This window comes from Neochlamydia sp. AcF65, assembly GCF_018342435.1.
In the GTDB taxonomy this organism is placed as follows: domain Bacteria; phylum Chlamydiota; class Chlamydiia; order Chlamydiales; family Parachlamydiaceae; genus Neochlamydia.
In genome coordinates, this window is record NZ_JAEMUE010000050.1 from 1 (window position 1) to 47,694 (window position 47,694).

At 38.4% G+C, this 47,694-nt stretch carries 34 protein-coding genes and 1 pseudogene; 30 read left to right on the forward strand and 5 right to left on the reverse strand.

Going from position 1 to position 47,694, the window contains the following annotated elements:
* Together NEOC65_RS06350 and NEOC65_RS06355 are read left to right on the forward strand one after the other, a co-directional pair.
* On the forward strand, positions 1 to 313 hold a 313-nt coding region (locus tag NEOC65_RS06350; RefSeq protein WP_213156076.1), incomplete at its 5' end, for a transposase family protein.
* 216 nt (positions 314 to 529) lie between these two features.
* Positions 530 to 2,650: an LOG family protein gene (locus NEOC65_RS06355; protein WP_213152467.1), complete on the forward strand. Its 2,121-nt coding sequence runs from the start codon at positions 530 to 532 to the stop codon at positions 2,648 to 2,650.
* Positions 2,651 to 2,874: 224 nt separating this feature from the next.
* On the opposite strand, the gene NEOC65_RS06360 is transcribed toward NEOC65_RS06355, so the two are convergent.
* Positions 2,875 to 4,113, reverse strand: a complete 1,239-nt coding sequence (locus tag NEOC65_RS06360) for a 2-oxoglutarate and iron-dependent oxygenase domain-containing protein (protein ID WP_213156077.1) — start codon at positions 4,111 to 4,113, stop codon at positions 2,875 to 2,877.
* Between the two features lie 665 nt (positions 4,114 to 4,778).
* On the opposite strand from NEOC65_RS06360, the gene asd reads away from it, so the two are divergent.
* From asd to NEOC65_RS06400, 8 genes and pseudogenes are all read left to right on the forward strand, one after another.
* Positions 4,779 to 5,855, forward strand: a complete 1,077-nt coding sequence (gene asd / locus NEOC65_RS06365; protein ID WP_213156078.1) for an aspartate-semialdehyde dehydrogenase — start codon at positions 4,779 to 4,781, stop codon at positions 5,853 to 5,855.
* A 4-nt stretch (positions 5,856 to 5,859) separates the two neighbouring features.
* The gene (locus tag NEOC65_RS06370; RefSeq protein ID WP_213156079.1) at positions 5,860 to 7,044 is read left to right on the forward strand and encodes an LL-diaminopimelate aminotransferase; all 1,185 of its coding nucleotides are present in this window, start codon (positions 5,860 to 5,862) and stop codon (positions 7,042 to 7,044) included.
* Positions 7,045 to 7,691: 647 nt separating this feature from the next.
* Complete coding sequence (locus tag NEOC65_RS06375) at positions 7,692 to 8,819, forward strand: branched-chain amino acid transport system II carrier protein (protein WP_213156080.1); 1,128 nt, start codon at positions 7,692 to 7,694, stop codon at positions 8,817 to 8,819.
* A gap of 770 nt (positions 8,820 to 9,589) precedes the next feature.
* Positions 9,590 to 10,117 (forward strand): hypothetical protein, encoded by a 528-nt coding sequence (locus NEOC65_RS06380; RefSeq protein ID WP_213156081.1) that lies wholly within the window; start codon positions 9,590 to 9,592, stop codon positions 10,115 to 10,117.
* Positions 10,118 to 10,561: 444 nt separating this feature from the next.
* Positions 10,562 to 11,017, forward strand: coding sequence for a transposase (locus tag NEOC65_RS06385; protein WP_213155854.1), 456 nt, complete (start codon positions 10,562 to 10,564; stop codon positions 11,015 to 11,017).
* Positions 11,017 to 11,850: an IS5 family transposase gene (locus tag NEOC65_RS06390; RefSeq protein ID WP_249299098.1), complete on the forward strand. Its 834-nt coding sequence runs from the start codon at positions 11,017 to 11,019 to the stop codon at positions 11,848 to 11,850. The genes NEOC65_RS06385 and NEOC65_RS06390 overlap by 1 nt, the downstream gene beginning before the upstream one ends.
* A 457-nt stretch (positions 11,851 to 12,307) precedes the next feature.
* Positions 12,308 to 12,361, forward strand: a pseudogene (locus NEOC65_RS09805) (hypothetical protein); the annotation flags it as partial.
* On the forward strand, positions 12,351 to 12,605 hold the full coding sequence (locus NEOC65_RS06400; RefSeq protein ID WP_213151854.1) for a DUF1670 domain-containing protein: 255 nt from the start codon (positions 12,351 to 12,353) through the stop codon (positions 12,603 to 12,605). The pseudogene NEOC65_RS09805 and the gene NEOC65_RS06400, both read left to right, overlap by 11 nt.
* A gap of 589 nt (positions 12,606 to 13,194) precedes the next feature.
* On the opposite strand, the gene NEOC65_RS06405 is transcribed toward NEOC65_RS06400, so the two are convergent.
* Both NEOC65_RS06405 and NEOC65_RS06410 read right to left on the reverse strand, forming a co-directional pair.
* Complete coding sequence (locus NEOC65_RS06405) at positions 13,195 to 16,392, reverse strand: ankyrin repeat domain-containing protein (RefSeq protein WP_213156083.1); 3,198 nt, start codon at positions 16,390 to 16,392, stop codon at positions 13,195 to 13,197.
* 130 nt (positions 16,393 to 16,522) lie between these two features.
* Positions 16,523 to 17,932, reverse strand: a complete 1,410-nt coding sequence (locus NEOC65_RS06410; RefSeq protein ID WP_213151852.1) for an RtcB family protein — start codon at positions 17,930 to 17,932, stop codon at positions 16,523 to 16,525.
* Positions 17,933 to 18,731: 799 nt separating this feature from the next.
* Here NEOC65_RS06410 and NEOC65_RS06415 point away from each other — a divergent pair.
* The 19 genes from NEOC65_RS06415 to NEOC65_RS06505 all read left to right on the forward strand — a co-directional run bounded on the left by NEOC65_RS06415 (position 18,732) and on the right by NEOC65_RS06505 (position 45,696).
* Entirely contained in the window at positions 18,732 to 19,130 is a 399-nt protein-coding gene (locus tag NEOC65_RS06415) for a type III secretion system chaperone (RefSeq protein WP_166156763.1), read from the forward strand.
* 38 nt (positions 19,131 to 19,168) lie between these two features.
* Complete coding sequence (gene sctD, locus NEOC65_RS06420; RefSeq protein ID WP_213151851.1) at positions 19,169 to 21,583, forward strand: type III secretion system inner membrane ring subunit SctD; 2,415 nt, start codon at positions 19,169 to 19,171, stop codon at positions 21,581 to 21,583.
* A 120-nt stretch (positions 21,584 to 21,703) separates the two neighbouring features.
* Positions 21,704 to 21,943 carry a DUF5398 family protein gene (locus NEOC65_RS06425; protein ID WP_213151850.1) on the forward strand — a complete coding sequence of 80 codons (240 nt, stop codon included), beginning with the start codon at positions 21,704 to 21,706 and terminating at the stop codon, positions 21,941 to 21,943.
* A gap of 210 nt (positions 21,944 to 22,153) precedes the next feature.
* The gene (locus NEOC65_RS06430; RefSeq protein ID WP_039386809.1) at positions 22,154 to 22,447 is read left to right on the forward strand and encodes a DUF5407 family protein; all 294 of its coding nucleotides are present in this window, start codon (positions 22,154 to 22,156) and stop codon (positions 22,445 to 22,447) included.
* A gap of 146 nt (positions 22,448 to 22,593) precedes the next feature.
* Positions 22,594 to 23,043, forward strand: coding sequence for a CdsG family type III secretion system protein (locus NEOC65_RS06435; protein ID WP_166156774.1), 450 nt, complete (start codon positions 22,594 to 22,596; stop codon positions 23,041 to 23,043).
* A gap of 68 nt (positions 23,044 to 23,111) precedes the next feature.
* Positions 23,112 to 23,792, forward strand: a complete 681-nt coding sequence (locus NEOC65_RS06440; RefSeq protein WP_166156777.1) for a hypothetical protein — start codon at positions 23,112 to 23,114, stop codon at positions 23,790 to 23,792.
* Between the two features lie 96 nt (positions 23,793 to 23,888).
* On the forward strand, positions 23,889 to 25,208 hold the full coding sequence (gene fliI, locus NEOC65_RS06445; protein WP_502710273.1) for a flagellar protein export ATPase FliI: 1,320 nt from the start codon (positions 23,889 to 23,891) through the stop codon (positions 25,206 to 25,208).
* 18 nt (positions 25,209 to 25,226) lie between these two features.
* Positions 25,227 to 25,733 carry a type III secretion T3S chaperone gene (locus NEOC65_RS06450; protein ID WP_166156783.1) on the forward strand — a complete coding sequence of 169 codons (507 nt, stop codon included), beginning with the start codon at positions 25,227 to 25,229 and terminating at the stop codon, positions 25,731 to 25,733.
* Between the two features lie 57 nt (positions 25,734 to 25,790).
* The gene (locus NEOC65_RS06455) at positions 25,791 to 26,765 is read left to right on the forward strand and encodes a hypothetical protein (protein WP_213151849.1); all 975 of its coding nucleotides are present in this window, start codon (positions 25,791 to 25,793) and stop codon (positions 26,763 to 26,765) included.
* Between the two features lie 359 nt (positions 26,766 to 27,124).
* Positions 27,125 to 28,453: a type III secretion system cytoplasmic ring protein SctQ gene (gene sctQ, locus NEOC65_RS09615; RefSeq protein ID WP_166156789.1), complete on the forward strand. Its 1,329-nt coding sequence runs from the start codon at positions 27,125 to 27,127 to the stop codon at positions 28,451 to 28,453.
* Between the two features lie 91 nt (positions 28,454 to 28,544).
* Entirely contained in the window at positions 28,545 to 30,110 is a 1,566-nt protein-coding gene (locus NEOC65_RS06465; protein WP_213156084.1) for a protein kinase domain-containing protein, read from the forward strand.
* A gap of 1,563 nt (positions 30,111 to 31,673) precedes the next feature.
* Positions 31,674 to 32,852: an SH3 domain-containing protein gene (locus NEOC65_RS06470; RefSeq protein ID WP_166156795.1), complete on the forward strand. Its 1,179-nt coding sequence runs from the start codon at positions 31,674 to 31,676 to the stop codon at positions 32,850 to 32,852.
* Between the two features lie 151 nt (positions 32,853 to 33,003).
* Positions 33,004 to 34,047 (forward strand): coiled-coil domain-containing protein, encoded by a 1,044-nt coding sequence (locus NEOC65_RS06475; RefSeq protein WP_166156798.1) that lies wholly within the window; start codon positions 33,004 to 33,006, stop codon positions 34,045 to 34,047.
* 772 nt (positions 34,048 to 34,819) lie between these two features.
* A complete protein-coding gene (locus NEOC65_RS09810; RefSeq protein WP_213156085.1) occupies positions 34,820 to 37,762 on the forward strand; it encodes a secretin GspD/PilQ domain-containing protein in 2,943 nt (980 codons plus the stop codon).
* A complete protein-coding gene (locus NEOC65_RS06485; RefSeq protein ID WP_166156804.1) occupies positions 37,740 to 38,696 on the forward strand; it encodes a tetratricopeptide repeat protein in 957 nt (318 codons plus the stop codon). Before NEOC65_RS09810 ends, NEOC65_RS06485 begins: the two co-directional genes overlap by 23 nt.
* A 96-nt stretch (positions 38,697 to 38,792) precedes the next feature.
* On the forward strand, positions 38,793 to 39,098 hold the full coding sequence (yidD, locus tag NEOC65_RS06490) for a membrane protein insertion efficiency factor YidD (protein ID WP_242678217.1): 306 nt from the start codon (positions 38,793 to 38,795) through the stop codon (positions 39,096 to 39,098).
* A gap of 304 nt (positions 39,099 to 39,402) precedes the next feature.
* Entirely contained in the window at positions 39,403 to 43,152 is a 3,750-nt protein-coding gene (locus tag NEOC65_RS06495) for a DEAD/DEAH box helicase (protein WP_213151842.1), read from the forward strand.
* Between the two features lie 131 nt (positions 43,153 to 43,283).
* Positions 43,284 to 43,484: a hypothetical protein gene (locus tag NEOC65_RS06500; RefSeq protein WP_213151840.1), complete on the forward strand. Its 201-nt coding sequence runs from the start codon at positions 43,284 to 43,286 to the stop codon at positions 43,482 to 43,484.
* Positions 43,485 to 43,734: 250 nt separating this feature from the next.
* Entirely contained in the window at positions 43,735 to 45,696 is a 1,962-nt protein-coding gene (locus NEOC65_RS06505; RefSeq protein ID WP_213151838.1) for a leucine-rich repeat domain-containing protein, read from the forward strand.
* Between the two features lie 411 nt (positions 45,697 to 46,107).
* On the opposite strand, the gene NEOC65_RS06510 is transcribed toward NEOC65_RS06505, so the two are convergent.
* Complete coding sequence (locus NEOC65_RS06510) at positions 46,108 to 46,626, reverse strand: hypothetical protein (protein WP_349305250.1); 519 nt, start codon at positions 46,624 to 46,626, stop codon at positions 46,108 to 46,110.
* A gap of 105 nt (positions 46,627 to 46,731) precedes the next feature.
* Positions 46,732 to 46,911: a hypothetical protein gene (locus tag NEOC65_RS06515; protein WP_213151836.1), complete on the reverse strand. Its 180-nt coding sequence runs from the start codon at positions 46,909 to 46,911 to the stop codon at positions 46,732 to 46,734.
* A 2-nt stretch (positions 46,912 to 46,913) separates the two neighbouring features.
* Between NEOC65_RS06515 and NEOC65_RS06520 the strand changes: the two genes are divergently transcribed.
* Positions 46,914 to 47,303 carry a Fic family protein gene (locus tag NEOC65_RS06520; RefSeq protein WP_213156086.1) on the forward strand — a complete coding sequence of 130 codons (390 nt, stop codon included), beginning with the start codon at positions 46,914 to 46,916 and terminating at the stop codon, positions 47,301 to 47,303.
* The last annotated feature ends 391 nt before the right edge of the window (positions 47,304 to 47,694 follow it).

Here is a 47,694-nt window from a genome sequence, read left to right on the forward strand (position 1 = left end):
TAGGCTATTCAAAGAATCCCAAGTTAAAATCCATCCACAAATAAGAGTGTTAACCGATTCAGGATATCAAGGATTAAAAAAGCTGCATGCCCAAACCCAAATGCCCAAGAAAAAAAGTAAGAAGAAGCCTTTAACTCAAGAGGATAAAAGAACAAATCAAAGTTTATCCAGAGAAAGAGTTGCCAATGAAAACGTCATTGGCCTCCTTAAGCGATTTAAAATTATAGCAGATCGCTACAGAAATAGACGTAAAAGATTTGCACTTCGCTTCAACTTGATTGCAGCAATCTATAACTGGGAATTAAATACGTGAGTTTCGAAAGAGGTCTATTCACAAAAAATGGTGCTAAAAGTAAAGCATTTATGTAAATTGGCGTACAAAGAACGTACTTAAAAATTTTAGCCTCCTTTCTGCTCTATCTTTCGCGCTCTAAAATTTTTTTAGCATTTGCTCGCAATTTTTTATAGAAGCTGTGAGATTGACTAATTTTAGACAGGTTCATATGATCAGCCTTCTGCTAGGAGATGTATGAATAGCCAATTATTTCTCGAAACAAAATATTTAGATTTAGTCACTCCGGATGGCATAATTACACATTTAGGGCCTATCCATGAAAACACTAGAATAGCAACAGTTTTTATTAGTCAAATACCTTCACTCTTTGTTGGATTTGAGATAGATTTAAATCATCTTTTCTTTAATATCAAAAGCACGCTGGCACAATTAGGAGTGAATGGCATAGGCATTGAATATCAATTAGATAAGCAAAATAGCTGTGCTGAAGTTAAAGTTCATCTTTCCGCCCTAGGAAGGGTAGGTGCGGAAATGCTTAAACACATTGAAGTGGGAGCAGCAATTGGTCGCCTTTTTGCTGCGGATGAGCGCCGTCGCGTGCGTGATCCTGATTATCTCTTTCGCATGTTTGGGCGCTCTGATCGATGGGGAAGGCCTCTACTTTCGCTAGGAGGATTACATGGAAGTGATAATTTAATCCTCGATAAAGTAGATGGGCGGACGGTAGCCTACCTATCCTTACTAAAAGGGCGAGGTGGATATGCCTCGACCATTCATGGTTTCCTTCCTACCGTCGCAAAAGCATTAACATCCTCGCTTAGTATGCGGGAAATCTTAAAACTTCACCAAGAATGGGAGCTAGATCAGCCCCGAGAGGTAAACAAAAATGAGCTTTTACTTGTTCGTACTTTACCCTTACATATTAGAACAGTTTTCGGCCATGTAGCCCAAGAACTTCTTTCTACGGAAGTCCAGCACACGACAGCTTCGGTTCTCCAACCTGATACCTATGCTTCAGGTGACATCTATGAGCTGTATGGCAGTAGCCAAAGAGAGATTACCGATATTCCTCTAGAATTTTATACTTTAGAACCTTATCGTGAGCATGTATATTTTTCTGATCGCGATCAATTACAGGCTTGTCTAGAAGATACTAGCGTGCTTTTTGAAGCTTTTAAAACAGCACCTGAGCCTATAGAAAATCGTGCGGCAGTGTTTGTGGTAAAAGGAGAGCAATTTCTCAATCTAAAACCGGAAGCCTGGATTACGCGCACGTCACGTTTTCAAGAATTTCCCAAATGGGGCCATGGAACTAGGAAAGCACTCATGGTCGAACGTTTCATTGAGCAGCAGCCCTCTTATCCCTTTTTAAAAGCTATCGATGATTCTAGTATTACGAGCCAAGGTATCCTCCTTACCCGTTATTTTCCCTCTCCTTTCATGAAGCGTATGCTATTAAGCGATCAAGTGCAAAGATGCCTTAAAGGGATATATTTTCAATATGCCTCCCAATCACATCTAGGCTTTTTCTCTGCAGAAGATCGTGCTCTTTTACATGACCTGGACAAGTTTGCCATCCCTGTGTTTTGGGTAGATGAAACTAGCCATAAGGTTCTACAATTCGTGCAAAAGCCTGGCTATGACTCGGGACTCTTCGTTCCTCTGGGAAAAATCGAAGCTTTTCTAAATTCTACAGTATTCGGCATTTATGGCTCTAACCTACTCGAAGGAAATTTTGAAACTGAGCTAAGAAAACTTCTAAAAGGCGTCATAGAGATGCGCCAAGAAATGAATCATCCTTTGCTAAAAAAAGATACACCTCTTGCTTTAATTACGGGCGGCGGGCCTGGGGCTATGGAGGTAGGAAATCGTGTCGCACAAGAATACCAGATGCTTTCTTGTGCTAATATAGTAGATTTTAGAGCAGGCCCTCAGACAGTGGTCAATGAACAGCGGCAAAATCCTTATATAGACGCTAAAATGACTTATCGCTTAGATAAACTTGTGGAGCGCCAAGCAGAATTTAATCTCGATTTTCCTATCTTTTTAGAAGGTGGAATTGGCACAGATTTTGAATATTCCTTAGAGGAAGTGCGCCGAAAAGTCGGTTCAGTTCCTTCAAATCCTGTGTTGTTATTTGGAGAACCCGCTTATTGGAAGCAAAAAATCACCAGCCGCTTTCAATTAAATTACAACACCGGCACGATCAAGGGCTCTGAGTGGATTACTAATTGCTTTTACTGCATCCAAAATGCCCAACAAGGATTGAAAGTTTATCGCGAATTTTTTCAGAATAAATTAAAAATTGGCAAAACTGGTCCTATTTATGAAGAAGGCTTTTGTATCGTCGAATAAAGGCCTTTCCTCCCAACAATAATGGATTTCGCTAGATTTTTTTAAACAGCGTTGTTTTAGCTCATCTTCTCACTGGCTTAAAAAAGCAGCTTTGAAAAATTAAAACAAATTTTTTAAGAAAAACTAAAAGGAAATAAGAGGAGCAAACAACTTATTTTCCTGTTTTTACTCATAAACTTGTGTAAATTAGCTTTTTCTTTTTTTTATCTTTTAAACTTGAATGATTAAGTCTCTTTTTGTTCATCTGAAAAAATGGAAGGATAAAGGGCAATAAGCTCGTGAGGAGGCATTTTTAACAGTCCTTTTTGGCGTAAATTTTTGACTAGCTCCTCCGAAGGCTCAAGAATAATACGCATTTCTATCAGGCGTACTTCCAAGCATTCTTGGACAGTCATCTCAGGAAAACCTTTCATATATTCTTCTTTTTCTACCTCAGGCATATCAGCTATCACTTGATTTAAACAGCCTACAAAGGGTGTTAAAGAAAAATTAGCAGGCCAGGAGAAAAAAAAGCTACTAGCAAAACGTCGCTGCCGCGCATATAGACCTCCTGGATTGATAACTTGATGGCGAGGTGCGCGCATCAATCCAGCAGTTTTATAGTATAACTGTTCTCCCGTATTGATCAGGATATAACCTTTAGGAATATTCACATGCTTCCATTCTCCTTCTTGGGTCATGACTTGTAATCCAGGGACTTTAGAAGAAGGAAATAAAGTTAAGACATTCAGGTCTTTGTGCGCACTCGCCCACACTGCTTGAGGATCATCTTCAGCTTTGAGGGCAGGATAATGAACTAACCGCAATAAATGATTTCCACTCCTAGCAGGCGTAAGGATATTTTTTGATGGCTCATTTAAATACTCAGCTAGATATCCCATGAACAAAGTGGCCAACTTGGTAAATTGCTGATGGTAAAGAGACATTATCTCTTGAAATTTTGAGCGATTCGCAGGCCACTCCTTAAAATGGGGAGGGATAGAAAAGGTCTCTTTAAGATCGGGATGGCAAGCTCCTGCAGCTGTCTCTCGCCCTTGGGGAGAAAAGCCTATGGAAGGGTCTTCCTGGCAATCTCTCATTTTATCTTCTAGAGGCTGATTAAAGTATTTTTCCATCTCAAGGTAGGCAGCTTCAATTAAAGGCTGTAGGGCTTCCACCTTAAATGCCACAAACCCTATATTCTTAAGTCCATCGCCGAATTGCTTGATAAGCTCTTTTCTTTTCTCTCCTTGAGCCTGCTCAAAAATACACAGGTCAAATAAAGGGATAGGGGCATCATCGATTAAAACTTCCGTATTTACAACTAATCGGGAATCTAAGAATTCGTCGGCTTCACTTTTTTTCGCTAATGAATCCGTAAGGCTGCTTTCTTCAGCCACACTTTGCACAACTAAAGAAGGATGAGGTAAATCTACCGGTGGAATAGTAGAGGGATCGCCTTGAAGATAGATGGGAGAGCTCATATTGCCAGCCTTAATAGCTTAAAATTTAGGTTTGTAGTAAAATTTAATAAATAGGCTAATTATTTTTTTCGGTCCTTGTCAACTACTTTTTCTTAACAATCATGCTGATATCCCACATACAGATCCTATTAGTAAGCATCAGTTTTGGCACTTGAGGGTGAAATAGGTTAGAATCTGTAAATTAGAAAAGCCGTTCTATTATCTGTCTGAGGCATTTCAAATTTTTTTTATTTTTTAACCTTGTTTTTCAATAGCAAAATTGCCTAAAGATAAGTAAACTCTTACTTTCAAGTCTAAAACATGAACATGTTTGCTTATGTTACTTAGTTAATTTACAAGGAACACTAGACCTAGACGAGGGGTAAGCGACCACGAGGTAGACCCAGCTTAAGGGTTTCTGAGAACATCTGCAAAATAAAAAATGCTTGCAAATAGCTGTCTTTTCTATTTATTGGACTTTCTGATTAACATTATTTTCTTAGCATCAAGGCCTTAATTAACCCCTCCTTTTTGATGGCTTACGACGAAGGAGAGAAATTCATTGAAATTCACTTCTTTACTCATCTAATTTAAATATAGTCTTGTGACCAAAAAAGCCTATTCTCATATTTCTAAAAATAGCCCTATTGTTTATAATTTCTCCTATTCACTTTAGGAAAACTTATATGAAAAAAATTCCTGTAGGCATTTTAGGTGCAACAGGTATGGTTGGCCAGCAATATCTACAATTACTGTCTAAGCACCCCTGGTTCGAAGTGGTTTTCCTAGCTTCATCCAAGCAATCGGCTGGTAAAAGCTATGCAGAAGCAGTTCAGAACCGCTGGCTTCCTAATACGCCTCTTAGCGAAACACACGGAAAGCTTCCCGTCTATTCTATAGAAAATATTGAGCAATGCAAACGCGACTGTAGCCTCGTCTTTTCAGCTGTGGACTCCCCTATTGCTAAGCTATATGAAGAAAGTTATGCGGTGGCTGGCTTGCCGGTTATGTCTAATGCTTCTTATCACCGTAACACTCCTGATGTTCCCATTCTAATCCCGGAAATCAATGCTCATCATCTAAGCATGATTAGAAAACAGCAAAAGAATCGAGGTTGGGGGCAAGGCTGCATTGTTGTCAAACCGAATTGCTCTCTTCAAAGCTATATGATTCCTTTACAACCTTTACATCAAAAGTTTCAGGTTAAAAAACTAATGGTGACTACCCTGCAAGCCGTAAGCGGAGCTGGATACCCAGGGGTCCCATCTTATGCTATCCAAGATAATATTATTCCTTATATTGAAGGTGAAGAACAAAAATCTGAAAGTGAGCCTTTAAAAATCTGGGGAAACATTCAAGAGGATAAGATTGTCAATGCTTTAGGTATTTCGCTCTCTATAACCTGTAATCGCGTTCCAGTATTAGATGGCCATATGGCATGCGTTGCAGTAGAATTTGCTACTAAACCCTCCTTAGAAGATATTTTACAAGCTTGGCAGGCTTTTAAAGGGGCCCCTCAGGAGCTTCATCTACCCTCTGCTCCCCTTTGTCCTCTTGTTTATCATGATGAGAAAGATCGGCCTCAGCCGCGTTTAGATAGACTTGAAGGCAATGGAATGTCTGTAGTAGTGGGACGCTTAAGAGAATGCCCTCTTTTCCATTACCGTTTTACAGCTCTTTCTCACAACACGATCCGAGGAGCAGCTGGCGGTGGAATCTTAACTGCCGAGCTAATCTATCAACAAGGTTATATAAGAAGCTGACGATATGATAAAAAGAAACGCTAATTTAGCAAAGCTTAGTAACGGATATTTATTTCCTGAAATCCAGAAACGTAAGCTTAAATTTATTTCTGATCATCCTCAAGCAGAGGTGATCAGCCTAGGAATTGGTGATACAACAGAGCCCATTCCTTCTTCTATTGCCCATGCCATGTCCCAAGAAGCTATAAAATTGGGAACCATTCAAGGTTATAGTGGCTATGGGCCTGAGCAAGGACTTAATGAGCTTCGCGAACGTATTGCTTCCCAACTTTATTTTAATCGCATTGCCTCTTCAGAAGTATTTGTTTCTGATGGCGCCAAGTGCGATATAGGCCGCCTTCAGATGCTTTTAGGAAAACATGTATCGGTAGCTATTCAAGATCCAGCTTATCCTGTTTATGTAGATGGCAGTATTATCCAAGGAGTAAGCAATATTGTTTACATGCCTTGTACTCCTGAGAATAATTTTTTTCCCGACTTAGAAAGAACGCCTCGCACAGACATCATTTACTTTTGTTCCCCCAATAACCCTACAGGAGCTGTGGCTACAAAAGATCAATTAACCAGATTAGCTGACTTTGCAAAAAGCAATCAAACGATTATCTTATTTGATTCTGCCTATGCCAACTTTATACAAGACTCTTCTTTACCCAAATCTATTTTTGAAATCCCAGGCGCAAAAGAAGTGGCCATCGAAGTAAGCTCTTTTTCTAAGCTTGCAGGCTTCACCGGGGTACGCCTTGGCTGGACCATCATTCCGCAAGCCTTAAAATATGAAGATGGGACCCCAGTAAATGTAGATTGGCAACGACTGACCACTACTATTTTCAATGGGGCCTCTAATATAGCTCAGCGCGGGGGGATGGCCGTTCTTGAAGATAGAGGTCTCCAAGAAGTGAAGAAAACCTGCCAGCTTTACCTGGAAAATGCTCAGCTCATCAAAACAGCTCTTGAGCAGCAAGGGTGGGAAGTGTATGGCGGGACTAACGCCCCTTACCTGTGGGTACGGTTTAAAAATCGCAAATCTTGGGAGGTTTTTCAAGCTTTACTTGAAAACTATCATATCATTACCACACCTGGCTCAGGCTTTGGCCCCTCAGGAGAAGGATTTATACGTTTTACAGCTTTTGGAGCACGCAATAATATTATGTTAGCTATAGATAGATTAAAAAAGCCGTTTGTATGCTAAATGAGTCTCTTTTGTATCTTTAAAGTTAGCAAAACATTGCGCCTCTTTATTCATAGCGGGTTTGGACCAGCTTATTTAAGAGAATGGGTGGCAAGGCCGTATGCTAGCCTTTCTCTGCGATAGGAATAAAATACTTTTTATATTACTGCTCTCTTTGCCTTTAGCCTGGAGCAGGCTATACTTGCTTTTTTATTTAATATTTTTAGCAAATAAGTTATAGATAATATTTCATTTTTCCTTAAATTTCTCGCCATCCATGGGCTCAGGCTAGCCCTTCCTCCCAGTAGTTTCCTTCCAGCATTTGCACTCCTATCTGCTCTTACAGCAAGCTTAAGAGAATCATGCCTATATTTTACTCCTCTTTTATACGATCCTTTAAACAGCAACACTTTAGAAAAACAAAGATAATGAAAGAGCATAAATATTGCTTGACTTAATAGCTTATTAACAACTATCATTACTTTTATGAAAAATCTTCTCTTATCTTGTTTGGTTTCTACTAAACTATTTTTATCGAGTGTCTTAGTGGTGCGCTGCGCGCACATCTAACTTTTCTTATCTATCTTTATTGTCGATCGAAAAAATAATAAAAAATCATATCCCTTTAATTATTTCATAGAGGGACCATTTTATAGGGAGCTAAAACGGTGAGAATATCTCTTCATCTTAAAACTATAGCGACAGGCCTTGCGATGTTTTCCATGTTTTTCGGCGCAGGCAATGTGATCTTTCCGCTTGCTATCGGCCATTATGCTCAAGACAAAACATTTTTCGCCATTTTAGGTTTACTAATCACGGCTGTGGTTGTACCTTTTGGGGGATTATTCGCCATGCTCCTTTTCGAGGGAGATCATAAACGTTATTTTGCAGTTTTAGGAAAGTTTCCAGGGTTTTTAATAGCTTTATTTATCATTACCTTATTAGGACCTTTAGGTTCACTGCCCCGTTGCATTGCTCTAGCCTCCTCTACAATAAAAATGTCTGTAGGAGATTTCTCTCCTGTAGCATTTAACGCGCTTGCCTGTGGGCTTATCTTTTTCTTTACTTATCAAAAAAGATATATCATGGAATGGTTAGGATGGGTTTTAACGCCTCTATTATTAGGGTCTTTAGCTTATATTATCATTAAAGGGCTGCTAACTGCTGAAATGTCTTCCTTATCCCCTCAAAAGCAGCACTCTTTAACAGTGTTTTTAGAAGGGCTAAAAGAAGGTTATAATACCATGGATTTGCTTGCAGCTTTGTTCTTTTCTTCCATCATTTTTAATTCCTTAAAAAACACTCTTACCTTTTATCCTCAAGAAAATCTAGTGAAAATTGGCTTAAAATCTTGTACGCTAGGTGCTTTTCTCTTAGCCATTACTTATATAGGCTTTAGTTATGTTGCCTCTTTTCATAGCGCCACACTAAAAGTAGAAAGCGTCGAGCAGCTATTGGGAGTCATTACGATGAAGATAATAGGCCCTTCGGCAGGCATTTGGGTATGCTCAACCATTGCGTTGGCTTGCCTGACTACCGCCATTGCTCTCTCGAATGCATTTGCAGACTTTATTAGCCATACAGTTTTTCAGAACAGAATTAGCTACAAAACAGCATTAATAGGTACCCTTCTTGCTACATTCATTGTAGCCAATCTGCAATTCGCAGGCATTTCTGCTTTTCTAATTCCTATTCTAAAGGTATGTTATCCTTTTCTTATGTTTCTAACGGCCTATAATATTGTAACGCAGATACTTGCAAGAAAGACGCTAAGTATAGCTCAGGCAAAAGATTAGCCTATATCAAAGGGAGTGATTGAAAAGGAGGACAACTTAATGCCACTTCACATCCTACTGTAAGCTTGCAAGTTAACTCATCAATTTTTTTGGGCGATTAAGCTAAGCAGAGGGCTTTCAGAATCATAAGCACATGTTATTATTTCATCGATTAAATTTAAAAAAATTTGAATGAATTGATCTCTTAAGCCTTCTGTGTAAAGCTTTATAAGCCATGAGTGTAATGAATAATCTTTAGAGGTTTTTTAAGTAAACAGTAAACAAGGAGCCACTCCCTTACATTTTATTCTGTTAACGTATGAGCAAAAATGTTTCATTTGTAATTAACCGTTGAGAAATTTAAATCTATAAGAGCATTTTATAAAGTTTTTTTCTTTAATGCTTTTTTTAAATTCGATGAGATGGGATACAAAGGACATGAGGTACTATACATAGAATATCATTTACGTAACAACTTAAGCGGTCACAGGGCAAGCCGAGCTTTAGATGGAATTCGGCGGACCTCTGCAAAGCCAAAAATGCTTGCAAATAGCTCTTTTTCCTATTTACTGCATTTCCTGATCTACATTATCTTCTGAGCATCAAGATTTTAAGCATTTTTATCCCCCTTGACCGCTTACGCAACAACGCCTTAAGGTAGGCCACTATTTTTTTATCTATTTAAAAGAAACAAATATATTGTATATAAAAAAAATCATTTATTAATAACTTTAACTATTATATCATTTATACAACAATAAGTTAACTATTAAGCAACAAGAGAATAATAAATGGCTAGCGTAACTTTAGCAAATTTTCAATTAATCAATAGTTGGAAACCAGCTTTTAACAGCGCACAATGGAGGGATGGGGGTCCAAAATATTTAATTGATGCAAGTACAGGCCAAAAATATTGGAATGAGCCTAAAAATTCTGTTAGATTTAAATGTTTTCTACTAATTCTGGGTACGCCTATCGTTCATTCGCTTGCCTCTTTAGTAAATACAGCTTATCGAGTTGCGAAATTAGCTTCTTTTTCTCACTTCTGGACAGGCAAACAAACAGAAAACCCCTATTCCTTTCCAGGAAGATTGAAAGATGCTGGGCAAGATTTATTAAGAGTTGTAATGACCCCTGTGGCTTTGGTTGGCCTGGAATTAGCGGCCATATATGGAATATTTACTCCTTATAATGGTAGAAAACTATATGCAAGTATTGAAAGGGCGCAGTATGGAAAATTCACACTAGCTCCATGCTTTCAACCAGGGCCTACTTGCCATGCTTCTGGAGGAAATCCTCAAAAGCGAAATGCATTTTAAAATTATATAGAGAGATAGGCCCACGCAGGAGCAATTGATTACATGCAGAGATGTAAGTTTGAATGCTTTAGTTAGCCAATCGACCCATTTTACCTTTTCTTTTAGGAAATAAAGCCTTGTTTGTTTTGACTAGCACCTCTATAGCTTTAGAAAACTTTTTGCTCTGTTAGAAATGCTAATTTGAATTTAAGGGCTAGCATACAGCGTGTTTTGGCGCCCTCAATAATATGCTTAAAAGGCTACCTTACCTTCCCCTTATTTTATCTTACCAAGCTGTCTTATCATGCATCTAAAAAATTGGTATGAAACAAATTATTTAGTTCAACATGATTTAAAGTATTTTTGCCCTGAGATAATATTTTAGGAGAGTTTTTTATCAAAAAATGCTATATTTTCTTTACAAGTAAATCATTACAAAGCTCTTAATTTCTTGCAAAGTTTACTATGAAACCAAATAAACTAAACAATCAACAAGACCTGCTTTTTAAATTCCGCTTTAGCAATGAACTTAACCAAAATCATCCTCTTGTCCAGCTATCCAAGTTGATTGAATGGAAGCAGCTGGAAGAAGAGTTTGATAAGCTGTTTGTAGAAAATGTAGGCCAGCCAGCTAAGCCTGTAAGGTTAGTTGTAGGTCTCTTTATCTTGCAACACATGTATGGAATTTCTGATGAAAATGTGGTGCATCGATGGGTAGAAAATCCTTATTGGCAATACTTTTGTGGATATGATCACTTCAAGCATGAGCTGCCTATCCATCCTACTTCTTTAATTAAATGGAGAGATAGATTGGGTGAAGCTGGACTTAGTAAAGTCTTACAAGAAACGATTGTAGTAGCTGTTTTGACAGGCGCGGTGAAAAAAAAAGCCTTAAAAAAGTCATTGCCGATACAACGGTGATGCCCAAAGCTATCGCTTTTCCTACCGATGCAAAACTTTACTTTAAGTCTATTCAGGCGCTTGTAAAAATAGCCAATAATTACAAAATCATTTTGCGACAAACCTATAAGAAGCTAGCAAAAACAGCTTTGTGTATGCGTGCTCGTTATGCTCATGCTCGTCAAATGAAAAGAGCTAAAAGGGAAGAAAAAAGGCTGCATACTTATTTGGGAAGAGTAATTCGGGATTTTGAGAGAAAGATAGAAGGACAAAAGTTAGATCAAGAAGGCTCTTTTCTTTTAGACACTATTAAACGTATTTTTAACCAAAAAAGAAACGATTCGCCTAAGGTGTATAGCTTGCATGAGCCCCATGTGGAATGTATTGCTAAAGGTAAAGTAGAAAAAAGATATGAATTTGGCTGCAAAACTTCGCTAGTCATCACTCATCAAGAAGGGTTAGCTTTAGATGTTAGAGCCATTCATGGCAATCCGTACGATGGGCATACGCTTGAAGAAGCTATTAAGAAAGCTCAACATAATAGCGGCAAGAACATCGAAGTAGCTTTTGTAGATAAAGGTTATCGAGGTCATACGGTAGAAGGCAAAAGCATATTTATTTCTGGGCAAAGAAAAGGCCTTACACAGTGGATTAAGTCCCAACTTAAAAGGCGCCAAGCCATAGAACCTCATATCGGCCATATGAAGAATGATGGCAAACTGGGACGCAATTACCTTAAAGGCCGTTTGGGAGATTGTTTTAACGCCATTCTATGTGGAATTGGCCATAACATGCGTTTAATTTACAACTGGCTAATCGCTCAAAATTCTCCCAAGCGTCTTTATTCAGGCTAAAAAAACTCGTTTTCTTCTTTAAATTGCTTTAATGCTCTATCTTGAAGGCTACCTCCTGCTCTAAAACTCTTAATTTTTAGCCAATTTTCATACTCATCAACAAAAATTCTTGGATTTGCAGTTTTTTAGCTTAGGTCTAAAAGAAAATTCATAATTTTTCTTTCTAAAATGGATGCAATGAAGAAATTTTTAAGGTTAATTCAGGTCGAACTAAGTAGGCAGATCTCTTTTTTATTTTTGCTTGGTAAGCTTGCAAGATGCTATGGAAAGAGCCAAAGGGAAAAAATTAAAGGCTATAAAAAAAGAAGCTGTGGCGCGGATGTGCAAGCAAGCTTTTGATCAAGAAGGTTGCTTAACCCATGCATAATTAGCTATTTTTTTAAAAATATCGCCACAAAGTGTAGGCAAATATATCAAGGAGTAGGAATTAGAAAACCGCGAGGTTCTTCCAAGAAGAGGATCTATCCATGATATAGGCCCTACTTTAACTCACAAAACAAATGATCATTAAAAAGCTCTTTATCGAGCAAAAAACTGTTCAGCAAGTGAGTAGAGAAACAAAGCCCTTTTTACCGGCGATACAAAGGTATATATCCACTTTCAAGCAAATATTGCTATGCAAACAAAAAGGTATGTCTACAGAAGAAGCAGCTTTTTCGGTGGGTAGGACTTCTCACTTAGTCAATGAATATAAAAAGATTATTGAACAATATAAGCGGAAAACAATAAATGAAGGTGTTGATAAAAAATATTAATCAGAAAAAAGATTGAGTTAAATGCCAGTTAATGACAAATGTTCTTATTTAAAATTTTTTAAAAACAGGGGTCTGTTTTTACCGTTATATAATTTGTCCTAAACAGTACTTGACCTGACAAACATAAGTTACCTGGCAGGTACTATTTCTGTCAGTTAATTCATGTTTGTCAGCTTAGATACTATTTAGGACAGGACTGATACGTTTAAAAAACTTATCTACATAACCCTCCCGCTGAAAGATGTCTCTCTAATTAATGAGAAGGATTTTATGAAGGACAGGGTTATATAAGAAGTAGCTCAAAAGCGTATAATCCACTGAACCAAAAACTTAAACTAAAAAGACGCCAAGCGATGAAATTCCTCCCTGTGGTCCACCTAAGGACTGTTTATTAATAGCGTCCTTTCTTATTATTAATTCTCTTCTATAGCTGTTCAAGCTTTTATAATTTTTTACCCTTAGGAAACGTAAAAAACTTAAGAGGCCGTTAGCTTTTTGCTTCTCTAGCCGTTAATGTTTTCCTATAAAGGGCTGATAAAGAGATCATTATAGAAAAGACTACAGAGCCCTCTGTATCCTTTTCTAAACTTTAGATCATCTTCTTTAAATCCTTGTAAATTTCAGGTAAGGTATCTTTGATAGAATGCTTACGATGAGCTATGTTCTTACTAGGAGGAAGAATTTTCTCTACTGTGCCTACATAAGCTATATTTTGCTTCACATACCCTCCGCCACTATAATAATAATAGTATTCTTCCCAATAGTGGTTATCCATATAGTACAAAAGGGCTTGAATATTTCCCTTATCTCCTGCATAAAGGTTGATAAGTGAATCAACCATTCCTTTTCTATCTTCCCAGAAAATTTTTACCGCATTTTGTAAGCTAGAGGAATCCTTACTATTTACGCCCCAATTCTTTTGTCCATCCCAATATTTACTCTGCTCATTAAAATTATCGGTCCATAATTTATCAAAGATAGCAGGAAGAGGCCATCCACCGTGAGATTTTGCCTGCGTTACTTTGGCACCCGCTTTTAATAAAAGAAAAATCTTTTCAAAAGTCTCCTGCTTTATTCGGCACCAATTTTGATGAAATATTAAGTCTAGCGCCGTGGAGCCATACTCATTTGGATGATCAACAGGCCAATATTGATAACTGATGAGCTCGCGAAGAATTTCAGGTCCTGCAGAATGCGTAGCAAAGTGAATAGGAGTATCTCCCTCTTCGTTAAGAGGTGCCAAGATTTTTCTCTCATATAGTTTGTAAAGCTGGGAAGGTTGTTTTAAGATAAAACTTTTCCATATTGCTTGTATAGTCGCCGGTTTCTGTACGATTGCTCCCTGTTCAACCAAATGAAGAATAGTGTTGCATAGCTTAGAAGTAGCTTCTCCTTTAACTAAGATATCTATTGCTGCTAATTGGTTAGCATTTATTACATTAATATTACTTATTTTCCGAGAGGACAAACACTTCATTACCTCTAAAGCTCGACGCTCAGCAGCCTTATGAAAGATTGTATTTTTTGAAGCATCCATCCTATTCAAGTCCACCCATTTTTGCTCATGGATAACTCGCAAGCAATCGTCATTGTAACAAGCAAATTTTAATAATTGATCAGTTTCCTCAGCTGTAAAGGTGATAGGGACCTTGCTCTTCGATAAAAGCCATTGAAGGGTGTCACAACCACCCGATCCAAAACAATGCCAAATCACCTGGTTGGGCATCTTGTGGAATAAGTCAAGGAGATAGGCTTCATCTTTTAAATTTTTAGCTTTATTCCAGATTAGTTCAAGCTGCCCTGATGAAAGACCTTGTGCTTCTGCTTGCAGAAGCACTTGAATACAAGAAATAAGTTCATCTATATCACAATCTTTTCCCTGTACCAGCTGTAAGGGGGTCAGGCCGCTTTTATTAAGAGCGTTGACATCCATTTTTTGTTGGATAAAGTACTTTAAAATCTCAACATTAAGAGCTTTGGCAGCCAGATGCAAGCCACCATTATCTTCTTCATCCTTTAAGGTAAGATCCAATCCTTCCTTTATTAAAGCTTGGACGACATCTACTGAGCGACTACAGGCAACACTCCATACTTCTTGTAATTGTAAAGGTGAAAGAGTGGTAAGTGTACGAGGAGAACTCTTTAATAAAGTGGTTAGCACTGAAGAAGATTGATAGCGCACGGCATACATAATTTTTTGAGGAATAGTGAGCAGGGAAGAAGCGTCTTTAATTGCTTCTTCAATCCCCAGATCTTGGAACTCAGCTTCTTTTAATCGCAGGCTAGCATCCCCTATCTTTTCTAACCAGTGCTTAATGAAAAAGTTTCCCTCCTTGCCTAACTTAGGGAGGCTACCAGGTAAAGGAACAACCCCGTATCGATTATTTAAAAGCGCTTCCGCCACTGAAAAAAGCTGATGATCAATAGCGATGAGGAAACATTCTTGGTCAGGTTGTGCTCCTATTAAAACTAGATGGCTTACAAAATCCTGGTCTTTTAATTTTAAAGCTTCCTTAAGCAGTTGATTAATCCCTTCTTTCTCTATGTGGGCAACAGAATCCATCTTTAAAAGTTCTTCCCTTTTAATCTTATAAAGATCCTCGGAAGAAATTTTTGAAAACTCCTCTTTATCTTTGCCGGCATTTTTTCTAAAGAATCTTCTTAAATCATAGTTTTTACCTTTTAAAACAACTTTAGGCAGCGAACCTGTTTTAGAGGCTAAACGTATAAAGCTTCCATTATCTAAAAAAAATTTAAGGGTCTCTTCTGCAGCTGCGGATAAACCATCTTCTTTAGCCAGCTCCTCGCATAGTTTATATAAAGGTGTCTCTCCCCTACTATCATATGTCTGCAAAACTTTCTGTAGCTTTCCCTTCTCTGCATATTTTTGGCTGATGCGTTGGATTAGCTCATAATCACACCATTTAGCAGCAGCATGGAGCATAAAAGTTTCTTTCTTAAATTTAGCTTTTTCTAATCCCAGCTCGATTAAAACACGAAGCAGGGATGAATCTTTATAGCCGAGAGCTATTTTTAAAAGATTAGGAGTGGACCCGGCGTATTTAAATTCATGATCAAGCGATATAGCAGCTTTTATGCCTTCAATGTCATTCATTTCTATCACAGTTTGAATACGTGTCATCATCGAAGGAAGGCTATTAAATAGACATCCCCAGCGATCTGTGTCTGGATGATCCCATAATTTTTGTAAGTTTGGTTGCTCTATTAAATGCCGTTTAAAAGAGTTATGTTGCCATTTTTTTTCATAGGCAATAAAAAGCCCGGCAATGTCCTCTCTACCTATATTAATCGCTATTGTTAAAGGATCATGCGTTTCCGTAGGATCAAACTTCCAGGTGCGAATAGCATGCACAAGCAAAGTCATAACTCCTAAACGATTAGCTTTTTCTGCTAAAATGGCTAAAGGAGTTCTTCCCATAGCATTTTTTTTATTTATTCCCGGTGACCCACGGCAATGCGCAAGCATGCTACGCAAGATGTCTAGATCTCCATTGTGGCAAGCTAGGTGAATAATGGACTCATTGTCTATATTGACGGGAGGACTAGACAAAACCCAATTCGTCATCTTTTTTAGGAAGAATAAAGTGGCTTCTTTTTGATTGGATCGGCAGGCATAAAATAAATGCGAATCGCCAAAACGATAATCAGCATGAGGCTTGTAAGCCCATTTTTTGTCTTTTTTAATATTAAGCTTTACGTGAGACTGGCTAAATTCTTTTCCCTCAGGGGTCACATAAAAAGGTTTTGATTGAAGAGGAGCTTCCATGTATAGATCCTTAAATGGTAAATTTTTCTCTTGAGTTCACCTTATACAAAAACTTATTTTTTAAGAAAATTATTTATTTTTTAAGGTAAACTTTCTTGCTTTACCTAGAGATTTTTGTAGATCTTTACCATTACTCACCTTCTACAATTCCTTGAGGCAATGAAGATAGTGAGCTTAAGCTACCTTCAGCGGCCATGCGTACAATTCTTGGCTGGAATTTTCCTATCACCTCAACTAAGTCTTTCTGTTCTTCCATGACTGCCTCGATAGGTTTATAAGCTTGAGGTGATTCGTCTAATCCCCCACCTATTAAATTTATGCCCTGCTTTAATAAAGAATTGAGATGTTGCTCTAAAGAAATCGTCTTTTTTGCTTTAGTGCGCGCCATTTGCCGGCCACTGCCATGTGAAGCCGAGTTTAATGAATCTGGATTGCCCTTACCTACAACCACATAGCCAGCATCAGCCATCGTTCCTGGAATAATCCCTAACACACCTTTTCCACTAGGTGTTGAACCTTTGCGATGGACGATAGCCTCTTTTTCCTTTCCCTGCACATGAATCTTTTCCCGCCAAGCGAAATTATGGTGATTTTCTACTGTGGCAATGGGAGTTATTCCTGCTGCCTCTGCTATTCTTTGGTGAATAACATGGTGATTGGCAGAAGCAAATTGGCCTGCCAGCTGCATCGCTTCCCAATACTCCCTACCTAGATCATGATCTAAACGTAACCAAGCTAAATGCTTAACAGAATGGTCCAATTCTTTCAGCTGGGTCATGGCCATTTTAGTATAATAATCAGCTATTTTAAAACCCACTCCTCTTGAGCCGCTGTGTGAGAGCAATGCCAGGTAAGATCCCGCCGCAAGCTTAAAAGGATTTTCTGCCTCAAAAATTTTTAGCTCACCCCATTCTACGAAATGATTTCCTCCCCCGCTCGTACCAATTTGGTAAATAGCCGTTTGCCTTAAAGAACGTGTCAATGAGGTAAGTTCCCACTGGGATTTTTCTAATATTGGGTGATCGATTTTACCTTTGTGAATGCCGGCAGCGCCTGCGCCAAATACAGTATTATCTAATAAAGCCGAATAAAGATGTTTATATTCCACGCTTGTAGGATTTTCTAAAACGTGCGCCGGGAGAGGGTAAATGGTCAGTTTCATCCTACAAGCAATATCTACCCCTACGGCATAGGGAATAACAGAATTTTCTGTAGCCAAAACTCCCCCGATAGGAAGACCATACCCTAGATGCGCATCAGGCATTAAAGCCCCTGCTAGCGCTACAGGTAGACGAGCAGCTCTATCCATCTGCGCTATTGTCTCTGCCTCAATATAATTCTCCCCCCAAACTTTATAAGGAACCGGTAAAGGGTGCAAAAGCAAGCTTCTTCTTATAGAGCCAAATTTATTTTCAATCGTTTGTAAGAAGGCAAGAGCTTTTTGTGGGCTTTCTTTCTTGTATAAAGTCCACGCCTTATCTTTTTCGGGCGAAGTAAATATCTTTTGATTAAGTAATGCTTGGAATTCTCTTGGATTCATAGGCCAACTTTTTATGATTAAAGCGTTTAAAGAGAGGGACATTTAATAAATTAGCAAGCAACTTCAAAGTCTTTCATGCCTCTTAAAAAAATTGGTAAATTGCTTTTCCTCACACTGGAGAGAAAAAATTGATCACCAGCTTAGAGATAAAAATAAAAAAATCTACCCTTTAGGATCTTTAAAACTAAGAAAAAATCCTTTAAAGATAAAAAGGCATTTTCTAAAAAACATGCAAGTTGTTTATTTAAAATTGTTTATTCTTTATAAAGAAATAAAAAGCAATCATACATGTAAAGGCATGATAAAACTTACTCTTTTCTAGTCTAACTTGTAAAAAATTTTATCCAAATCTAAAACCAAGCATATGAACAACTAAGTAGATAACAGAAGAGCAGCTTGCCATTTGACCAAAAGTAATTGAGAAAAATCCTTGTTCCTTTAAGGAAGGTGAAAGGATAGTGAGTCATTTTGTAGAAGCAAAATAAAGCTCTATTCTCTAACATTCATCCAATTGGCCCTTATCTAAAGCATAAAAAAAACCTAGCTTAATTTTTATCATCTCTTTATTTTGCTTACACAAAAGAAACGCTAAGAAGTTAAATTTTTTGGTTTCACCTTTGATAAAACAAATGGTCTTGTTCGTTTTAAAGGTTTTACGTAATCTAAGGTTTTACGTAGCCTATTGCTTGTAAGGAGCTCATCACAAAATTAAAGGTCATCATTTATTTTTAATCTTTATTTTTGGCATTATTTTTGGTACATAAAATATCAGAGATGATTTAAAAAGGTAGGGATCCATATGGTCGATCTCAAACAATTCTGTAGCCAGCTTTCAAAAGATCTAGGTCTTGATGAAGATTTACTTCAAGAAGAAGCACCAGGAATTTTTAGTCTGCCTATTGAGGAAGAAGTTTCTATCAAGCTAGGGACGCTAGCTGAAGGCTTTTCTTTACAATGCATTTTATGCGATTGCCCCAAAGAAAATCCTGAAGCCTTTTTGGCTGAAATAATGGATGCAAACTTGTTCGGACAGACCACTAGGAATTGTGTATTAGGCCTAACAGAGGATGGAAATCGATTGACGCTATCGCGTATGATCGATTATAATCTTGATTATAAGAGCTTTAATGAATTTCTTCAAGATTTCTACAATGTAGCTCTATTCTGGCGCGAACAAGCGCTTCATCATTTAAAATAATTCTCAATACGAAGATAAGATATAACAACGGTTAACATATGGTCGCCAAATTAGTTGCAGAAGAGGGTGTTCAAAAAGGTCTTGTACTTTCCTTAGATGAAGGAAACGAATGGGTAATAGGCCGTGATCCAGACGCTTGCCAGCTGCTTATTGAAGATCCCTCTGCTTCACGTAAACATCTACTCTGTCGCCAAACTCCCGAGGGTATTGTAATTGAAGCTTTAAGCCTTGCCCACCCGGTGTATGTTAACGAACAGCCTATCCAAGAGTCCTGGCTACTGCACCATGGAGATAGGGTTCAAATAGGAGAAGGGCTTTATCGTTTTTATGCAGAAGATGAGACTCAATGGCTCGATGAAGAAAAAAAGAATCTTCTTAATGGGCAGGAAGAATTAAATGATTCCGTGCAAGGAAACCTTCCTGAAAGTGTAGAGGATGAACAAACTTTGCCTACATTAGATGACGAGCACTCTTCTCAGCTTTTTGCATCTCATCCTTCTCTCAGTGAAGCCAAAGAAGCAGGAGAAAATTTTCCATCCTCTGCCCTAGATCAAGCACAGCCGCTAGGTAAAGAAGATGAGCAGTCAGATAAGGACAATGCATCTTTTGCTTCTACTACCTTTAATGAAGAAGGCTTTTTCACTCCTTTAGAGGAAAATAGAGAGGCAGCTTCTGAAGAGGAAAAAAAATTCACAGAGGAAGATAAGCCCTCTAAAGATCAATCGCCTGAGGGAAAAGATAAAACCCCGTTACCTCTTGCTGAGGATAAGGGTATTTCCCCACAAGAATTGGAGAGTGACGATGAGTTTTTAGAAAGCTCACCGGAACAAGAAAGAGAGCAAGAAACAATGAATGGTTCTTGGGCAGAAAGGCAAGGTGATTTAGAAATATCTACAGATCCCAAGGAAGATGAAAACCAGAGGATGAATGATTCTCATTTCTCACAGTTATCCCAAGAAGCAAGTCCATCTGAGGACCAGCAGAATGATGAAGATATTTCTATTTTTGAAGAGTCGCTAGAAACGGCTAATTATCCTGAAATTCACTTCGATTTAGCTGAAACAGGCCGTTGGCTGATTAAAGTGGTAGGAGGGCCTAATCATGGGGCCGAGTTTACTCTCCAGCCTTCTTGTACTTACCTCATTGGAACTGATCCTAATAGTTGTGACATAGTTTTCCATGATACTAGTGTTTCACGTCAACATGCTAAGATTACTGTAACGGAAGAAGATACGATAAGTTTAGAAGACTTAGGAAGTCGCAATGGAACGTTTGTAGATGGAAAGCCTTTAACAGGTAGAGAATCTATTCCTACCAATACTTTAATTCTTATGGGCACCTCCTCTTTTGTGGTTTACGACCGGGAAGGTGAAATGCAAACAATTATTGCTCCTTTGCTTCCTTCCATAGTTAAAACTCTAAAAGAAGAGCCTCAAGAATTAACTCCCGCCCCTGCCCCTGCGGCTGAAGGTGAAGCACCTGTCGAAGAAGTTCCCACGGCAGCACCTCCTGTAATCGCTCCACCTCCTAACAAGGTATACCCCCATGAAGCTTTAGGAGCTTTTATTTTAATCGCTATCATTACAGGCTTATTTGTTATCATTGGAATTGGTACCGCAACTTTATTTAAGAGTAAACCTGTGGTCTCCCAACAAGTTATTAATCCCGAACGTGACCTTACAGAAGCATTATCAGCTTTTCCACATGTTAAATACTCTTTTAATCGTAATACAGGGCGCCTACTTCTTGTGGGGCACGTTTTATCAGGATCAGATAAAACACAACTTTTATACAACCTACAAGGCTTCCCTTATCTACGTAGCATTGATGACAGTGGGGTGATTATTGATGAAGGGGTTTGGAGAGAAATTAACCAAATACTTTCCCAAAACTCTAATTGGAAAGGTATTTCCATTCATTCGCCTACCCCTGGTCATTTTGTCATCTCTGGCTACCTAAAATCTAGAAAGCAGGCCGAGCAGCTGTGGGATTATATTGCCTCTAATTTTCCCTACCTCGATCTATTAGAAAAACGCGTGATCGTTGAAGAAGATGCCGTTTCTGCGATAAGTGCGCTTTTACAAAACCAAGGTTTTAAAGATATATCCTCTCAAATGAATGAAGGAGAGGTTATTCTTTCAGGCCATCTTCCTGCTGGAAAAATGAATGATTACAATCAGACCCTCATTAAGATTAAAGAAATTCCAGGTGTACGCTCGATTAAAAATTTTGTGGCTGAGTTAGCACCTGAGCAATCGATGATCAATATAACCGATAGATATGAAATTACAGGCGTTTCCCACCAAGGGGATGTGAACACCAATGTGGTAATCAATGGTCGCATACTTACGCGAGGAGATGTTTTGGATGGAATGACGATAATAAGTATTAAGCCTAACGCTGTCTTCTTAGAAAAAGAAGGAGTTAAGTATCGTATTGAGTATAATCGCTAAAGAGAGAAAAAAAAAGTAATACTTCTCTTTCTTGCAATTATTTCCTATTCCATATTATAATAAACTTAAGGGTGCTGAAATCCCTATATTAATGCTAGTAGTGCGTGAATGAGGTAATAAATGTTTGGTCTTGAAAAGCAGAAAAAGAAAAAAGGCGAAGAGTTTACTTTTGAGCTAGAAAAAGAATTAAAAGCTTTTAATAGCCATCAAGATTATAAGAAAAAAGTCGAAGAAAGAATACAGGATATTAGAAGTTTATTAAGAAAAGGTGAAAATAAAGACGAATTTGACAAATTGGGAGTACTTTTACATGGGTACACCTCTTTATTAAAAATTATGTCCCGCCTCTCGCCTAAGTAAACTAAATTAAGCGCTCTGCTGGGCGGCAATTTCTAAAAGCAGAGATAGAGGATTGATTCTCTATCAAATTGAGGCCCAGCTGAACGCTTAACAACATGTATGAAGTGAGAAGTGATTCAGAAAGAAGATGAATGCTCATCTTCAGGAAATGAAATTTCCAGTATGAATCTCTGGCACGCTTATACTCCTAAATTAACAGGAGGATAAAATATGTCTTCAAATAGTAACCAATCATTTCCTTCAGCTCCTACTAGCTATAGCGGAGCTAATCGCCAATCGGGATTTGAGGTACAATCGCTTATTGGTATCATTAACAATGCTGTATCTAGCGCTAAAGCTAAACTACTGCAAATTCAAAATAATAGAAGTTCTATTAGTATTGGAGATATGTTTGAAATGCAAATGCTGATGAATCACCTTTCTCAGTTATCAGAAATGACTACTGATATTGTCAGTGCCTCTAATACGGCGATTTCATCAATGGCACGTAATATTAAATCATAAGCTTAAAAAAAAGACTGGATCAAAGTCTGATAGAAACAGGCATGTTCATAAAGAGCAAAGGCAAGATTACCTTTGATCCAGGCTAAGTCTAAAAGTTAAGTATCTGCAGGTATCATTGAACGATGGAAAAAAAGGATAGCAGGAACATGACGAAAGAAACGATTGAGGATTTCAAAGAAGATTTTTCTCTCTTCATTGAAGCAGGCTTTATAGCAGTGAAACAGCTTGATGAGATCAGTGCTTCACGTATCTTCCAAGCTGCCCAAACCCTCAATCCTGACAGCACAGCCCCTCAAATTGGCTTAGGCTACATCGCTCTTAATAAATTGGAAGTTAAGCAAGCTACAAAAATTTTTGAAGAAGTGGTTCAAAAAGAACCTGAAAATTATTTAGCACAGACTTTTTTGGGCATAAGCTTCCTATTAACAAAGCCTAAACGTAAAAAAGGGGAAAAGCTTATTCAAGAAGCTATGGATAAAAGCAATGACCCTACAGTTAAAAACTTGGGATTCCTTTCGCTGCAATGGGCACAAAAAGATTTAAATGACTTAAAATCACACTTTTTCAATCATGAAAAAGGTGAAGTAAAAAAATAAAAGTAGAGTAGCTTAACAATCTTAATAATTAGTTAACCTAATGAAATTAAGATAGGAAGTTAAATATTATGACAATAGATAAAATAGACGAAATAAAAAAGATAGGCAGTTCGAAGCTTAGTGCAAACGCAGAAGCAGAAGGACTGGTTGATAAGGATCACTTTGAATCTTTGATGCTTCAGCAAGAGCAACAGCAAAAGCAACAAAAAGAAGCCACGACTGTTGAAAAAATTGAGTCGATCAATAGTAAGCCTACCTTAATGGAGCAAGTGGCCGAGCTTAATAAAAAAGTTGATCAAGTTAAAAAAGTACAGCCAGTAGATATTGTAGCCCAAGCTCAAGATGTCATGTCACGCATGTCTCAAATTCAAGACCAGCTAGCTCTCCCTGGACAAGCTATTAAGCCAGCTTACCGTAATCTTTTAAAGAACAAGCTTACCCATATTAATGATAACTTGCGGATAGCTCTTTCTGCTGCCGGAGTAGAAAATGTTCCCCCTGCTCCTCAAGCCATCTCTCCCAATCCGATTGACCGCTTTTTAGGCTTTCTTACCGATGGGCAAGCCCAACTGAAATCGATTACTAAAGAAGTTCAATACATGCATTTAAATAAAAATAATATAAATGCTGCAGCCATGCTAGCCGTACAAATTAAAGTAGGTTTTATCCAACAAGAGCTAGAATTTTTTAGTAGCGTATTAAATAAAGCCCTAGAATCTACCAAAACAATTATGAACGTCCAAGTCTAGTTTCGAGAAAATGCTTGCAAGTTGATTTGAATCATTAATAAAAGCCTACTATTGCCATCACTTTAAGCATATTGAGAAGATTAAGGAGCACTATTAATAATGAGCTTGGATGATAAATTTGATAAACTCTTAGGAAGTATTGATGAGCTAGAGTTGACTACCGTCAATGGACGCATCACAGAAATAGTGGGAATGCTAATCAAAGCTATTGTTCCTAATGTGAAAATTGGAGAAGTTTGCCTTGTCAAACGTGAAGGTGAACCATTACGCACAGAAGTCGTAGGTTTCACCCGTGAAGAAGTTCTTCTTTCTCCGCTAGGAGAAATGAAAGGGATAGGCCCTTCTTCAGAAGTTATCCCCACTCATATGCCTCTTCATATTAAGGTAGGCCCTAATCTCTTAGGACGCGTATTGAACGGGTTAGGAGAACCTCTAGATGTAGAAACCAAAGGGCCTTTAGAAGTAGATGAGATTTATCCAGTCCTTCAAGCTCCTCCCGATCCTGTCAAAAGAAAAAGGATCGAATCCCCTTTATCTGTTGGAGTGCGGGCGATAGACGGAGTTCTGACTACCGGCTTAGGACAAAGGGTAGGAATTTTTGCAGCTGCTGGTGGAGGTAAATCAACCTTACTAGGCATGATTGCTCGTAATGCACGTGCGGATGTAAACGTAATCAGCCTTATTGGCGAGAGGGGACGTGAACTACGCGATTTTATCGAAAAAGATTTGGGACCCGAAGGTTTAGCGCGTTCTGTGTTGGTCGTATCCACTTCTGATCAAGCCTCGCAGCTAAGGCTCAATGCTGCCTATGTAGGAACAGCTATCGCCGAATACTTTAGAGATCAAGGTAAATCGGTAATTTTAATGATGGACTCTGTGACTCGCTTTGCGCGTGCCTTGCGTGAGGTTGGTTTAGCTGCTGGAGAACCACCTGCCCGTGCAGGTTACACTCCCTCTGTTTTTTCCACACTGCCTAAGCTGTTAGAACGTGCTGGCAACTCAGATAAAGGCTCTATTACCGCCTTCTATACTATTTTGGTAGCAGGTGATGATATGAATGAACCCGTAGCCGATGAGGTGCGCTCTATTTTAGATGGTCACTTAATTTTATCTGCCGATCTGGCGCGTCAATATCACTATCCTGCTATCGATGTACTTTCTTCTGCCAGCCGGGTTATCATGTCGATTGTTCCTAAAGATCATTTACAATTGGTGGGTAAATTAAAAGAAGTATTAGCTAACTATAAAAAAAATGAGCTTTTAATTAAAATTGGTGAATATAAACGAGGAGCCGATAAAGCAGGTGACTTTGCCATCGATTATATTGATAAAGTTAATAGGTTTTTAAAGCAAGGCGTGGAAGAAAAATGCTCTTTTGAAGAGACCTATCAATTGCTAAAAAATCTTTTCAAATGATAAGAACTATGAGCTCTCATGAATAATATAATATATCCTTTGAAACAGGTTTTAGATATCAAACGGCGACGTGTAGAAGATGCTGAAAAAATTTTAAAAGAGAAAAAAGAGTTATTAGCAAAGGAAGAAGAAAAGTTAAAAAATGTAGAAGCTGTAAGAAACAAGGTTTTGGCCCATCAACAAGACAAATTGCAGCAATTACGTGTTGAAAGTAGCCACCTTACAACCAGCCCCAAAGTCCAGCAAATGAAAATTTATCTAAAAGTAGTGGCAGAAAAACTACAGATAGAAGAAAAAAAAGTTAAGGATCAAAAAGATCAAGTTAAAATGGCTCAAAATAAAGTAGAAGAAGCTAAACAAGAATTGGATCGAAAGCGTTTAGAAGTGGATAAGCTCAAAACTCATCAAGAAGACTGGACAAAAGAAAGAGCTAAAGAATTAGAAATTATAGAAGCACGCGAGCAAGATGAGTTAGGAAGCACGATGTTCTTGGGCAGAATGCAATCCGCAAAAGCTTCAAAATGATAAAAATTAATTTCTGTCTGATGGGCAGTGAAAAAGACAGAAAAGGAGTTAGCTAATATGTATAACTTTAAAATTACAGGCGATCAGAATAAAGATAATGTCACTATTAATCGCGCCTCAAGCTCTAGGCCTTCAGGCTCTTCCTCCCGCGATTTCCAAAAGGTTCTTGGCGAAAAAGAACGTCGTCAAAAAGAGGAAGAAGAAGATTCTAAAAAAGCAAAAACTGTAGACCCCTCTTTTGAAGCAGAAGTTCTTTCTCTTACCGAAGAAATGCCTAGTCCAAAACAACCCTCCCTGTTTGATCTTTCTAAAGAAGTAGTTAAAAAGAAAAGTGAGAGCGAAACTTCTGAAGTAGCTAAAATGGTCTCCTCAGAAGAGCTCCCTATGGAATCTCCTAATGGGCTCTATAAAAACTTAGCATTAAAGGAAAAAGCTTCCCGAGCTAAAACAGGGGAAGGAATGTGGGAAGAATCTCATAAAGATAAGTTAGAAGCTAATGAAGATAAAAAGCCTATACGCTTTTCCCAAGAGGCAGGGGATTTATCTTATGTCAACCCTCTAGCCTTGCATGTAAGCTCTAGCTCTCAGTCTCATAATCAAAATCTAGAGGCAAATATGCCTTCTCAAAAACTGACCACGCAACAGCTAATAGATGCTATTGTGAAAGCTATCACTACCATAGATAGCCAAGGTAAGACGGATACCATAGTTACTTTAAAGCATCCCCCTATGTTTGCAGGTGCCAATCTGGTGCTCACCTCCTATGAAAGTGCCAAAGGAGAATTCAATATTCGCTTTGAAAATCTAAGCCAGGGTGCCAAATCATTCATGGATATGCAACAAAATCAACAATCCTTGCTTTCATCCTTAAATGAAAAAGGGTATACTGTCCATATGGTAGTAGCTACTACTCAAATTGAAACTCCTCCATTTAATCCTGCAGCACCTCAGCAACCACCACGTGATGGCCAGCAAGAGGAGCAGCAAAAACGACAAGACAATAGAAAGCAAAAAGAAGATGAAGAAAGTTAAGGACTACCAATTCTTAAGAAAGCTAAAAAGATGATAAATCGCTTGGGCCAGAGTTCCTACCCGACTAAACAAAACCTTTTTTTTCTAAAGGCTTATCTGATGAAGAATGGGTTAAAATAGACGCCTCTATCCTTGATAAAAAAAAACTGGAATTAAGTTAAAAATAGTGATAAACATGAAAATGTCAATCTTTTAAAAAGCGCTATCTTATAAGGCTTACAGTTTTAAAAAAGTCTAATACTTACTAGGTATTTTGCTAAGAGAGCTTAAAATTTTTTAAATTGTACTTTTGCATTGACAATCTCGACTCCTTTTATGTCATTATAAAGAGGTATATAACATTTTATGAAGGCGTGCGCGTGACTTCCCCTAAAGCTTCGATGCCATACGATTGGCTTAAACAAATTCCTACCGCTCTTTTGCAACTAGATGAAATCCCGCTCATTGGATCATCCCCTCCTTTTCCATGGGAAGATTTATCTAAAGGGCTAGAAGAGATCTTTCAGATCCCGGATTTTAAAATAGAGCCCACTCCTTTCCAATGGCGTACAAAAGACGAGCTATGCGTGGGGATGGGTCCAGTCATCCCCCTCTCTTGCTCGATTCCCTCTCTAGAAGGTCAATTGACATGGATAATGGCAGCAGAAGATATCTATCGTTTGATATCTCTTCTCCTTAACGAGGATGGTCATGAGCATGATGTACTCGAAGATGAATTCCTGCAAGGCTTTTATTGCTTTGCCGCCTATGAAGTGATACACTTAATCAATAAGCTTCCTTTCGATCAATCTCTTTCTCCACAAATTTTACAAGAAAGTAGTATACCGGTAGAAGACTCCCTTTGCGCAGACATCAAAATTCAACTGCGTGGAAAGACTTTAATAGGACGTATGATTGTCTCGCCTACCTTCCGCCGTTCTTGGAAAGAAAAATATGCCGAACGTTCTCTAGAACTTCCTTTGCATGCATCGTTGGCCGAACAACTGACAATTCCAGTGCATATAGAAGCAGGAAGAACCTCTATCCATCCATCAGAATGGAAAACCGTTAGAAAAGGGGATTTTATTCTTCTGGATTCTTGCACAGTAAAACCTTATGATGATAAAGGTGGACGCATTACCCTTACTGTCAACGGCCTCCCTTTTTTCATTGGAAAAATTAAAGACGGAAATATTAAAATCTTGGACCACCCATTGTATTATCAAGAGGAAGAGACCTTTATGAGTAAAATTCCCTCCGAAGAACAGGATGATTCATCTTTAGATTTTGAGTCAGAATTAGAATTCGATTCTGAAATGGAATCTGATATGGAATCCGATTTTGAGTCAGAAATGGAAGCAGAGTCTGAGCATGAGTCTGAAGAAACATCGAATTTGGCCCTCGACGAGAAACTTAAAGATAGAGAAATAGAAGAAGATCTTACCTCTTCAGAAGAAGAATCTTCGGCTGTGATACCCACAGAAACGTCGGTCAAAATTGATGAGATTCCTTTATCTGTTATCATCGAAGTAGGCCGTCTGCAAATGTCTGTAAAAAAAATGCTTGAACTGCAGCCAGGCAATTTATTGGAGCTAGATGTCCATCCTGAAAACGGTGTCGATCTGGTCGTCAATGGAAGACGTATTGCCAAAGGTGAATTAATTAAGCTAGGTGAAGCCTTAGGCGTAAGAATTCTAGATATTAGCTAAATCACCCTGCACTGCAAAGGAGAAAATTTATTTTGCCTGTATAGCTCTCATAATTATTGAGAAAATAAAAATGTAGGCTTGATTCTATCTTATGACTGCTTCTGAATCTCATCAACGCTCTACCCTACCTACCGCATCCTCGGATAAGGAAAGTTTTCTCTCCCTCCCTCTTCCTAAAAAAATCGGTCCTTACAAGATTGAAGCACTTTTAGAAAAAGGAGGAATGAGCATCCTTTATTTAGGCACGCATCCTGAAACCAATGAGCCTACAACCATCAAAGTTCTTTCTCCTAAATTTGTTTCTAATCCCGAAATTGTTGAACGTTTTCTAAAAGAAGCCGAGATTATAGCCTTGGCAGACCATCCTAACATTGTCAAACTGTATGGGCAAGGTAAATGGGCTGGAGGGCTTTACATCGCCATGGAATTCATTCAAGGTATTTCATTGCGCCAATACATCTTGCAAACCCCTATATCTCTTAGAAGAGCGTTAGAAATTATTATAGATATTTCCTATGCACTTTGTCATCTTCATACCCATGGGGTTATTCACCGAGATTTAAAGCCTGAAAATATCCTAGTGACTGAATCTGATGTCATCAAAGTGATAGACTTTGGCATCGCCCAACTTCTTAAAGAATCTTCTTCTGATCTCTCTAAACAACCAAGAATGATAGGTACACCTATCTATATGAGCCCTGAACAGCAGCAGCATCCCGACTCAGTCTCTTTTCCTTCCGATATATATTCATTGGGTATCATTGCTTATGAACTTATGCTAGGTAAGCTCAGCCAGGGGCATATTTATCTTTCTTTAATGCCCAAAGGCATGCAAAAAATTCTTGTGAAAGCTTTGCAACCAGAAGTTAGGGACCGATACCAAGATATTGTAGATTTTATTGCTGCTGTATCTGGTTATCTAAATTCTGAGAGCTTTGAGAAAGATAAAATTGTTAAAGATTACTTGAGCGAACTATCAGAAAGCTTACGCCGCACTCAAGCAGTTCTAAGTCATGACAAGGCCCCCCAATGGAACGGCGTGCACGTCAAAGTTACAGCCTCTAACACCCATGCTATTGCAGGAGTGTATTACGATTTTCTCGAAATAAATCCAGGCTTGTACGGCATTGCTTTTGCTGAATCTTCCTTAAATTACTCCGATGGTATGGTGGCTTGCTCTATCTTTCGAGGCATGCTAAAAGCTCTTTACAGAAGAGTAACTGATCTTAAAGAATTAGCTGATCTCCTTAACCAACTCGTCATCGAAGATGGTTTAGATAAAAGCCTCAAATTTAATTATTTAGTTATCGATACCCAGCAAAATAAGGTACAATATTTAATTTGTGGCCATAGCTATCTATGGGCTCGACCCCATCACAAAACACCTTTTAAAGTCATTTGTGAAAATCCCCCGCTAGGCGCTGATCCACATTCACAATTCCAAATTCAGCAAGTCGATTGGAAATCTAATGACTCTTATATATTAAGTAATAGTAATCTAGAAATGTCTGAAAAGGAATTGTTGGAGATTTGGCAATCAGCAGAAAAGCTAAGCCCTCCTCTATGGATGGAAATTTTTCTACGAAGAAAAAGGGCTATGCATAAAATTTTATCGGAAAAAACAATTACCTTCATTGCTATACAATCTCTAGCCTAAATTGAGCTAAAGCTTAAAGTTTAACTTATAAAGTTTTTGCGATAATACCTTTTAAAGAAACTACATCTGCATAAACAAAAAAGAAATTAATTTTTTTCCAAGCTCCCTCTACCCACCTTGTGGCATAAATGATCTAATAGCTCGTGCCTTTAAAGCCCAGCCTTATATTACGACTAAGCTAGCATCCAGCGCTCTTTGTGCATTCCAATCTTTGCCATCTTATTTGCCCCCAAAGATTTAGCATATAATTCTTCCCGCTGATAAGATAGCTTCCTAGAGGGTAAATTTCCTCTAAAACTTCTTTTAAAGCGGTACATCGTCAATTCGGCAAGCGATCTCCTATGCTAGTTTATTTCGAAGCTGCCTGACCTCCTTGTCCCCTCCAAAGTCCTGAATGACTTTTAAAGCCTCATTTCTCTTCTTCATCCAAGGCTTGTCCGTTTCTTGGCTTAAACCTTCCTTTGCTTCTTAAAGGCATTAAAGAATTTATACCTTAACATAAGTTGATTGATAGGAAGCTTGGCTATCATAAGCGTTATCTCTATAAGCGGTTTTTAAGCTCTTTGGCAGCTTAAGAATCATCTGGTTGTCCATCAAAATCTGCTTTATTGCTCTTCGTTAACTCGCTCGGAATAATCTCATGCGATCCTTAGCAAATGCTTAAGTGAATCTTTCTCCAAGTCCTCGACTTTGCTTTGCCCTGCTGACGCAATTTCCACTCTCCTTCTTCATAGGCCTTTACCCCAAGGAATCAAAGGCTAAATCTGTTGGACGCTTTAAGGCTTGATTTTTCTATCCAAGCTTTTTAGTGCTCCTGCAGATGCATGTATAACAAGGACAGGCAGTCTTGAAGGCCAGCACAGCAATCAAAGACAAGAAAAATTCTTAGAAGAGCTCGTCGAGCAAATGATAAACGGCTTTAATCATCAACAAGCATAGGATAGCATCAGCGGAATAAATTCTTGGGTGTCTCTTCTCTTAAGCTTTTATATTTCCTCCATCCTTTAATGCCCTCATCTGAAAACCATAAAGTTATGCTTCTTCTTTGCACTCAAGCTGCGTTAGAAGCGAACCTATTACTTATGCGGTAATGAAGCTTTTTTTTTTCATCGCTTGCTTATATTTTTAGTTTAGCAAACTAAATTTTATAGCTCTTAAGCATTAAGGAGCAAACTTAGCGCCTACACTTCTTATCATTTACGCAACAACGCCCTTTTCAGTAGCTTTCTGCACCCTAGCATGCTTTGAAAGACTGCCTTCAATTCAAAAAGCATCTAAATAAAAGTGGACTTTCTTTAAATAGCAGACTTTATTTATTTAAACAAAAATTAATTAACTATCAATAAATTGGTAAATAAAACATTAATTTATTTCATAATTATTAAAAACATAAATCTAATTAATAAAAATTTAATTCTGAAAATAAAAATAATTTGTATCTGGATAAAGCTTAAACTTTTAGGAAATTTTGCTTGAAATAAATGAATAAATAAAATATTGATTAAGGGTAAGCTTTTCTTTATAAAGCTTTTTACCTATCTTTAATTAAATGAAGGAGCTTGTATGATTAATTTAGATTCAAAAGAGCTATTAGAAACTGATTTTAATGCCTTAGTAAGGAAAATACTAACTCTAGAAAACCAAACCAAAAATTTTAATGAAAAAGTTGATAACCTTGCTAGAGTTATTTTAATTAAAAATGAAAGCCATGAGCAGCACTTGAAAACGCTGTGCGAACAAAATCAATTATTCATGGAAACCATTGTAAAGTTAAAGAGCGATAATATAATTCTTACGACTGAAAATAAAGACTTAAAGCAAGAAACGCAAAAATGGAAAAATAAAGCCAGCAAAACCCAAGCTGCCATGCAGCTAGCCTTACAGGCAAACGAGCAATTTGAAGAAGCTATCCAAGCTTTAACGACAGACAAGGAAAATCTTTCGCAAGAAAATGGCTCTTTGAAAGAAGATAATGCTAAATTGAGGGAAGCTAACCATGTATTTAAACAAGACAACGCTAATCTTAGATCTGAAAACCAAGTTCTTAAAGATAAGAACAAAGGCCTTACAAGTGAGAACCAGAGTTTGACCACTCAAGTGCAAGCCGCTGAGAATGGATTTCAAACCCTTACAAAAGAAAATGAGCATCTTAGGGACCTTGGAAGAAGATTAAACCAACGAATGGCCTTGCTAACTCAACAGGCACAAGAAGCCCCTACTCTTCCGCCAAAAATATTAAAATTAATGATAGAGGGGGGCTTAAAAGTAAATCCCGATACGCCCCTAACCGAAGCTATTAAACAGATCTTTGAAATTAACGATAATTTAAAGAAAAAAAATAAAGAGTTGCAAGCTACTTTAATACGTATTGAAACTACTTTGGGATTACAAAAAGGGGTAAACTGCGATTCAATTTTAAGAGCCATCAACAAAGCAATCGTTATTCCTAATAAGCTTAAAGTTCTAGGGAACAAGCTGGTTATTGCAAATCTATTAAAGAAAGATTATCAACCTGAGGATGTATTAGAAATATTAAACGGCGTTTTAAATGATTATCTAGATTTTAGAAGGCACCAACCCATGATATGCAAAGAACTAGGTATAAAAGCAACTTCTAATATTGAAACAATTTTAAAGAAAATCCAGGAAAAAAAAGATGAAAGTGGCGTTAGTGCTTACTTTAGCAGGCTGGGAAGATCCACACTCTGCCTACTTTCTTTAGGATTTGCCAAAGTGGTATAAATAGCAAGCAAACAGCTATTTCTACTATTGATTAAGAAGTTAAGCTTACTGGCCCCCTTTTCGGGGGAGTAGAATCTAAAGAACAAACTTAAGCTTCTAAAATTGTAGAACAGGTAACAAGCTTATTAAACATAAAATGAGGTTTAACAATATGGTAGTCAAAGAAGTTCCTTCAGATAATCAAGCCCTCCTTTCTTCTGAACAAACGATACAAATTAATGCAAAAATAGCTCAATTGGAGCAGGATGCAGCCATCCAGAATGTAATCGACCAACTGTTTACAATGGACATTCGACAGATGGAAGATGAACGAATTAGGCTAAGCAACATTGTGCATTTGCAACATGCAGAATTAAGTAAAGAATTCAAGCAAAGGCGCATGGAGGTAGAAGAAGTAACAGCTATATTGGATATCACCCTAGAGAAACTGACGGCCTCAAATGAAAAATCCTCTAAACTTATGCAAGCACAAGTACAGCTTAGAAAAGACTTTAAATTAATAGGGAACCAGCAAGCCGAGCTAAAAAAAGCTTTCAAACTCATCGAACAAGATCACGCCCAAATAGCAAAAGATCACGCCGAAATAGCAAAGGATCAGGTACAAATAGCTGCAGATCAAGCAGAAATAAGAAAAGAGCACCAAAAGATAAGAGGAAATTTAGAGCGCGTAGAAGAGGGTTGCGTAAATCTTAGCAAAAGTTTTGCTAGCTTAAAGATAAGCTTTAAAGAAATAAGTAAACAGCTTGATGCTATGCTAGAAGAACGCCTCCTTCCTCAACAAGATGCAGATCTAAGTGAGAAAGAGATGGAAGAAAAAGCTGCTGTTAAAAGAAATGCGATTACTAAGCAATATATGCAAGATTGGGAGGATGAAATACAACGCGAATATGAGGAAAATAAGGCATTAAATTCACAAAGCCTTCAAGAATTTGCTGAACAGCTGGAAGATTCTAGCTTGAATGCAGAAGAAATAGCTGCAAGGGGAGAAACATCTTTCCTCTCCACCGCCCAGCAAACGCAAGAAAGTGAAGTCTTAAAAAGTCCCGGATGGTTGGGTGCATTAAAGCATAAGATGGGAACATGGAAACATACTGCTTTAAAGGTTACAGAATTTTTTACACGCTCAGCCTGCTTGGCTACTATAGTTTCAGTTAGCTTAACTAGCCTTTTTGCTATAACGGCTACCTTGGTATAATGGCATGAAAAAAGGCAAAGCTTTCTTTGCCTTTTCTCAAACTTTTGATGGAGGCTTAAATTGCTAAACTTTGTCACTCGCCATCCTACTATACTTCTTAAGCTTTCTTTCCTAGGAAAAGCTTTAAAGAATCTTTTCCTGCCTAAAAAATGCGAAGGATAAGAAGAAGCTGTTTTTGTTTCTTCAATAACCTCAAATCCTAAAGTATAAAGGTAATTTAGCCAAATACTTCTCCCTATGGAGAGGATTAAAAACACCCACCTACATTTGTCCGATTCTAGCTTGCAAAGCTTATAAAGACGCTTAAAGCTAACATTACCTTTAGTTTTTGTCTAGGGCTATCCGCCTATTAAGCCTGCTTCTTTTGTCCCTGCCGTGAAAGCCTCTACTTTAAAAAAACCCATTCTTGGACCTCTTGTAATGCTCTTTATAATCCCTTTCGTATGCCTTAGCGTTCTTCCTAATAGTTTCTTTCATAGAAATCTTTACTCATCCACTATCTTTTGCATAAGCATGGAAAAAATTACCTTTCCTCTGATTTTCATGACCTTATAGCTAGTAAAGAGGTTGGTGGATGATCAAATAGCTTAATCAAAAAATTAATTATAAAATTGCATTAAATCAATCGAGACTTTATGATCCTGACTTTTTAGTATGACATAACCCCCTACTCTACATGAAAAAATATTATACCTATCCTAAAGCTTTATCGTTAGCTATCTTCATCTTAACCTCATGCTTTTGTTACACCTATATAAAAGCTGAACACTCTGTGCCGTCAACCCTTCCCTATGGTGGTGATGAAACATTAGATAATAAGGAAATACCAGCCGCTTTACCGCCTCTGGATACTTCTCCCCCAGATTCTTCATCTACTCAAGAGAAAAAGGAATCGCCAGAAATTGGCCGCTTTTTCTATCCTAAACTTTTTACTTATCCCCAACCTCATACAGCTGATACTCTATCTGAACTGGTACAGCCTACCGATTCTCCTAACACAGCCAACCAAGCAGCGTCCGAACTATTGCCTACTCTTCCACAGCCTGCAGAAGCTCAACCTGCTTCTTTACAGCCCCCAACTATTTCTCCACCTCAGCTTTCTACTACTTCTGAATCTTCCTCTTTCCCGCAAGTCCACCCTTCTTTGACAACTTCTTCGAGTTCTACTGACCTTCCTTCTATGCTTAATCCTACTTCCGCAGCAGAACATAAGCCTACGGCTTCCTCGCCAACCATGGATAACTCTGCATCTCATCACTCAATAGATTTTAATGCTCCTATTCCACCTACTTTTACCCCAGATTCCTCATCATCCCAAACACCATCCTTATTTCCATCTTCTTCTGCCCCCTTATTTCAACCCTCAGCGTCTTCCAAGGCCAACCAAGATACTATTCCTACGAACTCTAATATTGGCACCCACTCCTCTTCTCCATCAAATTTTAAACCTCTTGCGGCTAGCCATGCAAATACCAATGAACCCCCTAAAACTATCCTCATTAATTTCAATAATGTCGCTATTACAGAATATATTCGTTTCATCAGCCGCATTTCTAATAAGAATTTTGTATTCGATGAAAACGATTTACAATTCACTGTTACCATAGTCTCAGAAGAACCTACCACTATTGATAATATTATGACAGCTCTCCTGCAAGAGCTGCGTATCCATGGCCTAGAATTGATCGAACAAGAGAACACCATTATTATTCATCGTAATAGTAAAGTGGCCGGTATCTCCAAGGTGGTGACTGAGGATGGAAGCATCGATCAAAGGCAGAATTTTGATATTATAACTAAGGTTTTTAGGCTAAACACGTTAGAAGCAGAACGTGCTGCTGTGATTTTAAAACCCATGATTTCTGCTAACGCTTTAGTGGAAGTACTTAAAGAAACTAATCATCTAATAATCACAGATTTGTCTTCGAATATTAGAGAAATCAGCGCTTTACTTAATAGCTTGGACAGCCCACAAAGTGGACTAGTTATCGGCCAATATGTTGTGCGTTCTCAATCGGCAGACGCACTTATTGCACTGGCAGCACGGATTATCCAACCAATTGCACAAGATCAAAAAATCAACTTCATTTCTCATAAAGCTGCTAATAGTATTTTTATCGTAGGAAGTCCTTATCTCGTAGAACGCACTCTATCTATTTTGAAATATCTTGATCAGACAGGGGCTACAACCCAAATAATTAATCCTAGAGATCTTAATTTTGGTACAAAACAGCAGGCAGGTCAATGGATTTTGGACAAAAATGGCAACTGGCAATTTATTCCTGAAGCAGCTGTTAATGGTAGTGGTCCTCCCAAAGGTAATTGGAAAATTGATGAACAAGGTAACTGGTACTTTGAGCCCGGTGAACCTATTCCTAATGGAAAAGGACCTGATGGTAAGTGGGTTTTAGATAAAGATGGTAACTGGGTTTTTCAGCTCAATCCTGGCAAACCTATTTCACCCCAAAAAGTTCAGCGTAAAGAAAGAATTGATGCTGAACTACCTGTAGGCCACATTGAAAGAACTCAATTTTCTATTTATAAGTTGCAATACCGTAAAGGCGAGCAAATTGCTAAGGCCCTAGCTAGAATTGCTGAAAGCCTCACAGCCTCAGGAGCTGGCACCAATACTGACCTCTTAGCTTCTATTAATAGCGTTCAATGGATTGAATCCTCGAACTCACTTATATTTACAGGAACAAGCGATGCTATTGATAAGATGAGAGAGCTCTTAGGCGATATTGATGTTCCTCTTCGTCAGGTTCTGCTGGAGATGCTTATTTTAGAAACAGACATCACTGACTCCTTAAACTTCTCTACTAATGTAGCTTCCAACTTTGGTGGGGGCAATACTTCTGGTGCGGAAGCTTTCTTATCGGGAGCCTCTACTCTACCGGCGGGAATGGCTTCATCAGGACTTGGTTTAATTCCTAATGCTGCAGCCCAAGCTACAAGTGTAAGCGGTTTTGTACTAGGAGTTATTGGACAGACCATCACTCATAATGGAAAAGAATATGCAACCTTAGGAGGTCTTGTAAAAGCTTTAACCCAAAGGTCTATGTCGCGCATTATCATGAACCCTAAAATTCTTACGGAAGATAACTCACCCGCAGAAGTTTTTGTAGGCCTCAACACGCAGTTTCCCACACAATCTATTGCTAACAACTTAGGTACTATTTTAACACAAAATTTTGAGTTTCGAGATGTCGGCACTAATCTAAAGGTTACCCCTATCATTGGCAGTAATGATATTGTTACTTTAGAGATTCAAGAAGAAGTTAGCTCCATTGTTTCTGGAGGAATTTCGAGCAGCTCAACTGCAACTAGCCAGATAGTGGGACCTACTACTAAAATTAACAGGACGACAACAAAAGTACATGTTCCCAACAAATTTTTCTTAATCTTAAGTGGAATGGTAAGCGATACGGACGAAAGAAACCGTACCCAAGTTCCCTGCCTAGGATCCATTCCTGTGTTAGGAGCAGCTTTTAGTGATAAGCAAGTTAAAAATACAAAGCAAAATTTAATGATTTTTATTCATCCCATCATCTTAGATACTGAAGAAGAAATTGACAACATCACTAGACATCAACAAAATGTCTATCGGGTCAAAAGCCGGCGCCCTAAGGAATGGATTTGTGAAACTGATGAAGCGATGGATTTCTTTAATATTATTAATACAGAAAATTCAGATGGCAGTGAAGATCGTTACTAATCTATTTTTAGGTTCACTATGTCTAGGCTTAGTAGCTTGTTCTTTTAAAGAAGCTGATGAACTTGAACCAAATATTCAATTTGCTACACCTGTGCATGTTGTAGAAAATCTTCCCTCCGCTTTTCCGGATTTAACTCCGGAAGAGCTAAGAGAAGATTGGGCCAAAGAACTTCTTATTGCTAACAAGTTTGCTCGAGAAAATGACCTTTATCGCGCTATTACTAGCTATAAACGTGCTTTGATTCTTATTCCTTCCAATCAACTCCATCGAAAACAGCAGATAGAGTATGATATTATTTTAAGCTATTATTTAGGTGAAAAATATCAAGAGGCCGTAGAGACTTTTGAAGCTAGTAGCTTGACTAATATCTCAACTCAATTTCTAGCTTTTGAGAATCTTCTTCAAATTCTTTATGATGCATATTCAAGAGCGGGCCAGCTAGCTAAAGCTGAAAAAGTTTTTGCTCTCCTCGAAAAAGTTCGCCCTAAAGTCGCAGAGAATTTTCAACATGCTGAGGATGTACTTCATGCCAACTTCTCGGCTCTTCACAATCCCTGCCTAGGCTCTAATGAGAATTTATCCTATTTCCTAACTACTTATAATCAACATGCGAAGTCTGTAAGACATGCTAAGACACTTAATGCTCTGCTTCCGGGAGCGGGTTATTATTATTTGGGACAAAAGAATACAGCCATTACTGCCTTCTTAGTAAATTCTCTTTTTATCGCTACCGCTTACTACTTCTTTGATCATGGGAATTGGGCCGCAGGAGCCATTGCTACAAGCCTTGAAATGGGATGGTATATAGGAGGAATTAATGGTGCCGGCCTAGGAGCAAAAGAATTTAATGAACATTTATACAAAACAGTGGCTAAAGACTATATGATCAAGAATCATCTTTTTCCTGTATTAACTTTTCAAACTTCCTTCTAAATGCCTATACGTATAATCCTCAACCTCTTCACTCTCTATTCTCTTTTTTTATTCTCTTTTTGCCTTGAGGCAGAGCCTTGGGGGAAAGATGCCGATTTGGCCCGCACTAAGCCCGCTCCTTTGCAAGAGCAGCCTTATTACTGTACCACCCCCCTGATGGGCTCTTTGGCCGAAAGCCTCATTGGCTTTCATCAAACAATAATTACACCGATTGATGGCCCTCGCAGTAACTATTTACCTAGCAGTTCACAATACACACTGGATGCTATGCGCAAGTATGGTTTTTTCGTCGGCTTTAGCATGGGCTGTGATCGGTTAATGCGTGAAAATGATGATCCATGGATTTACCCTAAAGTTACTGACCGACAAGGTTATCTTTTAAAATACAATCCCGTCCCATAATTCTTTAGAAACCTAATCTCTCGCCAGCACTTGCTCAATACCCTTTTTGGCAAAGAGAGCTCTATCTATAAGCTGTTATTCGCACTAAAACATAAAAAATGTTATACTGACTATTTTTTAACTTATCCATTCCCCATTAGTATGCTGAATCGCCTTAATTATGTATTTCCTCTAGTGGTCTGCCTGCCTTTTTTAGAGAAGTATAGAAAAATTAATGCTCGGCTAATTTTTTTATTAAACCTGCGTAATAGGACTAGCTGTCTACTTTCCATAGCTACTACTTCTTCTTTGTTAGGTATTTGATATGCCACTACCTAGTGTTTTTAAACCCTTTCACGAGAAAGGAGAGAAGCTTTTACGAACAGGAAAAGTTAAAGAAGTAGAGTTTTCAGGGGAAACCTATCAAGTTAAAGTAATGGATGAAAAAAATCCTCAAGGCGTGTGGTCCTTCCTTCAATTTGATAAGGTTAACCGTTTAAAGGATGCTTTTTGTTCCTGTGCGGAAAGCGAGGAAGTGGCCGCCTGCCCTCATTTAGCTGCAGCTTATTTATATATTTTTAACAAGAGCCGCCAGCCTCTTCATAAGCGCTTCGAAAAGTCTCTTTGGAATAAGCTGTGCTATCTTTGTGCTGAACAGATGAAATTTGAGGAAGTAAAGTTTAGGCCTTCTTCCAAGGGGATTTATACCATTTATGCCAATCGCCAACAAATTTTTTTAGTCCATAGCACTACAAAAGCTACTGCCGATCAATTAAAACATCTACTTTTTAATCGCTATAAAGAGACGGAGGAAACTTCTTTAAAATTTTCCAATCTATCGCCAGAAGAGATTCGTCGCTGGAAAGAAGGTCGTCCTAGCCCTATGCTAAGCTATGCACTCTCTTTTTGGAATGACTTGGCAAAGTGGCTGATGTCTTTGCAAGAAGCTGAGGAAACCTATCAAATAGATTTTAGTTATACGCCTCAAGGTATCCCTAATTACATCAGTGTAAAATTTCCTACTCTCCATTGCAAATTTTATATTCCCCAAACGCATTTACCTTCGATTATCCCTGCGTTAGCTACCGTTCATTCACCTTTGCGTTTGTATCCATTAAAAGCTGACCCTAATATTAAAATAACTTATGATAAAGCACATGCTTGCTTTCTAATTGACTCGAATAAAATCCCTCCCCCTATTGCCAGGTCCCCCTCTCTTTTTCAAAGCTTTCAATTTGGAAGCTGGTTACTAGTACCTTTTAAAGGATTTTATCCTTTAAATCCTTTAGGCTTGTTAAGCTCTAAAGTGATTAGCCAAGCTCATCTAGCACAAGTACTTGATGAAAATTTAGCTTTCATCAAGGAACATCTACAAGGTTGTGTCATTCATGAGGGGATCTTTAAAGTTTCCTATGCAATTGCTTTTGATGAACAATGGAACCTTCATATTCAGGGTTACGTTCACTGCCCTGGAGATCTTAGCAAACCCATGTCCCAGCTTTTTGATTCATGGGCTTATCTAGAAGAGGAGGGCTTTTACAAGTTAGAAGGCTTGCGATTTAAAGAAGCGAAAACCCTAGTTTCTGCCGAAAAAGTGGGAGAATTTGTCCAGCAGCATCGTACGTGGCTAAACACTCATAAGGGATTTGAAACACACGTCGCGAGCTTAGAGGCATTACTAAACTATAAAATGGACAAAGAAAAAGGATTGCTTTCTTTTCAACGTACAGTAGCTACCCACGAGCAAACTTTGAAAAGCAAGGATTTTGGCCCTTGGATTTACATCGAAACCCAAGGGTTTTATGCTAAAAATACTCTGCCTGTAAGCCTTCCCTTACGCCCTGGGTCTTTCTTAAATCCTGATCAAATTCCTATGTTTATCAGAGATAACCGCGAGGAGCTAAAAGTTGTTCCGGGCTTTTTTAGTGAAAAGCAACCTATTGTCCATGCAGGAATAGTGATAAAATTAGCTAAAGACGAACATATCCTTGTTATTCCTACCTATGATCTATTGCCAGAATACACCCTTGAAGAAGTTTATTTTTTTGACGAATTTACTTATGTAGAGGGGGAAGGCTTTGCTGAACTCCCTTTAACTTGTCGCTTACCCCTCGCTTATCAAAAGGTAGTGGAAATAAAACCTGAGCATCATCTATTTTTTTTAGAGCATGAGCTCAAAAACTTAAAGCCGTTTATAAAGAGCCTTGATCCACGCCTTGAACCTCCCAAAGAGCTTGAGCTTACCGCAAGCGCTATCTCTAAATCAGATTTTAATACACGCGGGTGGTACACGGTTAACTTAGAGTACACCTCCACAGAGGGTGCTGTTCCTATTGCAGAGCTATGGACAGCTTCAAAAAAAAATCAGCGCTTTAAATTTACAGAAGCCGGGTTAATTGATTTTGAAGACAAACGCTATGATTGGTTGAAGCTTCTTGCAAAAAAACGCTTAGATAAACGTCATAATCTCCTCACCCTTTCTACGATTGAACTGATTCGTTTGAATGCCTTAGATCCTATAAAAGAAGGAAAAAAAGAAAAAAATTACAATCACTCCTCTTCTTTCAATCTTCTAAAAGAGCTTATAGAATTTAAAATTCCTGCCGAACCTAATACATTAGGTCTAAGTTGTGACCTAAGGTCCTATCAACAAAAGGGTCTTCATTGGCTATGGTTTCTTTATCAGCAAGGGCTGTCAGGACTACTTTGCGACGATATGGGACTAGGTAAAACCCACCAAGCGATGGCCTTAATCGCATCTATTATCAATCATGGCGAAAAGCAAAAACAAAAGGGTAACAGCTATTTTTTAATCATCTGCCCCACCTCCGTTATTTACCATTGGCAAGATAAGCTTGCGCAGTACTTGCCTAAATTACGTGTTTCTACCTTTTACGGGGCTCATCGCAGCCTGGATGAATTTCAGCAGCATTATGATATTCTCTTAACTTCTTATGGTGTGTGGCGGATTGAACACCAATTGCTTTCTAAGATATCCTTTGAATTAGCAATTTTTGATGAAATTCAAATTGCAAAAAACTATAGGAGCCGCCTTTATGCCACGTTAGCCCACGTTAATGCCCACATGCGCCTTGGGCTCACAGGTACTCCTATAGAAAATCATCTACGTGAGTTAAAATCTTTATTTGATTTAGTTTTACCTACTTATATGCCTGGTGAAAAAGATTACCGCGAGTATTTTGTTAAACCTATCGATAAAAAGCAGGATTTAAAGCGTAAAGCTCTCTTATCACGATTGATAAATCCCTTCGTGCTACGACGGAAAAAAGAAAATGTTCTTAACGATCTACCCGAAAAAACTGAAGAGATCTCCCATTGCGGATTAACAGAATCTCAAGCTATTCTCTACAATAATGTTGTGGAACAATCGAGACAGGTGGTGCTGGATAAACTTACCCAGAGAAGTCAGCCTATCCCTTACCTACATATATTTGCTATTCTTTCATATTTAAAACAAATCTGCGATCATCCGGCCTGCTATTTAAAAACCCCCTCTGAATATAAGCTTTACCAAGCTGGCAAATGGGATCTTTTCATCGAGCTATTGAAAGAAGCCCGTGAAAGCCACCAAAAGGTTGTTGTATTCTCTCAATATCTGAACATGCTGGATATCATTCAAAAATATCTAGAAGAGCGTCACATTGGCTTTGCTGCTATTCGGGGTTCAACGATTAACCGAGGAGAACAGCTTAAGCGCTTTAATGAAGACCCGCAATGCGAGGTTTTTTTAGGTTCTTTGCAAGCTGCAGGATTAGGAGTAGAGCTAACCGCTGCCTCTGTTGTTATCCATTATGATCGCTGGTGGAATGCCGCCCGGGAAAATCAGGCGACAGACCGCGTTCATCGTAGTGGCCAAACTAGAGGAGTTCAAGTTTTCAAATTGGTGACCAAAGGCACTTTTGAAGAAAAAATTGACAAGATGATTACTAGAAAAGGAAAACTCATGGAAGATATTGTAGGAGTGGATGATCATCGGCTTTTAAAACAATTTAACCACGATGAAATTATAGAGCTTCTTCAAAATGTTACTCCTACCTCTTTGCAAGAAAATTAAATTTCTTCTAAAGAAAAATAAAAAATAGGCTTTTTTAAATGTACAGGTAGTACCCGTAACTTAAAGTTTTCTTGCTTCTTTTAGCTTTCTTCAACATCTTTTACTTTAAAAAAGCCTAAAAAGGCCAGCAAATGAACCCTTGCTCTTCTATCACTCTTGCACAAGTGCCTAGTGAAATCCTAGTTCCTATTTTAAGGGCTTGCCGTACTTTAGCCAAGCATTACCTTAAGGGCAGTGAAAAAGAAGCCAAAGTCTTTATTAAGCTCATGCAGCAAGAATTTTCATGCCCAAACGTTGCTAAGCGTCTATTAGATAATTTTGTAAAGACTTAAATATATACAAATTATAGGATCTCAAATGATAGCCAAAAGCATGCTATGCCTGGTCGGCCCAAAGCTGAGCAAAAACCTTCTATATCTAGCTATCACCTAAAAGGCATAATAGCTTGCACTTTGCCTAACAAGTTAGCCGATACCCTCGCGATGATAAGGCTATGATTTCGTTTGACTTGCTTTTTTAATTTTTATACATTGTCTTTAAATAATAAAAATGCTGAAAATTTATCACTACCTAAGAAATAAAATGCATCCTATCTCTTCGGCCTCTATTGAAAGCTTGCCCAATGAATTGCTACTCCCTATCTTAGAGGCTTGCGTAGTTCCTTCCTTATTTAGCGTCTGTAAAAGATGGCATCATCTGCTGGCTTCTGAAGTCATGCCTTCTCTTTATAAGCAAATAGGTAAAGTGCATGTTCCTCAAGGAAATGTTAAGGAGCAGGCTCTTATTGTAGATAGGATTTATAAGCTAGAAGAAAAGCTTTCTGAGGCCGCAAAGGTAAATGCAATCTTTAGGCGAATCTTTACTTTAGCCAAGTCTTTTTCAGCTTTAGAGTTTAAAGTGCAAATAGAAGAAAAGAGGTATCTTACTCTGGCTAACTACTCTTCCTATCTTCTAAATATTAATCGCCTTTTACTTTGGAAAAAACTTCCTGGTGGGGAAGAATACTTGAGCCGAGAAGAAATTAAGCACGTGTTTCTAGGAAAAAAAGGAGAGCTTTTTAGAGATTGGATTGCAGAAAATCGTGAAAACATCACGGCTTTAGATTTATCTAGAATAGGCTTGACTTATTTACCCTCAGAAATAGGCCAATTGTCTCAGCTGCAATATCTTTACTTAGATCATAACCAACTCACCACTCTGCCTGCAGAAATCGGGCAGTTATCTGAGCTACAAGTTCTTGGCTTAGGAGAAAACGAGCTCACCAACCTGCCTGCAGAAATCGGTCGGCTACCTCAGCTGCGACATCTTTTCTTAAATCAAAACCAGCTCACCGCTCTGCCTGCAGAAATCTGGCAATTGTCTAAGCTGCACACGCTTGAATTAAATCAAAACCAGCTCACCACTTTGCCTGCAGAAATTGGGCGGCTGTCCCAGCTGGAACGGCTTGAATTAAGAGAAAACCAGCTCGCCGCTCTACCTACAGAAATCGGGCAATTGTCTAAGCTGCACGCGCTTGACTTAAGAGAAAACCAGCTCACCACTTTGCCTGCAGGAATTGGGCGGCTGTCTCAGCTGGAATGGTTTAACTTAAACCAAAACCAGCTCACCGCCCTGCCTGCAGAAATCGGGCAATTGTCTAAACTGCACACGCTTGAATTAAATCAAAACCAGCTCACCAGCCTGCCTACAGAAATCGGGCAGCTGTCTAAGCTGCAATATCTTTTCTTAAATCAAAACCAGCTCACCAGCCTTCCTGCAGAAATAGGTCCATTGTCTCAGCTGCAAGGGCTTTGTTTAAATCAAAACCAGCTCACAGCTCTGTCTATAGAAATCGGTCGGTTACCTCAGCTGCGACATCTTTACTTAAATCAAAACCAACTCACCGCTCTGCCTGCAGAAATTGGGCAGCTATCTCAGCTGCAAGAGCTTGATTTAAGCCAAAACCAGCTTACCGCTCTTCCAACAGAGATAGGGCAGCTACCTAAGCTGCAAAGGCTTGAATTAAATCAAAACCAGCTTACCACTCTTCCTGCAGAAATCGGGCATCTGTCTCAGCTGCTAGTGCTTGACTTAAATCAAAACCAGCTCTCCGCTCTGCCTGAAGAAATCGGGCGGCTACCTCAGCTGCGACATCTTTTCTTAAATCAAAACCAGCTCACCACTCTGCCTGTAGAAATAGATCAATTGTCCCAGCTGAAACAGCTTGACTTAAATCAAAACCAACTCACCAGTCTGCCTGCAGAAATCGGGCAATTGTCTGAGCTGCAATATCTTCACTTAAATCAAAACCAGCTCACCACTCTGCCTGCAGAAATCGGGCAGTTGTCTGAGCTACAAATTCTTGATTTAAGAGAAAACCAGCTCACTGCTCTGCCTGCAGAAATAGGTCTATTGTCTCAGCTGCAAAGGCTTAAATTAAATCAAAACCAGCTCACCGTTCTGCCTGCAGAAATCGGACGGTTGTCTCGGCTGAAAAAGCTTGGATTAGCGGAAAATCCTTTGAAAGATATTCCAGAAAGAATAAGGCAACGTTTTCAATTGTAGAATGGTAAGTACTTTTAAGATCTGGGTAGGCTAAATGAAATAAAAAACTTTTAGCCCTCTTACTTTAAGCAAGTCATCCGCTTTCCTCCCGCAACTAAGCAAAGTTAGACTAACCTTCACATTTATAAGAACAAGAAGTTTTTCTCTTTTTCTACAGAGTGTTATAGCTGGGAGAACAACCTTTCTTGACAGGAAGAAGCTAGGCGTATATTTCATCATGCGGTAGAAGAAGTAAAACATTGAGCTAAAAAGAGCTGTTTTTCTCAAATAAAGCAAAGAATCAATCTCTTTCTTTTAGCCAAACCAGAATTGCCATGTCACTTAATCCCCAAAACCTGTGGCTGCTCCTAAATCGGAAGTTCCATTTTTTAAAACTAATTAGTAGTAAACAAGCTCTTGATTATTAAAAACTTATGTTTTTTGTCTACGTTTTTTTCTAGTGACTACAGGCTCATGATTCTTTGATAAAACTTTTGGTAACCCTATTTTTAAGGCTTCAAGCATTTGTCTGTTTTGGTGGCGTGGTTCGGGGATTTGCTGAAAACTTAAGCCTTCATTTACTGTCCATTCTATTAATGTTAAAGTAGATAAACTGCGTAAGCCCTCTTCTACTGTTAAATAAAGGTCCTTCCAGGCTTTATCAAGCTCTCTGATAATCACGTAGGCTAACATTACAATTAAAACATGGCCCTTTGTACTTTCTTCTGAACATACATAGACTGGCCTTATTTCAAGATCGCTTTTTACTGTTCTAAAAGCTGATTCAACCCTAGCTAAATCTTTATAACGATCATGTATTTCTTGCATGCTCACTTCTTCGCAACCAAGATCGTTTTTAATCACATAGCAATCATCTAGCTTAACATCCTCAGCTAGCATTTCCTGATTAAGGCATATAGATAAGCTTCTATCTTGCGCACTAGCTGTCACGCAAGTTTTAAGCGCTAAACGCTCGATTTTAGCTTTAATTTTTTTCAGGGCTACTTCTACCTGTGCTTTGCGATATGCATGTAGATAAACATTTTGCGCGGAGACTTATTTTTCTATGCTAGCTAGCTTGCTGAGACGAGAATGGGCGATTTCCTGGGCGCGCACACGATTACGTTTAAGAATATATCTTATCCCATCTTCTTTGACTTCAGCTAAGTTCTTATCAAATAACGTATATTCGATCACACCTCTTTTCATTAAGGTCTCTATTTGAGCCTTTGCCATAAATGGGTACCCTCAATATTATCGACTGGTGTAAAGAAAATGGAAACCCTAAGCCCACTTGGGAAATGCGAGCGGAATCAGTCGTTACTACTTTCTTGCCCTCGTCTTTCTTTGCCACAGGGAAAAGGCCCGAAGAACAGGCAGAAGAAGCCGAAAAAGTCAGACCCGAGTCAAGGCCCGAGTCCTTGGAAAAAGAAGTGATAAAATTGCTTCGAAAAGAATCTTTATCGAAGAGTGAAATATCTCAAATCCTGGGACATAAACACATTTCAGGGGGATTAAAAAAAGTTCTCTCTTCGTTGCTTAAACAAGGAAAAATTATCTACACATTACCTGAAAAGCCTAATAGTAGGCTGCAAAAATATAAATTGACTGATAAAACTAAGGATTAAACTCAAAATTAAAATATTTTCAATTTAAGTCTCTTTTTTTACTGCTTGAAAATCAAAATTTCCTTAGACTTAACACCTTTAAACAGCTAAAAAGGGCTGAGGAAATGGATAGGATTTTTTTACGATACTATCTCTTAATGCTTTTTGCTTTGTCTCTGTATACGCCTGCTCTTTCTGCTAGTCAGTTACAACTTGTAGCTACCGAATCACATCCAGAGGCGTTTATTCAAAATAAGAACATTTGTCATTAACTGGCATTTAACCTAATCTTTTTTCTAATTGATATTTTTTATGGTGAGTCGACCTGTGGAACTTCCCCACAAGCCTCTCTTAGAACGGTACAGGAACCTCTCAATTCATACCGCTCCCAATTAAGCAAACGCTCCTATCA

Excerpts from the sequence above, each read along its gene's own strand:
- NEOC65_RS06355 (WP_213152467.1), top strand. The coding sequence starts at position 530 with ATGAATAGCCAATTATTTCTCGAAACAAAATATTTAGATTTAGTCACT.
- NEOC65_RS06360 (WP_213156077.1), bottom strand. The coding sequence starts at position 4,113 with ATGAGCTCTCCCATCTATCTTCAAGGCGATCCCTCTACTATTCCACCG.
- asd (WP_213156078.1), top strand. The coding sequence starts at position 4,779 with ATGAAAAAAATTCCTGTAGGCATTTTAGGTGCAACAGGTATGGTTGGC.
- NEOC65_RS06370 (WP_213156079.1), top strand. The coding sequence starts at position 5,860 with ATGATAAAAAGAAACGCTAATTTAGCAAAGCTTAGTAACGGATATTTA.
- NEOC65_RS06380 (WP_213156081.1), top strand. The coding sequence starts at position 9,590 with ATGGCTAGCGTAACTTTAGCAAATTTTCAATTAATCAATAGTTGGAAA.
- NEOC65_RS06385 (WP_213155854.1), top strand. The coding sequence starts at position 10,562 with ATGAAACCAAATAAACTAAACAATCAACAAGACCTGCTTTTTAAATTC.
- NEOC65_RS06390 (WP_249299098.1), top strand. The coding sequence starts at position 11,017 with ATGCCCAAAGCTATCGCTTTTCCTACCGATGCAAAACTTTACTTTAAG.
- NEOC65_RS06400 (WP_213151854.1), top strand. The coding sequence starts at position 12,351 with ATGATCATTAAAAAGCTCTTTATCGAGCAAAAAACTGTTCAGCAAGTG.
- NEOC65_RS06405 (WP_213156083.1), bottom strand. The coding sequence starts at position 16,392 with ATGGAAGCTCCTCTTCAATCAAAACCTTTTTATGTGACCCCTGAGGGA.
- NEOC65_RS06410 (WP_213151852.1), bottom strand. The coding sequence starts at position 17,932 with ATGAATCCAAGAGAATTCCAAGCATTACTTAATCAAAAGATATTTACT.
- NEOC65_RS06415 (WP_166156763.1), top strand. The coding sequence starts at position 18,732 with ATGGTCGATCTCAAACAATTCTGTAGCCAGCTTTCAAAAGATCTAGGT.
- sctD (WP_213151851.1), top strand. The coding sequence starts at position 19,169 with ATGGTCGCCAAATTAGTTGCAGAAGAGGGTGTTCAAAAAGGTCTTGTA.
- NEOC65_RS06425 (WP_213151850.1), top strand. The coding sequence starts at position 21,704 with ATGTTTGGTCTTGAAAAGCAGAAAAAGAAAAAAGGCGAAGAGTTTACT.
- NEOC65_RS06430 (WP_039386809.1), top strand. The coding sequence starts at position 22,154 with ATGTCTTCAAATAGTAACCAATCATTTCCTTCAGCTCCTACTAGCTAT.
- NEOC65_RS06435 (WP_166156774.1), top strand. The coding sequence starts at position 22,594 with ATGACGAAAGAAACGATTGAGGATTTCAAAGAAGATTTTTCTCTCTTC.
- NEOC65_RS06440 (WP_166156777.1), top strand. The coding sequence starts at position 23,112 with ATGACAATAGATAAAATAGACGAAATAAAAAAGATAGGCAGTTCGAAG.
- NEOC65_RS06450 (WP_166156783.1), top strand. The coding sequence starts at position 25,227 with ATGAATAATATAATATATCCTTTGAAACAGGTTTTAGATATCAAACGG.
- NEOC65_RS06455 (WP_213151849.1), top strand. The coding sequence starts at position 25,791 with ATGTATAACTTTAAAATTACAGGCGATCAGAATAAAGATAATGTCACT.
- NEOC65_RS06465 (WP_213156084.1), top strand. The coding sequence starts at position 28,545 with ATGACTGCTTCTGAATCTCATCAACGCTCTACCCTACCTACCGCATCC.
- NEOC65_RS06470 (WP_166156795.1), top strand. The coding sequence starts at position 31,674 with ATGATTAATTTAGATTCAAAAGAGCTATTAGAAACTGATTTTAATGCC.
- NEOC65_RS06475 (WP_166156798.1), top strand. The coding sequence starts at position 33,004 with ATGGTAGTCAAAGAAGTTCCTTCAGATAATCAAGCCCTCCTTTCTTCT.
- NEOC65_RS06485 (WP_166156804.1), top strand. The coding sequence starts at position 37,740 with ATGGCAGTGAAGATCGTTACTAATCTATTTTTAGGTTCACTATGTCTA.
- NEOC65_RS06495 (WP_213151842.1), top strand. The coding sequence starts at position 39,403 with ATGCCACTACCTAGTGTTTTTAAACCCTTTCACGAGAAAGGAGAGAAG.
- NEOC65_RS06500 (WP_213151840.1), top strand. The coding sequence starts at position 43,284 with ATGAACCCTTGCTCTTCTATCACTCTTGCACAAGTGCCTAGTGAAATC.
- NEOC65_RS06505 (WP_213151838.1), top strand. The coding sequence starts at position 43,735 with ATGCATCCTATCTCTTCGGCCTCTATTGAAAGCTTGCCCAATGAATTG.
- NEOC65_RS06515 (WP_213151836.1), bottom strand. The coding sequence starts at position 46,911 with ATGGCAAAGGCTCAAATAGAGACCTTAATGAAAAGAGGTGTGATCGAA.
- NEOC65_RS06520 (WP_213156086.1), top strand. The coding sequence starts at position 46,914 with ATGGGTACCCTCAATATTATCGACTGGTGTAAAGAAAATGGAAACCCT.